Genomic DNA, 57104 nt, shown 5'->3' on the forward strand with positions numbered 1-57104 from the left:
GCGTGGTGGCGGGGAGTGGGCGGCGGGGCGGCGGCGGGGCGGCTGGGGGCCACCGGGAGCCGCAGCCCGTCTTCCAGGCTGAGGGCCTCCGCAGCCAGCGCCGCCGCAAGCTCGCCGATGCCCCGTCCCAGCACGGCGCTCGGCCGGATGCCGACGCTCTGCCACAGGGCCGTCATCGCCGCCTGCACGGCGTACGCGGCGGCCCGCTCCAACGCCGGGTCGCCCGCCAGCGCGGCTTCATTCCCGCCGAGCAGGGTGTCGAGCAGCGACGTACCACGGACATCCTGTAGCGCACGGTCGCAGTGTTCGAGCACCCCTCGCACAACCGGCTCCGTCCGGTACATCTCTCCGGCCGTGCTCAACCACCGGCCCGCTGTGCCCAGGTACACGAAGGCAACCTTGGTCACGGAAGGCAGAAGGTCGTTGTCGGAGGCCCCATCGGAATCCGCCAGCGATTGCAGCCCGGCCCGCAACTCCGACCCATTGCGGAACGCCAGCCCGGCCCGGTAACCAAAGTGGCTGCGTCCCGTGCCCGCCGTCCACGCCATGTCGGCGAGCAGCCCCAACGCCGCACTCGCCGACGGGTCAACGGCATGCTCGTCAAGCCACTCCAGGTACCCCGCTGCCACTGCTCGCAGCGCCTGCGGCGTCTTGCCCGAGAGGGGAAGCACGCGAGCCCCGCGCTCGGAGGTCGGGTCCTCCGGCAGCAGCACGTCGGCGAAGGGCGCCCGCAACCCGACATCCGCCCGCTGCGGCTCCCCTGACGGCGAACCGTCGGCCGAGGGTCCGTAGCCCTCCAGCACCACGTGGGCGTTCGTGCCCGACAGCCCGTAGGAGTTCACCGCCGACAGCGCCCGCTTTCCCGAAAGCGACGGCCACGTCGTCTGCTCTGAGGTGATGCGCAGGAGCATCCGGTCCCACTGGAAGTTGGGGTTTGGCTCCCGAAAATGGAGGTGCGCCGGAATCAGGCCGCTCCGCATGGCCAGCACCGCCTTCATGATGCTGGCCATTCCCGCTGCCCACTCCGCGTGGCCGATGTTCGTCTTCACCGAGCCGACCAGCAGCGGCCGCTCGGCGTCCCGGCCCCGTCCGTACACGGACGACAGGGCGTTCAGCTCGATTGAGTCGCCAAGATCGGTGCCGGTGCCGTGGGCCTCAAGGTAGTCAACGTCGGCGGGCTCGACCCTGGCGCGCGCGAGGGCATCCTCCATGACGCGCTCCTGCGCCGGGCCGTTCGGCACCGGCAGGCCCGCGCTGGCGCCATTCTGGTTCACCGCCGAGCCCAGGACCAGCCCCCAGATGCGGTCGCCGTCCGCCTCCGCCTGGCCGAGCCGCTTAAGGACGAGCACGGCGCAGCCCTCGCTGCGCACGAAGCCGTCGGCGTTGGCGTCGAAGGAGCTGCACTGCCCGCTCGCTGAAAGCATGCCGAGGTCTCGGTGGAACCGGACGATGGGCAGCGAAAAGGTCGAGTTGGTGCCGCCCGCGAGGGCCATGTCGACCTCGCCGCGCTGCAACGCCGCCGCGGCCTGGTGCACGGCCACGAGCGATGAAGCGCAGGCCGTGTCCACCGGCATCGCCGGGCCCTCCAGCCCCAGGACGAAGGAGACCCGCCCCGCCGTCACGCTCCCGGTCGTCCCGAAGTACTGCTGGTCCTGCCCGGTGGCGCTGATCACGTCGCGGTACTCACTGCCGCCGACGCCCACGTAGACGCCCGTGCGGCTGCCCCTGAGACCCTCGGGGTCGATTCCCGCGTCCTCCAGCGCCTGCCATGTCGTCTCCAGCAGCATGCGCTGCTGCGGGTCCATCATCCGCGCCTCAATGGGCGAGATGCGGAAGAAGGAGTTGTCGAACTTGTCTATGCCCTCGACGAAGCCGCCCCTGCGATAAAGCGGGTCCTCAGCGTCGGGGTCGCCCGTCAGTCCCTTCCACGGCCCGGAGTCCGTCCGCCCGTCGGTCACGGCGTCGGTCCCCGACTCCAGGAGCGTCCAGAATGAGGCCAGGTCGGGCGCGCCGGGGAAGCGGCAGGCCATGCCGACGATGGCGATGGCGCCCTCTCCCGTCTTGACTTCCCTGACGCGCCGAGGCGCCGGGGCCGCCTGGCCCGTGCTCTCAAGCGCCTGTCCCAGCTCCCGGGCGAGGAAGGCGGCTAGCGCGGCCACGTTGGGGTAGTCGAACACCGCCGTGTTGGAGACCACGTATTGCCCGGTAAGCGCTCGGTTCATGCGGTTCCGCAGCTCCACCGACATCAGCGAGTCCATGCCAAGGTCGAAGAACCCGACGTTGGGCGCGGGGGGCGAGGGTGTGCGAAGCACCGCCTGCAGCTCCCGTTGGAGGAAGGCGACCAGCGTCTCCTCCCACTCGCCCGGTGAGCGCTCCCGCAGCTGCGAGAGCAGGTCGGCCTCGGCGGCCGCGCTCCCGTCGCCGCCCGCCTCGTCGACCAGAAGCTCCTCCAGGAACAGGGGCCGCTCCTCGAAGTTCTCGGCCAGGACCGGCCAGTCGACGGCCGCCATCATGCCGGCGGTCGTGTCCTGCCGCACCAGCTCGTCGAACGCTCTGAGGCCCTGCTGCGGGCTGATCCAGCCGGTCCCGGAGGCTGCAAGCTGCCGCTCGATCCGCTCACGCTGCTCCTCCGCCTCGCCCAGTCCCGCCCACGCGCCCCACGCGATGGACTGGCCAGGCAGGCCCAGCGCCCGGCGGTAGCCCGCAAGCTGGTCGAGGAAGGCGTTGGCCGCCGCGTGGTTGCCCTGCCCCGAGTTGCCCACGACGCCCGTGATGCTGGAGAAGAGCACAAACAGGTCCAGGTCGCGGTCCAGCGTGGCCTCGTGCAGCCGCCATGCCCCCAGCACCTTGGGCCCCAGCACCATCTCGAACCGCTCCCACGTCTGGTTGCCCAGCGACCCGTCCGAGAGCACGCCCACGCTGTGGATGATCCCCGCCAGCGGCGGCATGTCCGCGTCGATGCGCGCCAACATCGCGTCGACGGCCGCGGGGTCGGTCACGTCCGCTAGCTCGACGCGCACGTCGGCGCCCTGCCGCCGCAGCGCCTCGATCGCCTCCTCCGCCTCGGGGTCCGGCGGCCGGCGGCCGTTGAGCACGATGACGCCCGCGCCGCGCTCCGCCAGCCAGCCCGCGACCTCAATGCCGATGCCGCCGAGTCCACCCGTGACCAGGTAGGTGCGGTCGCCTCGCAGCCGCCCGTCTACGAGCGGCGGCATGACGATGACGTTCTTGCCGATGTGCCGGGCGGAGCGCATGAATTCCATTGCGCCGCTGATCTCCGCCATGGGCCAGCGGGTGTACGCCAGCGGCTGCAGATCGCCCGCCGCCACGCGCGCGATGACACGCCGCAGCGATGCCCCCGCTGCGGCCGGGTCCCGGCGCTTGAGCTGGTCTACCTCTAGGACCGAGTAGGAGACGTCGGGGCGGATCTCCGCCATCTGCTCCGCTGTCCAGATGTCACGGCGGCCCATCTCGACGAACCGGCCGTTCTGGGCAAGGCAGGCCACGCTCGCCTCAATGAAGCCCGGCCCCGTCAGGCTGTTCAGCACCACGGTCACGCCTTCACCGCCCGTCGCCGCCAGCGTCTGCTCCGCGAAGTCCGTCGACCTGCTGTCGAAGACGTGCTCGATACCGAGCGCCCGCAGGTACGGCTGCTTGGCCGCGCTGGCCGTTGCGAAGACCTCGGCCCCCGCGGCCTGCACGAGCTGGATGGCCGCCAGCCCGACGCCGCCGGACGCCGTGTGGATGAGCACGCGGTCGCCGGCGTGCAGCCCTGACATCTGGAACCCTAGCTCCGCCGACACGAACGACGTGGGGAAGGTGGCAAGCGCCGCCGCTTGCAGCCCCTCGGGCGCGGGAGCGACCATCTCGGCGCGCGTCACGATCTCCGGCTGGAACATGCCGATGCCGAGTCCCAGGACCCGCTCGCCGACGCTGAACCCGTTGACGCCGGGTCCGATTTCCGTGATGCGGCCGCAGAACTCGTCACCCAGCTGGGGGTCCATCTCCACCGCGCCGACGCTGATGAGGACATCGGAGAAGTCCAGCCCCGCCGCCTCCACCGACACGCGGACCTCGCCGTCCGCCAGCGCGCGCGGCGGGGCCGGTTCCGCGTGCAGCCCCTCCAGGCCCTCGCCGGGCGTGGGCACGATCCGCCAGTTGCGGTCGTCGGGCAGCGCTATGCGCGGCCGCCCGTCACGCCGCCGCACCAGCCTCGCGGCGAAGCGGTCCCCGGAGCGGTAGGCCACGTGCGTCTCGCCGTCCGGGAACATGAGCGCGTCGACCAGCGTGTCAATGGGCATGGGCGTATCGGGGTCAAGGTCAATCATTCGCGGCTGTAGGTGGCCCACCTCCCGCGCCAGCGCCTTGCCGAAGCCCCACAGTGTCGCTCCGGCAAGCTCCCCGGCGCTCTGGCGCATGTAGCCGCGCTCCAGCACCTGCGCGCCCCGCGTCAGAAGCGAGACGCCGAGCGCCGGTGTGACGTCGGCGTCTTGCATCGCCTGCACCAGCGCGAGGGCGCTCGCCCCAGCGCGCCTTGCGTCCTCCGCCACCTCGGCCGTCGTCGCGTTGCGGCCGTGCCCGGCGAGGGCGTAGCCGTGCACGACGCCCCGCAGCGGCACAGCCGACGCCAGCGCATCCCGCCACGCCGCCCTGTCCCCGGCGTCCGCCGTGATGACTGTCTGGTTCAACGCCGCCAGCCCCTCGGCCAGTTCGCCGGTCGCGGCGTCGCCGGCGATGAGCCATGCACCCGCAGGCCACGTAACCTCTGACGGTCCCTGCGCCATGATTACCCCGGACCCTATGGGACCCTCCTCGCCCCAGTGCTCGCCGCCGAGGACGGCCGAGTCGACGTAGCCGGTGTCGGCCAGCGCCCGCCGCCATACCTCCGGCGTCGCCAGCGCGTGGTCGGGCCGGTAGTCGTCGTAGAACCGCCACCAGCCGTCGAGCTGCCCAAACGTCATGTCCTGCCAGCCGCGCCCCTTCAGGTTCTCCAGGGCGATGAGCTGCCCCGACGGCGACAGCAGGTCCATGCAGTGCCCCAGCGTCTCGGTCAGGCTACGGGTGGCGTGCAGGACGTTGACGGCGATGACCATGTCGTAGGAGTGCGGGCGGAAGCCCTGCACCGCCGGGTCCCGTTCGATGTCGAGCGGCCGGTATTCGATGGCGTGGCCCGAGTCCATGAAGCGGCCCTCGGCCTCGGCGAAGAAGCCGGCGGAGATGTCCGTGAACATGTAGTCGAAGTTGCCCGCCGGGAGCTCCGGCAGCACCGACGACGTCCCGGAGCCCGTGCCCGCGCCCACCTCCAGGATGCGCATCCGCCGGCCCTCGGGCCAGTTGGCTACGGCCGCGGCAACGGCATCGCCCAGGAGCCGGTTGGAGGCGCGCGAAGCCGGCGCGGTGAAGTAGAACTCCGTCGCCCCCGGGCCCTCGCTGGCGAAGAGGATGGACAGCGGGTCTGCCTCGCCGCGCAGCACCTCGGCCAGCGCGCTGCCGCTCCGCCGGAGCAGCCCCAGCTCGCTGACGCCGTGGGGGTGCAGCTCGGCCAGCCTGTCGGCGAATGCCTCCGGGTCGGCGAGGGCGTCGTCTGGCAGCGCGCCGCCGTCCTGCACGACGACGGTGTAACGCCCGCCGTCCGGCTTCGCCAGCACTCCGGCGTCCGACAGGAGCCGGAGCATGCGCTCGAGAAGCCGGGAATGCGCGGGGATGACCTGCAGCTCTTCGCGAAGGGCATCCGGGACGACGGCCGCGCCCGCCTCACGGTTCCACCCCAGCCGGTGCAGCGCCGCCAGCGCGTACGAGCGCGACAGGCGCTCAAGGTCGGTCAGCAGCGCGAGACGCTCGTCGACCTCCACGCCCTCTCGGGAGAGGTACTCGGCAAACGTTGCGGTGGTGGCGGCGATGGCCGCGGGACTTGTCAGCCCGTCGGCCGCGATACGGCGTCCCTCCAGCGGCCGCTCCCGCCACACCACCTCGTAGAGAAGATCCTGCAGCCCCTCGGACGCCGATAGCAGCGCCGTCCGGGTCGCGCGCTTCAGCGTGAAGCCCGTCAGCCCGCCCAGCACGAGCCCCTCGGTCGAGTACAGCCAAAGGTCGCCTGTCAGCGTTTCCGGTACGTGAGTGCCGTCCTCTCCCTGTGCGCTCTCGCGTAGCTGCGCATGGCAGACCAGCCGTTCCGGCAGCGGCCCGTTGAGCCACAGCCGCTCCCACGCGAAGGGCAAGTACGTTGCGTCGCCTCCGATGCCGGACAGCGTCCGTGTTGCCGAGAGCACCTGGAAGCAGCCGTCAAGCAGCAGCGGATGGATGCCGCCAGCCAAACCCTCTGCCGAGCCCTGCAGCGCGATCTCGCCGACCGCTTCTCTTCCCTCGCAAAACAGGCTCTCCACGGTGCGGAACGCTGGCCCGAAGTCGATGCCCGTGCCCGCCTTGGCGCGGTAGTAGGCGGCCACGTCCTGCGGTTCCAGATCCGACGTCAGCGCCTCGAGCTGCACCCGTTCGTTGGGCCTCGACTGACCCCCGGCCGGCGAGATCTGTCCCTCGGCGTGCAGCGTCCACTCCTCGTCCGGCTTGCCCTTGCTGTAGACCTCGAAGCGCCGCGGCTGCGACCCCTTGCCGCCGTCGATGACCATCTGCACCCGGCGGCCCGGCTCCGGGTCGTCGCCGTTGGAGTCGTACTCCGGGTAGACCAGCGGGTTGTGGAGCTGCAGTTCCTCGACCGTCGACGCGCCGCCCCCCGCAGCCAGCGGGACGCTCGCGGCCATTGCGCCGTACACCGCGCCCGGCATGACCACGCGTCCGTAGACGCGGTGGTCCTGCAGCCACTGCGGGTCCGAGGGGAACATCTCCGTCTCGTACATCACCTCGCCGCGCGGCGATTCGTGCTTCACGCCGAGCAGCGGGTGCGCGTCCCCCTGCCTCCGCCGCTGCGTGGCCGTGACCCAGTACCGGCGTCGCTGGAACGGGTACCCCGGCACCGAGATCTTCCGCCGCTCCTCCCCCGCGAACAGCCCCGCGAGGTCGACCGGCAGCCCCGCCTCGTACGCCCCCGCGACGGCCCGGACGTAGGCGTCGGCCCGCTCCGGCTCCGAGCCGTCGAACGACGGCCGCAGCACGCTATGCAGCACGGTCGGAGCCGCCACGACCCCCGGCCGCTGCGGCCAGTTCAGCGAGACCAGCGGCCCCAGCACCGAGTGCGGCCCCAACTCGATGACCGCGTCCACGCCCAACTCCCCCAGCGTCTCGACGCTGCTCCGAAACGCCACCGGCGACCGGGCGTGCCGCCGCCAGTACGCGCCGTCCAGCCGTTCGTCGTCGCCCACCGGCGCGCCCGTCAGGTTGCTGAGCAGCGTGACGGCGGCCGGCGAGACCACGATGTCTGCAAAGACCGCCTCCAGGTCGTCGAGGGCGGGCTCCACCAGCGGGCTGTGGTACGCCGGGCTCGACCGCAGCCGCCGGACGTTCACATTCTCCGCTTCCAGCTTGTCGACGAAGGCGTTGATCTCCTCCGCCGGGCCGCTCACCACCTGGTGCGTGCCGTTGTCGACGCCGATGCACACGTCCGCGCCGGGGCGGGCCGCGTTCCAGTCGGCGACCGCCGTCTCCACCTGCCCTGCCGCCGCGAACACCGCCGCCATCGCCCCCGCTCGGGGCAGTGCGCCCAGCAGCCGCCCGCGCGCCGAGGCGAAGCGTAGCCCGTCCTCCAGCGAGAACACGCCCGCCGCCTGCGCCGCCGCGATCTCCCCCAGGCTGTGCCCAACGACCACGCTCGGCTCGATGCCGGCGCCCTTCCACAGCGCCGTCAGCCCGCACTCCAGCGCGTAGATGGCCGGCTGCGTCCACCGAGGCTCGTCGAGGTCATTCCCACCGGCGCTCTCGCGGCCGAACATCACGTCCAGCAGCGACCCCCCCCGCTCCGCCCGGATGAGATCGTCGCACCGGTCAAGCACAGCCCGGAACACGGGCTCGCTCTCGTACAGCCCCTCGCCCATGCCGGGCCATTGATTCCCCTGCCCCGTATACGCGAAGGCCACCTTCGACGCCTGCTGCGCCGCCGCATCGTCCTCGGCGTCCGCGACACCCCGCAGCCCCTCGCGCAGCGCCTGCGCATCCCGGAAAACGATTCCCTTCCGCACATCGAAGTGGCTGCGCGCGACGCCCGCCGTCCACGCCATGTCGGACAGCTCGGCGTCCCCGGCGGCGCCGTTCGCGAAAGCCTCGCCGCTCTGCCTGTCCAGCCACGCCAAGTACGACCGCGCGAGGTCGCGCAGCGCCCCGTCGTTCTTCCCGGCCAGCGGCAGCAGCCGCGCCGGGCGATTCGCGCCCGCGTCGCCCGCGACGGACAGTGCCGGCCCCGCCGGCTGCGGCATGCCGCCGGTGTCGACCGGCCCGGGAACCGCGTTCGGCGAGGACTCCACCACCACGTGCACGTTGGTGCCCGACCAGCCGTAGGAGCTGATGCCCGCCCGGTGCGGCCTGTGGCCCACCTCCGGCCACGCCGTCACCTCCGAGGTGATCCGCACCGGCAGGTTGGCCCAGTCCACGCGCGGGTTCGGGTTGTTGAAGTGCAGGTGCTTGGGGATCATGCCCCGGTGCATCGATAGCAGCACCTTCATCAGCCCCGCCACGCCCGCCGCCGGCTCCAGGTGCCCCACGTTCGTCTTGACCGATCCGACGAGCAGCGGGTGCTCGGCGTCCCGGCCCTGCCCGTAGATCTCCGCCGCCGCGTTCAGCTCGATGGGGTCGCCCACCTCCGTGCCCGTGCCGTGCGCCTCCAGGTAGTCGACCTCGTGCGGCTCGATGCCCGCCTGCAGCAGCGCGTCCACGATGACATTCGACTGCGCTGTCGCGTTGGGCACCGTGAGCCCCGCGCTCGCCCCGTCCTGGTTCACCGCCGAGCCCCGGACGACGCCCCAGATCCGGTCCCCGTCCGCGATGGCGTCGCTCAGCCGCTTCAGCACCACCATGCCGCAGCCCTCGCCGCGCACGAAGCCGTTGGCTGACGCGTCGAACGCCTTGCACTGCCCGTCAGGCGACAGCATCCGCGCGTTTGCCCGGAGCTGCGTCAGCCGCCCGAGGAAGATCGCCTGCACCCCGCCGACCACCATGAGGTCCGCCTCATTCCGCTGCAGCGAGGAGATCGCCTGGTGCAGCGCAAACAGCGACGACGAGCACGCGGTGTCCACCGCCATCGCCGGCCCCTCGAGCCCGAGCGCGTACGCTACGCGGCCCGCAGCTGTGTTGAACGACGTCCCGGCGACGGTGTACAGGCTCGCGGCCGGCTCGGTCGGCTGGTTCGCCTCCAGGCTGATGGTGCGGTAGTCGTTGTTGCTGATGCCCACGTACACGCCAGTGCGGCTGCCCTTCAGCCGGTCCGGGTCCACCAGCGCGTCCTCCAGCGCCTGCCAGCACGTCTCAAGCACCATGCGCTGCTGCGGGTCCAGCAGTTGCGCTTCCACGGGGGGAATACGGAAGAACTCGGCGTCGAACAGGTCGATGTCATCGACCAGCGCCGCAAACCTGCACGCGGGGTTGTCCCTCGCCGACTCCGGGTAGAACTCGCCGATGCGCCCGACGCCCGAGCCCGGCACGCCCTCCGTGATCGCGTTGCCGCCCGTCTCCAGCAGCCGCCAGAACGACGCCAGGTCCGGCGCCCCCGGAAACTTGCACGCCATGCCGACGACGGCGATCGGATCGTTCGCCTTGAACTTCGGCGTCTTGCCTGTTCCCAAAGAAGAAGCTCGATGCTCGTTCGCCAAATCCACACCCCACCCAGGACGCCTTTAAATGCCAGTATACCAACGTAAGACACACAAATAGCATGTCTCTGGTGTCAGTTGCGGGACAAAGAGGTGAGGTGGTCTAAGGCTTTGGCGGCGCCACCCTCAGTGAGATGATCTCCGTTTCGAAGTACTGCCGGTGGCTCACCGACGCCGCGTAGTGCCGCATGAGCCTCAGCGAGGCGTCGCGCTCAAAGGCAGTCTCAATATCGAGCGACCCCAGCTCCGTCTCCCCCGGTAGCGGCTGGGAGAGCAGCGAGACCCGGTCCTCGATGTTCTCCGCGCCGCCGGACACGCAGATGAACTCCAGTTCCGCCACGGGACCCACGCTGCCGATGTCCACCACCAGCCGCCGCGGCCTCCCTCCGTCGTCGCCCTCGTGCCCCTCCTGCAGGACGAGCATCGTCTCCTCCGTGACCGCCTGCAGCCGCGCCGCCATCTCCGGGCTCCAGCCGTGGCGAGAAGCGAATGCCTGCAGGAAGTCGTTGACCCTGGGGAGCTCGTCCATGCGCATGTCAACCTGGAGTCGGCTCCGGCGCTGCCGCCTGAACTCGGCGAAGATCGTCAGCAGGACCAGCACGAGCCCGCCGCCGGTCAGCGCCTTCTGCAGTACCGCCTCCCATAGGTCATCAATCGGCAGCGGCAACAGCCCCGTCTGCAGCCCCATTCCCACCACCAGCGCCGTCCCGATCACCAGGCTCGTCCGGTAGTCGGGCGCGTCTTGGATGACCAGCCTCATCCCCTCGACCATGAGCGGCCCCATCAGCAGGATCATGTACACGGCAATCACAGTGTCGGGGATCCCCAGCAGCAGGCTCCACAGCTTCGGGAAGAACGCTGCGGCCACAATGAGCGCGCCCGTCGCGACGGCCACCTGCCGGGAGGCGCACCCCGTCTGCTGTACGAATGTGACGCCCCGCGGGCTTGTGGTGATGGGCATGATCCCGGCTATTCCCGACGCGACGTTCGCCACCCCCGTCATCCCCGCCGCGCCCTGCACCCGCCGGAAGTCCATCGCCCGCGGCGTCCGCCATGAGACCCGCTGCGTGGACAGAGCGATGGAGTTGCCCTGCAGCACGATGACTGTCGAGAGGAACAGGAACACCGGGAGCAGCGCCCAGAATGTCGCGTCAAAGCGCAGTCCCAGGCCCGGCCAGCCCCCCAGCGGGAACCCGGCGATGGCCGCTTCCCTGGCGGGCTCGAAGTCGTAGATGCCGAAGAAAACGGCCGTGATTGAGCCCGCAACGATGCCGATGATCGAGGCCCACACCCGCCACCCTGCCGATCCACGAACAAGCAGCCCAAGAATGACCGCGAAGGTCACCAGGATGCACACCGGCCCCGCCGCCTCATGCGCCCCCTCCGGCACGCTGTTCAGGTTGCGGAACAGCACCGGCACCAACGTGATCAAGAGCAGGATCAGGATGGCCCCGCTGACCGCCGGCGTGATGACGCGCCGCAGCAGCGACATCCGCAGCGACACTGCGATCTGGAACACCCCTGACACCAGCAGCAGCGCCGCAAGCGTCCCCGTCCCGCCCTCCTGCAACGCAAGGATGCAGAAAGGAATGGTCGTGGGCGAGGGGTACGGCACGACGAACAGCCCCGCGCCCATCGGCCCCACCCGGAACGCCTGCACGATGGTCGCCGCTCCGTTGACGACGAGCATGGCGAACACCGCCCACGCGGAGAACTCGTCGGAACTGTCGGCCGCCTGCGCCAGCAGGATCGGGATCAGCGCTATCGGGGCCGTCGCCAGCAGCGCCGACTGCACGCCCAGCCCCAGCGCCACCAGGGACGGCGGCTGTTCGTCGACCTCGTATCTCGGGAAGGAGGAGGTTGCTTCGGTGGTCATGCACGGACGGCGGCTGGATGCTCAATGGAAACCGGCCGCCTACTCCCTTTGCGCAGAGTTCGCCCCGACGCCGCATGCCTGGGGTACGACTTGGACATATACGTGGGCAGCGGCACGAGACACCGTGCGATTATAATGCACTCCTTTCCCTCCAACCAAACCGCCGGCTGCACGAGACGCAGTTCGTTCGAGGCGCGCTCGAGGCGTTGCACGGGGCATCCAACTGAAGCCGCACACCTGTCAGCGCCCCTTCCTCGCTGCCCTCATCCTGTCCTTGGAACAATGCCGGTTGGTGGGCGGGAGAAGTGGAGCAATGATAAGATTGGGCCAAACAGGCCGCTCCTCCAGCTGTAAAGGCGGGTTGAATGACGCTTGTTGGAGCTGTCCAGCGCTGCGATCGAAGTGCCAGAGCGGGGAACTCTAAGGAGGCGCCAGGTGGAGACGAAAGACTTGATCATTGATGATGCCGACAGGGGCATATTTCGCTACCATCGCTCTTCCTTGACCTCGCCTGGCGTCCTTGAGTTGGAGAAGGAGCGCATATTCGATCGGTGCTGGCTGTACTTGGGACACGAGTCGGAGGTGGAAAAGCCGGGTGACTACCGCCGGCGGAACGTGGCGGGGCGTCCGCTGTTTTTTGTCAGGGGTGAAGACGGCCGGGTAAGGGTGTTCCTGAACAGCTGCCCGCACCGCGGCGCCGTGCTATGCCGCCGGGATGAGGGCAACGCCAAAGTATTTCAGTGCTTCTACCATGCCTGGACCTTTGGCATCAATGGAGAATTGGCCGGTTTTCCTGACAGGGAGGGCTATAGCGATCAGTTCGACTGGACCACGATGGGGTTGGTTTCTCCACCCCGTGTCGACAGCTACCGTGGCTTCTACTTTGTCAGCTTCAACCGACACGTTGAAGACCTTGAGACCTTCCTCGCCGGCGCCAAGGAATACATTGATATCATAGCCGATCAGTCAGAAGACGGCATGAGAGTAAGTAGTGGTTCTCACCAGTACTCCGTACAGTCAAATTGGAAACTGATGACTGAGAACGGCATCGACGGCTATCACCTTCTGCCGTTGCACAGATCCTACTTTGAGTACGTTTTCAATCTGGCCAGAGAGGTGCCGGGAGCAAGTTTGCTGGAAGATTGGGAGCCCGGAGGGGTCTTGTCTTTGGGGAACGGCCATGCAGTCGCGATTAGTGGTGGCTCGGCTGGCCGAACCGTTGCCCACTGGCACCCCCTCTTGGGTGAAGACACAAAGGAAGAGGTCACACGCATCCGGGAGCGGCTGGTTGAGCGGTTCGGAGAGGAGCGGGCCTATCGAATAGCCGACTATAACCGGTTCATTTTGATCTACCCAAACTTGTTCATCTATGACTTTATATATACCACCATCAAAGTCCACTGGCCTACTGCGCCAGACAGGTCGGAAGTAACTGGCTGGAGCCTCGTCCCCAGTGAGCATAGTTCGAACTTGCTGGCTCGCCGGCTGGACAACTTCCTCACTCTCGCGGGTCCAGGAGGTTTCGCCATTCCAGATGACATAGAAGCGGCTGAATCGTGCCAGGCCGGCATTCAGGCCGGTGGACCGGAATGGTCGGATGTCTCTCGGGGCATGCACCGCCAGGACTCGACTTCCGATGAGTTGCAAATGCGGACTTTCTGGCGGCAATGGCACGGTCATCTGACGGGACGGGATAAGGTCGAGACGGCAGACCGGGTCCCGCAAAAGGCGGGTGATTGAGACATGCAGATAAGCCAACCCCGCTCTCTTAGAGAAGAGGTTGAGGATTTCCTCTACGAGGAAGCGGCGCTGTTGGACGAATGGCGCCTTGATGAGTGGGCCGCCCTCTTTACTGAGGATGCCAGATACGTGGTCCCTACCACTGACCTGCCCGAAGGAGACCCCTATCGGAACGTGGCCTTCATCAACGACGACATTGTGCGCCTCCGGGCCAGGGTCAGGCGCTTGAAGAGTCGCCACGCCCACCGGGAGAGTCCCTCGTCGCGCACCCGTCGCTTCATCAGCAATGTCCGGGTCAAAGAGACCGAAGACAACGATCTGGCGGTGACTGCCAACGCCCTCGTGTACCGGTTCCGCGACGGTGAGGACGCCCCCTTCGTGGGCCACTTCGAGTACAGGCTGAAGCGCGTCGACGGCGGGTTCAAGATCAGCTACCGGCGTGCGGTGCTGGACCATGAGTCGCTAACGCACCACGGGGCGGTAAGCATCATCTTCTAGGGAAACACAAGGCCCGCATTATGGGGCCGGTCGCCATGGTCCTTTTGGGCGCCGTCCACGTTTAGAAGAGACGGGTCGCAGCCATGTACTGGCTGGACAGTGGAAGGGTGAACTCCATTCTCGGCTGTTGTGGGAATGAGCGTGGGAAATTCAACCATTTGCTGCTATAATCGTATTTGCTTCTGACTCCCCCTATCTCCACCAGGCCCCTGTAGCTCAGAGGATAGAGCGCCTCCGTCCTAAGGAGGGCGTCGGGGGTTCGAGTCCCTCCAGGGGCGCCATTGCCATCGCAGGAGCGTAGCTCAGCCTGGTAGAGCAGCGGTCTCCAAAACCGCCGGTCCGGGGTTCGAATCCTCGCGCTCCTGCCAACGACACTCGTTAAGAGGGCCGGCATCGCTGGCCCTCTTGCTTTGCCCGTCCGTCGGGCCGCCGTGTCCGCAAGCTTGAGATTCAGGCGCAACGGTTGCCATGCGTGCCCGAATATACATAAGCGGCAATGTGGCGTATGATGAGCGCGCGCCGGCGAGCGCGGAAAGGGGGCCCATATGTGGCCTTTTGACGGAGGGTCCAGCGGGAAAGCAGTGAGTCGGGAGATGCGAATCGAGTTGGCAACGCAGTGTGGTATTCCATACCCGGACTCGGAACACCTGCTGTCGGTTTCCCAGGGCGGCAAGCTGGCGGGCAGGAAGATAAGGAACTTCCGCGTATTTGCCCCCACCGGTGTCTCGGCCGATGACGGCCGCGGCTACGCAGACGTGACGGGTGACACCATTCTCTATGACGGCATCATAGAAAAGGACGGCGTCATCACCCTCAACAAGGGCCGCAAGATGCGGTAGGCTCGGCTCTGCCGTGTTTTGCATAGGCGCTCTCTCCGCCGCCTCGCGCGGCGCTGGGCGTAGGTCGCTCTCCCGAACGCCCGGCGATGGTTCAGCCAGGCCCAATCGATGCCGTCTGTCGTTTGCCGTCCTGATCGCCTTCCTGGCGGTTGCCCTGCTGACCGTGTGCGGTGACTCGACCTCCGATGTCGCAGCGGTCCCCACGCCAACCCCTCAACCGGCTGTCGACCTCATCGCCTACGTCGGCGAAGACGGCAACGTCTACACGGTGAAGGGTGACGGCACGCTTCGCGAACAGGTCACGCGCCTCGGCTCCGGCCCCGTCGCGAGTCTTGCGGTTGCTGGCCTCGCCCAAGCCCGTCCCTCCTCCTACTACGCATGGCCCGCGTGGTCGCCCGACGGCGCGCGGCTGGCCGTTTCCCGCGTCATAGTCGAAGGCTCGACGCTGGACGGCGTCGACCTCCGAGTGATTGATTTGGCGTCTGGCCAGGACACCGTCGTGTTTGCCAACAACCCCCTTAACGTCGGCTACGTCGCGCAGCGTGCCCCGCACTACCCCTACTGGAGCCCCGGCGGCGAGCGCATCGGCTTCCTCGCGTCCGGGGCGTCCGGGCTGACGCTGTACACGGCCAGCGCGGACGGCGAAGGCGGTGCGGAGGAGGTCGTCTCCGGCGCGCCGCTCTACTTCATCTGGTCCCCCTCCGGCGACGGCGCCCTCCTGCATGTGCGGGACCGACTGCTCACTGCCGAGGGATCGGATGCGTTGGACACTTCCGTGTTGTCGGTCGGCGGCCTCGCTTTTCGCGCTCCCGGCCTCTCCCACGACGGCGAGCGCATGGCCTACGTCGGCGCCACCTCCTCCGGCGGCCTCGCGTTGCACACGGCGACGTCCGACGGCGTCGGTGCGAGCGCCCTGACCGAGGCAGAGGGACTGCGGGCATTCCTCTGGTCGCCTACCGAACGCCACATCGCCGTCTCGAACGACCTGCTGCCGGGACTCGCCCTGTATGACGGGTTCAGCGTTCTGGACACAGGGTCCGGCGATGAGCTCCTCGCGGTGACCGACCGGACCTTGTCCTTTGTGTGGTCGCCGGACGGCTCTCGTCTGGCCTACGCCGCGCTCGACCCGAGCGAGGAGTGGCTGGCATGGAAAGTTGTCAGTCTTGACGGGTCGGAGCCCCGGGAGCTGGTGCGTTTCCTGCCCACCCAGGAGATGTTCATCTGGCTCAGCTACTTCGACCAGTATTCCCACTCCCACGGCGTCTGGTCCCCGGATGGCTCACATCTCGTCTTCGCCGGGCGAATACCGGAGCCCGACGGCGCCGTCCGTCCCCGGGACCAGGTCATCGTGCTGGACGCCGACGGCTTTGCGGAGCCAAGAGCCATCGCGGAAGGGACCGTCGCCTTCTGGTCCTGGCGCTAGGGAAACCTCTCCTCACTCCGCTACCTTCCGTGCTGAGACCACGTAGAGCGGGTCGGAGGCGCCTTTCGGCTGCGGGCTGATGTCCAGAACGCGAGGCTGCTCCCAACCCCCAGCCACCGCGAAGTACGCGGTGATGAGCTGTGCGTGCTCGTAGTCGTCCAGCGAGCGCCAGATTGCCGTTGCCTTGGTCGGGAACATGCGGTTGGAATAGATGATGTGGAAGCTTCCCCGGTCCTCCAGCACGCGGTGCACCTCCCGAAAGATCTCCACCGGGTGCGTGATGTACTGAATCGAGACGGTGATGACCGCCGCGTGCAGCGAGTTGTCCCGGAACGGCAGCCCTCGCACCGTGTTGATGTCGGCGAGCACCCGGTCGTCGAGCTGCGGGTTCTCGGCCAGCTCCACGCCGTTCAGGCCCAGGCCGATGAGCCGCTCCCGCGCGAAGTCCGCCGGCAGGTGCGACCGCCAGCTGCTCATCAGGTCGAGGATGATGCCTTCCGACGGCAGGCTCGTGCCGAAATACTCCCCCACCGCCTCGATGGCCCGGTCGTCGATGTGCACGACGAGCCTCGGATCCCGGTAGAAGAGGACGTCCGGCGACTCGTCCTCGCGTCGGAAGTACTCTGGGCGAAACGGGCTGTCCGGTCCGGTGCTCATGGCGGGGCCTATGCTACCGTACACGGGCTGGTGCGCCAAGCCGTCGCACGTTGACAGAAATGGCCCGGGAGTGGGAAGATTGCATAGCTGACACCCTCATGGTTTGGCCTGTTTGTCGTTTGGCCCAGGTGGTGGAACTGGTAGACACGCGGTCTTGAGGGGGCCGTGGGGCAACCCGTGTGGGTTCGAGTCCCGCCCTGGGCACCACCATCACGAGGCGACGTAGCCAAGTGGTTAAGGCGAGGGTCTGCAAAACCCTTATTCGGCGGTTCGATTCCGCCCGTCGCCTCCACATCTCCTCTCCGCACTGCTGCTCCCGATTGCGCCGACGCTGCAATGGCTGCAAACTGTATCCATAGCGCCGAGGTGGCGGAACGGTAGACGCGGCGGACTTAAAATCCGCTGCCCGAAAGGGCGTGTGGGTTCGACACCCTCCCTCGGCACCACCGACGCTCTCGCACGGGGTTTCGCTCCAACACCCTGCACCCCACACACAGCAACAGCCCCACCCTTGTGACCCTGTGTTTCCTTCAGGGCAAATGGATGGGGCCGTCAACACGCCTTTGACTGGCGCTTCCGCCGCCTAGATCGCCGTAAGCCAGCCTTCTGGCGCAGACTTCGGCTGAGAGTCTCCGTCGAGCCAGACCATGTACTCCATTGGGTCCCCCGGCTTCTTGACGCCCTCGAAGAAGTCGATCACCTTGAAGACATAGCCCGTCCGGTCGTAGAGCACACCGGGGGCCGGCGGGTCCTTGGCCTCCCGGTTGATCTTTATGCGTTGTCCTTCCGCAAACAGGGCCATGACAACCTCCTGAATCGCATGAATGCGCGTCCGCCGCCGATGATGCCGGACGCGGTATTGGCTCCGTAAGCTATGCCGCCTCCAGGCAGTCCTCCGCGACGGCGTATGTACGGTTGGGCTCGTCGTCGAAGCGCACCAGCAGGCCCAGGTCCCGCGGCGCCGGCTCCACCACGACGGCCTCTCGGCCCGTCCAACTGTCCGGCAACTCACCAATGGCTTCTTTGACGCGCACGCGCTGACCTGGTTCAAACGCAGGCATGAAGTCCCTCCAAGTTGGACGTGATGGCAAAAATGTACACAACGCCACCATCGACGGCAAGGGCTGCCCGTAATGCTAGCCCTCTGCCGCTGCCCTCGCCCTGTCGCCCGGTCCCTCATACGTGCCCGGGTAGCGCTCCCGCAGCCGCAGCAGGAAGTAAAGGGCAGGCACCATCAGCGCCATCCCGAAGAACCCCAGGAAGTGCAACCCCATCGTCTCGATTACAACGCCGCCCACCAGCGGCATGCCGATGGCCGCCGTCGCCGTGAACGTGTCGTTCGCGCCGATGACGCGGCCGCGGGCTGCCGGCGCAGTCGTGTCCGCGTACAGCGCCGTCGCCGAGATGTTCACGCCCGACCAGCCCAGCCCCACCAGGAACGTGCCCATCGTGATGATCCAGTAGTAGGGTGTCGCCACGATGAACCATGTCCCGGCTGCCGCCACAAAGACCCCTATCAGCATCATGTTGCGGCGGCCAATGCGGTCTGCAAGCCGCCCGATGGGAATGGAGAACCCGAACATGCCGATGACGTGAATGGCCACCGAGAGCGAGATGCTTGACAGCGGAAACCCATGCTCGTTGAGGGCGAGGGAGGTCATCGCCATCATCATATTCATGTTGCCCTGTACGCTGAACATGGACACGAATGCCGTGAGCTTGGGGTACTCCTTCATGAACGTGACGATGCTCACCTTGGGCGGAGTTCCCTGAATCGCGGGCGGCGGGACATAGTCCGGGTAGTAGTCCGAGAGGTTGCTGGCGATCTCCTTGGGGTCCGGCCGCACCTGCAGGATGAGCGTCAAGCTGCCGATGACCGCCACGGGCACGAAGAACCAGGCAAGCGCGATCGGTTCCAGGTCGAACCCCGGCGCAGCCCATTCCGCAGTGCGAATGAGGATGGGCCCAAACACGGCCCCCACCAGCGAGCCCGTGAGCACGAGCCCCAGCCCCTCTGCGCGGCGGCTTGGCGGGTACATGTCCGCAGCCGCCACCCGAAGCTGCTGTACGGCCCCCGTTCCGAGCCCCATCACCAGCAGCCCGAAGAGCAGGATTGGGAAATTCGACAGAATTGCCGAGGTGCCTGTGATGCCCGCCCCTATTCCCGTCAGCAGCAGCCCCAGCACCACGCCCGCTCGCCGTCCGAACGCATCCGTCAGTCGCCCGATGGGATAGGCGATGATGAGCCGGCTCAGTCCCGTGATGCTCGTGCCGATACCCGCCAGCGACGCGTTGTTGATCATCTGCACCACGAGCACGGGCGCCAGCGTCGGCACCATCTGCCCGCCGGCTCCGCTGAACGCCTGCGATGAGGCAAGCAGAGCCGTATTCTTCTTGACGATGTAGGGTGTGCGCGTCCTGCCCTTGGTCTGCGCCATCCCGCCTCCTGCTAACCTATTCCCGAATGTAAGGTTGTCGCTCCCGCTGAAGCGGGAACTTCTTTCGCTGAGAAACCAGGCCTTGCCCTGAAGCAGGGAACCTGCCTACCCGCCCGCCTCCGGCGTCAGGTCCCTTCCTGCCAGCGCCGGGTGGTCCGCAGTGTACCTGTGCGCCCGGAACACGGAGTTCATCGCGCCCGAACCGAACTGCGCCCCCTCCGGGATCTCGTGAGGGTTCACAAACTCCCACACGATCTCCTTGTCGCTTGTAACCTCGAAGATGCGTCCCGGCGCCCCCTCCGTAATCAGCGTGTTGCCGTTGGGCTGCCGCTCGCACCCGCTGATGTGGAAGCTGTAGAACGAGATCGGGGGATCGCCGACATAATCCCACGCAATTGCGTCCGTCTTCGGGTCAATCTCGATTACGCGCGAGAAGCTGGGGCCGCCACGGTGCGGCCCGTTGTCGAATAGCAGGACGTTGCCGTTGTCCAAGAACGTCGGGTGGTGTTGGTGCGAGATCTGCCCCGGCCCCCACTTCCACGTGAATTGCCCCGTGTCCTTGTCCACGATGCCCACCGTGTCAATCTGTCGGAAACTGACGAGGAGGTCGCCGTCAGGCGTCATGGTCAGCGCGTTCTGGTGCAGCCAGTTGGCCCGGGACTCGAATGGGCACATGACGTCCGTTTCGGGGTCGAGGGCCTGCCACATGCTGTAGTCGCGTACCGTCGAGCCCTCCACATCAACCTCGCGCACCATCTCGCCCGCCATTGGCGCGTCGATGTCGCCCCGCCCGCCGCGCACGCGCCGCGACACTTCCTCCGGCATCGGGTCCGACCGCACCACGAGGGTGTGGCCGTTCGGCAGCCGCTCGAAGTCGTGGTGCGCTCGCGCGTCCCAGTACTCCCACACGACGTTGCTGTCCCAGTCCAGCTCCATGATGCCCGACACCGGCTCGCCCGCCACCCCGGTGCCGCCGGCCCCGCGGCTGCGGCACAGCATATTCCCGTTCGGCAGCAGAAAGCCGTACGCCAGCCCCTGTTCCCTGAACCAGCGATGGCACACCCGCCCTTCCATGTCCAATAGGTACGCCGTGTGCCCCCCGGACATGGCAATGAGCGTATACCCCTGGAACGCCTGGGAGGCGTCATGGTATAGGAGTCCCCTAGGGTGATGTTCGGACCAACCCATGTCTTCCCCCTTCGGATCCCGCCCGGGTGCTTGCAGCGTGCCCAGTCTCAGCAAGCGTCGGAATGTGCCGCTATAATAGTCCCGTCCATCCAACCCCTCAAGTGCGCCGAGTGAGGGGAAAAGTAGCAAAAGTCTTTGGCGTAGGAACTACCATGCTGGGCGCCCTGTTTGCCGTGCTCTCGGCCCTCTCCTTCGCCTTCAGCACCATCACCGCGCGGCGAGGGGTGATTGGCAGTTCCGCATCGTTTGGACTCTACATAACTGTAATTCTCGGCGTCCCTCTCTTCGCCATCGCTGCCCTTGCCACTGGCCAGATCTTCGACACCTTCGACCTCTCGCCGGAGGCCATGTTGCTGCTGGCCGGCGCCGGCGTTCTGCACTTCCTCATCGGCCGGTACTGCAACTACCGCTGCATCGACGCCATCGGCTCGAACCGCTCCCAGCCTCTGCAGGCCACGAATACCATCTACTCCGTCGTCGTCGCAGTGATCGTGCTGAGCGAGGAGGTCACCCCCTTGATGGGTGTTGGCATCGTCCTCCTCGTGGTCGGCCCCATGATCATGGTCGAGCGCCGACGCCAGCGGCAGCCGGAGCCGGTCGCCGCCCAGACCGCCGAACAGCCCGCCGCGGCGGCAACGCCAACCGCCGGCACGCCCAGGCCCAACGCCGCCACCAATCCCCGCTACGTCGAGGGGTACACTTTTGGGCTCCTCTCCGCCGCCGCCTACGGCACCAGCCCCATCATGATTCGCTACGCGCTTGAGGACACGGGGCTGGGCATCGCCGGCGGCTTGATTGCCTACATCGCCGCGGCGGGCCTCCTCATCGCGACGCTGGCCATTCCCGGCCAGCTGAAGAACATGCGCGGCTTCGACCTGAAGGTAGTGCCGATGTTCTCCGCCAGCGCCGTTGCCGTCTTCCTGGCGCAGCTCTTCCGGTTTGCAGCGCTGGCCATCGCCCCCGTGTCGCTGGTGACCCCTCTGACGCGCCTCGGCGTCGTCTTCGTCCCCACTCTCAGCTTCGTCTTCAACCGGAACCTGGAGAGCTTCAGCCTCCGTGTCCTCATCGGCATCGCGCTGTCAGGCCTGGGCGCCGTGCTCCTGGCCATCGGCGTCACCTAACCCTTCGGTAACCGGTGCCCATCGGCAATATCTTCTTCGTGGAGTTACATGAGCAAACAGCAGCAAGAGCCCGCCCGTCCGTCAGGCATCTTCTACGGCTGGTGGATCGTTCTGGCGTCGATGAGCGTGCTGGTCATCGGCAGCGGCTTCTACTGGCAGGGGTTCGGTGTCTTCTTCCTCTCCCTGCAGGAGGAGTTCGCCACCAACCGGGCAGCCCTCAGCGGCGCCATCGCCCTCTCGCAGCTCGAGGGCGGCATGCTTGGGCCTCTCGGCGGCTACCTGGTCGACCGCTACGGCCCGAGGCGCATGATCACCATTGGGGCCATTACCATGGGCGTGGGATTCCTGCTCATGAGCCAGGTGACCTCCCTCCTCATGTTCTACATCGTCTTTCTGGGCGTCATCTCCGTGGGCATGTCCGTCGGCATTCGAGTGCCGGCGCTGGTGGCTCCGGCCAACTGGTTCGTCAAGAAGCGCGGCCTCGCGATTGGCATCTCCCTGACGGGCAGCGGCCTGGGAGGGCTTTTCATCCCAATCTTGGGGTTGCTCATAGTCAACTACGGTTGGCGCACAACCGCCGTGGCGGCCGGCATCGCCATCTGGGTGCTGGCGATCCCCCTCGCGCTGATCATGCGCACCCGCCCCGAGGACCACGGCCTCCTCCCCGACGGCGAGCGCCCCAGCGAGCGGCAGCCGGCTCCCGCCGCGTCGGGCTCGACCGATGCGTCCAGCGCCGTCCGGGCCCCGGTGGACCACATGGAGGGCGACTACACCCTGCGGAGCGCGCTGCGGCTGCCGGTGTTTTGGTTTCTGGCGGTTGCGTTCGGTCTGCGCCAGTTCGCCGTTGGGGCCATCTCCCTGCACGTCGTGCCCTTCATGGTCGACACCGGCCGCAGCCTCGAGGTCGCCTCGACCATCCTCGCCGCGACCACCTTGACCAGCGTTGTGGGACGCCTGGGCTTCGGGTGGCTGGCCGACCGCTTCCCGCCTCGCTACATCATGGCCGTCAGCATGGTGATGGTGGGCATTGGCGCCCTCATCCTGAGCAACGTCACGGACGGCTGGACGCTCCTGGTGCTGTACATCGTCGTCTACGCCATCGGCTGGGGCGGCGGCGCCGTCACCATGAACGCCACCCGCGGCGCCTACTTCGGCCGGCGGGCCTTCGGCACCATCTCCGGCACCATGGATTTCTTCCAGATGTTCGGGCTGGTGCTGGGGCCAATCTTTGCGGGCTTCGTCTTCGACATTACGGGGAACTACACAATCGCCTTCACAAGCTTCGCGGTGTCCGCCGCGGCTTCGGGCGTGCTGATGGTGTTCTTGCGCCCGCCGAGACGCGCCCCGTCGACACGGCAGGACGCGACTGACACCGCGCTCCACGAGGGGTAGGGAGCTCCGGGGGAGTCCTATAAAAGGCAAGGCGCCCGCACGTCAGTGCGAGCGCCCCTGCTCTCGTGTTGACACCGCTGGCGCGGCGCGCCTAGGCGTACTTGCGCCCCTGCCCCTGTACTTCCAGTCCCGCCTGCTCGCCGGCCTCGATGTACGCCTCACCGATGTTGGAGCACTTCACAGCCTTGTCCCCAGAGCGGACCTCAAATCCTACGAGACGGCCGCCGTCCCAGATCTCAATGATCTCTGCCTTGCCGTGTGGCCCTTCGAGTACTGCAATCTGTTCTTCTTCTGCCATAGTCCCTTCTCCCGTTAAGACGCCCAGCCCATGCGGGCTGGGCGTCGAAATCGCTGTTTCGCCCTGGCTGGTTGCCTTGGCCTATACCGCCGCGACTATACGGTTACCTTGTCGGTAATGTACTGCGACGTGCATTCAGCCTTGACCTGCTCCACCAGTTCCTCGACCGTTCCCTCCGTCGACATTGCCGCCGCGCGGTGGTAGGAGTAGGCCGCAGGCCGCCATGGCTCTTGGGGCTCTTCCCCTTCCATCATGTTCCGCGCCATCTTCAGCAAGCGCCTCCGGACCGCGATGATCATGAAGTCAGAGCTCGTCAGGTGCTCCTGCGTGCGGTCGGCGACGGCCCCCCACTGGTCCTCCATCATGGAGATGTCCTGGAGCGGGAAGCAGCTCAGGCCGGAGTAGTTGAAGTACCGCTGCATGTTGCGGTCGATCTGGTAGTGGTTGCCCATGTTCTTCACCGGCTTGAACGTGCCGGGAATGAGCTCCGGGAAGTACCAGCCGTCGTTCTTGTAGTGCTCAAGCTCGGCGTTGGGGATGGGCTCGTATGCCCACCGGACCCGGTAGAACATGAGGCTCTTGTTGTCGATGGGAATCCGGATGTTGCTCGAGTAGGTGTTCGGGCCCGCTGTCGTGCCGGCCGTCGGGAAGATGGGCGCCATCCAGGGGGACACACTGGCGAACTTGGTGCCGTCTGGCCGCTCGCCGGACCGGACGAAGAGGAGGCCGGAGTCGGAGTTTTCGACGTGGCCCCAGTTGTCCTTGTCATTCTCGGTCTGGCGCCGGGGCCCCACAGCGTTGGGGAACGGCTCGTTCTCAGGGGTCGGCCGCATCCGGTTCTGGTTGGGGATCACGTTGTATTGCGGCACCTGCGGCCCGCCGTCCAGCACCGTGTGCAGGAAGGGCCCGTGGCCGGGGTCGTAGTCGCCTTCCATCGCCTGCAGGTAGTTGCACTCCATGATGAACTTCCGCACGTAGACGTGGTCCAGCGGCATCTTCGTCCACTCGAATTCCGGGAAGGGCGGCTGGCTCTCTGCCGGGCCCATGTAGGTCCAGATCAGGCGGCCGGCCTCCACGCACGGGTATGCGCGAATCTTGATCTTGTCCTTGAACGTGTCTCCCTCCGGCGCGTTCGGCATGTCGACGCAGTTCCCGTCGACGTCGAACTTCCATCCGTGGTACACGCAGCGGATGCCGCACTCTTCGTTCCGGCCGAAGAACAGCGATGCGCCGCGGTGCGGACAGTACTTGTCCATCAGGCCGGGCCGGCCGTCCGTGTCGCGGAATGCCACCAAGCTCTCGCCCAGGAGCGTCATCTCTACGGGGTCGCAGTCCGGTCCCGCAAGCTCCTCGGCCAACAGGGCGGGAATCCAGAAGCGGCGGAACACCTCGCCCATAGGCGTGCCGCGGTCGATATTGGTAAGCAGCTCGTTGTCTTCCCTCGTCAGCATGGCCTACATCCTCCTATATTTGTGCTCAACACACACTGCGGGCAGTCTTACGGATACTAATCACATAACGGAAGTATGTCAAGACAGTTCGCAGCCTTCTTGCGCCTATACCTGAAATGTCGAATCTTACGACGTTGGTTCCCAGAGCTCGATCGCGTTTCCTTCGGGGTCGTGAATGCGGGCGAAGCGGCCTATCCCCTCCATCTCGCTCTCGTGACTGACCTCGATATCCGCAGCCTTCAGTTGTGCGACCATCCCGTCCAGGTCAGCTACTCGGAAGTTCAGCATGAAACTCTTGTCGGCTGCGAAATAGTCCGTGCCGGCATCGAAGGGCGAGAAGACCGTGACCCCGGACTCGGTCACCCAGGGCTCCATCTCCATGTTCATCGGAGCAGGATTGATGCCAAGGTGGTCCTGATACCATTTCGCGAGCCCTTCCGGGTCCTTTGCCCGAAAGAAGAACCCGCCGAATCCCTGAACACTTTCCATGCTGCACCTTTCCCTGCGAAGGAGTTGTTGGCGGCCGTTTTGCCCTCGACCGGAGGGAGTCCACGAACAGGCCCTGCGCGCCCGCAATCCACAAGAGGCTGTCCGACACCCTGGCGGGCGAGAATTGCGTTAAGGGATCCTGCTATGTCCACGAGCACGGCGGCTTGGCCGGAGCAACATTCGCTGTAATTCCCGGAAACGAGGCTCCGTTACTTCAAACTGAAACACTACCCGCAAACCCGCGGGGCGAATCTTCGCAAGAGGGCTGTTTGAGAATGGACCTCAGTAGCCGTAGGCCTTTTCGAGATGTGCCGAGCTAGTTGGGTACAGTCAGAATCTCCCAGCTGTGGCCGTTGGCGTCCTTCCAGTAGAGCCCTCGGCCGCCGCGGCGGTGGTTGATCTGCATGTCGCCCTGCGACCCCGGCAGGCTGCCGTACACGACGCCCTCCGCCTGGATGCGCCCGAAGATGTCGTCAAACTCCTCCTCGGTCACCTGGAACGCGTAATGGTGCGACTCGAAGTTCTCCCGGTTGTCGAAGTCCAGCGTGAATCGCTCGTCCACGCGCACCGGAGCGAAGTGCCCCATGGCGCCCTCATACTTCAGGCCGAGGATGTGCGCGATGTGCTTTGCCGACGCCTCCTTGTCGTGCGCCGGGACGATGGTGTGGTTGAGAGAAATGGCCATTGCTTCCCTCCTGCCTGTGCTGTTGCCGTTTCGAGTAAAGGTATGCCTGCAGATTTGGGGTGTCAAGCGCGCGCGAGGGCGTGACGCGCGGCTGTTCAGCAGGCTACCATTGCCGGGTAGACCGGCAATCCTCCAACAGAGGCCAGCATGAGCGGACTCGACTACTTCTCGACCGTGGGCGGAACGCCCCTGGTGGAGCTGGCACACTCCAGCCCCAGGCCCGGCGTGCGCCTCTTCGCCAAGCTGGAGGGCAACAACCCCAGCGGCAGCGTCAAGGATCGCGTGGCCCTGCGCATCATCCAGGCCGCCGAGGAGAGCGGCGCCCTCTCGCCGGGACAGACCATCGTTGAGGCCAGCACCGGCAACATGGCCCTCGCCCTCGCCGCCTGCGCCAAGCACCGCGGCTACACAATGTGCGCCATCGTCCCGCCCCAGGTCGCCCCCGGCATCCCGGAGCTGCTGGAGCTGTTCGGCGTCGAGATCCTCTGGGTCGAGCCCCGCTCCGGCATGCTCGGCCCCATCGAGGAGGCGCAGCGTTTGGCGCAGGAGAACGGCTGGTGGTTCGCGCAGCAGTTCGCCAGCCCAACGAACCTCCAGGCCCACTATGAGGGCACGGGTCCGGAGATCCTCTCCGCGCTGCCGCAGGTCGACGCCTTCGTGGCCGGCATCGGCACCGGCGGCACGGTCACCGGCGCGGGCCGCCGCCTGAAGGAGCGCAACCCCGCGACCGTCGTAGTCGGCGTCGAGCCCCACTTCGGCGAGCGGCTGCAGGGCCTCCGCAGTCTGGAGGAGGGCTACATTCCGCCCCTGCTCGACATGTCCCTCCTCGACCGCCGCTTCATGGTCGACAGCGCCTCCGCCTTCGAGGCCGTCCGCCGCTTGGTGGAGGTTGAGGGCATCTTCGCGGGCATCTCCTCCGGCGCGGTCTTCCATGCGGCTCGCCGCGTCGCAGCCGACGTGGAGTCCGGCAACGTCGTCATGGTCTTCGCCGACCATGGCTGGAAGTACCTCAACGCCTTCCCGTGGATGCCCGCGCCCGAGCGCCCCCAGGGTGCCCCCGACGACGTTGCGTGGTGGTAGCCGCGCCATACCGTTCGCCCTGTGGGAAATCGAAAGGGGAACGGTATGGTCTAAAGCACAAAAGTGAGAACGGAGCACCCGGTGGCAATCAGCATGAGCTTGGCCGAGCTTGTTGACCTCATCAACGTGCTCGCGGAGCGCGCCCCGCTGACCATGGTCGCCTTCGACGGCCCAAGCGGCTCCGGCAAGTCCACCCTCACCCTGAATCTGCAGAAGTTGCTGCCTGGCAGCCAGGTCGTTGACATCGAGTTCTTCTACAGCGACGTTGGCGTAGACCCGCCCGACGGCCTCTCGCCGGAGGAGTGCTACGAGCAGCACGTAGACTGGCGAGCGCTCGACGAGCAAGTCCTCCGCCCCCTCCGCCGGGGCGAGACGGGCAGCTACCAGCTCTACGATTGGATAGCGGAGCAGAAGGGCGACTGGGTAAGCGTCACGCCTGAGGGGATCGTGCTGATAAACGGCCTCTACGCCATGCGCCCTGAGCTCATGGACGTCTACGACCTCACCGTCTACGTGGACACGCCCCCCACTGAGCGCACAGCCCGGCTCGCCACGCGTCCCGACAATCCCGTCTGGGTCGAGCGCTGGGCCATCGGCTTCGACTGGTACATCGACCACATGCGCGTCGAGGAGCGCGCGGACATCGTCATCTCCGGCGTTCTGTGATCCTTAGCCTCTTCCCCTGCGAGCGGAGGAAGAGCCTGCCCCGTACTCGATACGGGGTTGGGATGGGGGAGCCTGCGTATGCTATCCTTTTCCCGCGCAAGCCCGGAAATCCTGCCCCTTGGAGGCTGCATGTACACCGTCGACCTCAGCGGGAAGAACGCCCTCGTATTCGGCGTCGCCAACCAGCGGAGCATCGCATGGGCGATTGCCCAGGCGCTCCACGGCGCCGGCGCCACCGTCGCCCTTGCCTACCAGAACGAGCGCCTCCGCGAGCCCGTCCAGGCCCTCGCCGCCGAGATCGGCGACGCCCCGCTCTTCCAGTGCGACATGTCGGTCGACGAGGACGTCGTCAACCTCTACAAGCAGGTCGGCGAGTCGATGGGTTCGCTGTCCATCCTCGTCCACAGCATCGCCTTCGCCAACCGCGACGACCTTGGCGGAGACTTCTCCAAGACTGACCGCGAGGGCTTTCGTCTGGCGCTGGACGTCAGCGCCTACTCCATCATCCCCATGGTCCGCCACGCGGCCCCGCTGATGACGGAAGGCGCCACGGTGGTCGCGATGACGTTCCTGGCAGCCGAGAAGGTCTTTCCGGGCTACAACGTGATGGGCGTCGCCAAGGCGGCATTGGAGAATTCAGTGAGGCAGCTCGCAGCCGAGTACGGCCCCGCGGGAATCCGCGTGAACGCCATCTCAGCGGGGCCGCTGGACACACTCTCGTCGAGGGTCATCTCCGGCTACCGCGACATGAAGCGCATCCACGCCGAGCGCGCTTCCATGGGGCGCAACATAACGCACGAAGACGTCGGCGGCACGGCCCTCTACCTGTGCAGCAACCTCTCCTCCGGCGTCACCGGCGAGGTTATTCACGTAGATGCTGGCTACAGCATCATGGGCATCTAGCCGAGTCCGTTCGCCCTGAGGGAAGTCGAAGGGCGTACCGAGTATGCCAACGCCCCCGCTACCGGAACCCCGCGAAGTCGTTCGGCATCGACACCTCGATCAGGTGGAAGCCCCGCGACTTGATCGCTCCGTCCAGCGTCGTCTCCAGCTCGGCCAGCGTGTCCACCCGCGTCGCCGCAAGCCCGTAGGACTCGGCCAGCCGCACGAAGTCGGGGTTCACCAGGTCGGACGCCATGTAACGCTCGCTGAAGAGCGTTCGCTGCTGACCCCTGAGCACGCCCCACGAGTTGTTGTTCCACACGATGGCCGTCAGAGGGATGTCGTACTGCGCCGCCGTGCCAAGCTCCTGCAGGTTGAGCTGGAACCCGCCGTCGCCGCTGAACAGCACCACCGGCACGTCCGGCCGCCCGACGGCCGCGCCCAGCGACGCCGGGAACCCGAAGCCGATGTCCGCCCACCCGTGCGGCCCCATGTACGTGCGCGGCTCGTACACCGGGAACGCCTGCACCGCCGAGTATGCCGGCAGCGTCGCGTCTGCCACGACGATGGCGTCGCGCGGTATGACCCGCCGCACGGCGTCGAGCGTCCGCTGCTGGTTCGGCTCGCTTGCCCCGAACGCCTCGCGCACCTGCCGCCGCAGCTCGGCGGCCTCCTCGCTGCTGTCGCCGCCCGCCGAGTCTGGCAGCGCCGCCGTGAACTGCTGCAGCACGAGCGCCGCATCGCCCTGCACGCCCGCCGTCACCGGGTAGTTCTTCCCCAGCTCGGTCGCGTCAATGTCGATCTGCACGATGGTCTCCGGCAGCTTTATGCCCACCATCTTCGTCATGTGGTACGGCATCCGGCTGCCCACGATGACCACGGCGTCGGCTTCCGGCAGCGCCTTCTGGATCGGGTTGGGTCCGTACGGTCCGCGCCCTCCCCACGTCACGCCCGCGTACAGCGGGTGGTCCGCCGGAAACGCGCCCTTGCCGCCGTACGTCGTCACCACCACCGCCCCCAGCCGCTCGGCGAGCGCCCTGAGCTGCGCCGTCGCCTCCGCCGAGATGACGCCGCCGCCCGCCCAGATGACGATGCGCTTGCACCCTGCCAGCGTCTGCGCGGCCTTCTCGACCGCCGCCGGGTCGCCCGCGCTCTTGGCCTGCTCCTGCCGCCCCAGCACCTCCACGTCCGCATCGGAGTGGAGGATGTCCGTGGGCACCTCGATCTCGATGGGCCCCGGCCGCTCCGTTTGGAAGCGGTTGAACGCGTCCAGCATCGTCTGCGAGATCTCCTGGTGCGTCCGCGGCATCGCCTGCCACCGCGTCACCGACTCGAACATCTGCTGCTGCTTGAACGGCTCGTGCAGGAAGCCGAGCCCCTTGTCCACCAGCGCCAGATCGACGTTGCTCGTGACCTGCAGCACCGGCGACGACGCCGACCACGCCTCGCCCAGCGCACCCAGCGTGTTCGCCGCGCCGGGGCCCGTGCTCGTGAAGCATACCCCCGGCTTCCCCGTAGCCCGCGCATAGCCGTCCGCCTCGTACGCCGCAGCCTGCTCGTGCCGGGCGCTGATGAAGCGGAACTTGTCCTGAAGGTCGTACAGCGCGTCATACACGGACATCATGTGCACGGAAATGATGCCGAAGGCCGTGTCCACGCCCTGCGCCATCAGGGAATCGATGACTGCTTTGCCTCCGCTCATGCGGGCCACAGATCACCTCCAGTGGTTCGAAATGGTGCTTGTTCCAATTACCGCAGCTCCTCGGGCAGCAGTTCCGACGGCCGCTCCAGCAGCCGCTTCAGCTCACCGAGGAACCGGGCCGCGGTGACGCCGTCCTCCACCCGGTGGTCGACTGAGATGGTGAGGTTCATCATCTGCCCCACGACAATCTCGTCGCCCCGCACGACGGGCTCCTTACGGATGGCCCCCACCGCGAGGATCGCAGCGTTGGGTGGGTGCACCACCGCTTGGAAGGTGTGCACGCCCAGGCTGCCGAGGTTGCTGATGGCGAACGTCGCGCTCGTCAGCTCCTCCGGCCGCAGCGCGTTCTCTTTTGCGCGCCGCACCAGATCGCGGCCCGCCGTTGACAGCTCGATGATGCTCTTGTCCTGGCACTCCAGCAGCGCCGGGACCATGATCCCCTCTTGGTCCATGTCCACCACAACGCCGATGTTGATTGAGGGGTGGAACAGCAGCGAGTCGCCCGCAAAGCTCGCGTTCAGCGTGGGGTACTTCTGCAGCGCCAACGCGCACGCTTTGACCACCATGTCGTTGACGCTGAGGCGCACGTTCTGCGATTGCAGCTTGGGGTTGACCTCGCTTCGCAGGGCCAGCGCCGGGTCAGCCGACACCTCGATGGCCATGTAGAAGTGCGGGATCTCGCTCTTGCTGTGCGACGTTAGCCGCGCAATCGCCAACCGCATCCGGCTCAGGGGCACTGTCTCGGCGGCCGTCGTTGGCTCCGTCGCCTCCGACAGCAGTTGCTCGGCATACGCTGCGACATCGGCCTCCGTGATCCGCCCGCCCGGCCCCGAGCCCGTCACGTGCGCCAGGTCGATGCCGCGCTCCGCCGCCAGCTTCCGCGCAATCGGCGAGGCCCGCACGCCGGCCGGCGCCGCCGAGGGAGCGGTGGGTGTGGAAGGCGCAGGCGCCGTTGCCCGTTCCGGTTGCGCCGGTGCCGCCTGCGCTGTTGCCGCCGCACTTGCCAGCGCCTCCGAGACGTCCTCGCCCGGCTGTCCGATGATTGCGAGCAGTTGCCCGACTGGAACGGTGTCGCCCTCCGCGGCAACCTGCTTGAGGAGCGTGCCGGTCGCCCCGGACGGCATCGGCACAATCGCCTTGTCCGTCTCGATCTCGGCAATGTCATCGCCGAGGTTCACGTGTTCGCCCTCGGCCTTCAGCCACTTGACGACAATGGCCTCTTGCGTGTCATAGCCCATGCGGGGCATGAGGACGGTGATGGCCACTTCGCGCTCCTTGTGGGGAAGTCAACTTGCTTATGGGCGCCACGATTCTACCACAGCGTTGCCGCCCGAACCCTGGAGGCGACAATGTTCCCTCCCCCTCGGGGGAGGGTTAGGGTGGGGGAGCCCCCTACCCGTGCAGCGCCTCGCCGACCGCCGCCAGCGCCGCCTCCTTGACCACCTCCGAGAGACTCGGGTGTGCGTGCACCATCTCCCCGAGCTCCCGCGCCGTCCCTTCCAGCAGTCGAGTCATCGAGAGCTCGCCCAGCAGCTCCGTTACTTCCGGCCCGACAAGGTGCGCGCCCAAGATGCGCTCCGAGCCCTCTTCCACGACCACCTTTGCAAAACCCTCGTAGTCTGCTGCCCCCAGCGCCTTGCCGTTGGGCCGGAACGGGAATTTCCCCACGCGTACAGCCAGCCCCGCGTCCCGCGCCGCCTCCTCCGTCATCCCGAAGCTCGCCACCTGCGGCTGGCAGTACACGGCCCGCGGCATCAAGCCATGGTCCAGCGGTGTCGGGTTCAGCCCCGCCAGCCGCTCCACGACGTACACGCCCTGCGCCGACGCCACGTGTGCCAGCGCCAGCTTCCCGTTGACGTCCCCCACGGCGTAGACGCCCTCGGCCGTCGTCTGCAGGTGCTCGTCGACGGTAATGAGCCCCCGCTCCGTCGAGATGCCCGCTTCCTCCAGCCCCAGCCCCTCAACGTTGCCCTGAATGCCCACCGCCACCACAACGCGGTCCGTGAGCACCTCTTCCTCGCCCTCGTCGTCGACTGTGAACACCGTCAGGACGGCCTTGTCGCTCTCGCGACGGTGGCTCACCAGGTGCGTGCCGGGCCTGCAATTGATGCCCTGCCTCTTGAAGACCCGCTCCACCTCCGCGCTCACCTCCGCGTCCTCCAGCGGCAGCAGCCGCGGCAGCGCCTCGATGATGGTGGTGTCGACGCCATAGGCGTTGTACACGAATGCCAGCTCGCACCCGATCGCCCCGCCGCCGACGAAGACCGCCGAAGCGGGCATGGCCCTCGCCTCCAGCGCCTCACGGCTCGTCATCACCAGTTCGCCGTCGACGTCCAGCCCCGGCAGCGACCGTGGCCGCGCCCCAGTCGCGATGATGATGGTCGATGCCTCCAGCAGCTCCTCCGAGCCCTCGACTGCCACCGTGTGCGCGTCCCGCAGGCGCGCATGCCCGTTGACCACGTCAACCCCGTTCTTGCGGAAGAGGTAGTTGACGCCCCTTGTCATCCGGTCCACCACCCCGCGGCTCCGGTCGACGGCCGCGCCGAAGTCCACCTGCATCCCCTCGATGTTGACCCCCCAGAAGTTCGCATTCTTGAAGAGGCTGACCACCTCGGCGTTGCGGATGAGCGCCTTGCTCGGAATGCACCCCCAGTTGAGGCACGTCCCGCCGACGCTGTCGCGCTCCACCACGGCAACCTTCATGCCCAGCTGTGCCGCACGCAGCGCCGCCACGTAGCCGCCGGGCCCCGCGCCGATGATGACAACGTCGTATGTGGCCATCCCGTCCTCCATGTCTGCCAAAGCTCCTTCTCCCTCTGGGGGAAGGTTGGGATGGGGGGCGCTACGCCGAGCCCTCCGCCGCTTCCTCGCGCCGCGCCTTTGGCCGCGCGAACCGCGCCAGCCGCAGGCCGACCTCGTAGAGCACGAGGAAAGGCAGCGCGACCAGCGTCTGGTTCAGCGGGTCGAACGTGGGCGTGATCATCGCGCCCAGCAGGAACGCCACCACGATGATGAGCCGCCGGGCCCGCGCCATTGCGTCCGGACTGACGATGCCCGCCTTTGCCGCGGTGAACATGATGAGCGGCGTCTCAAAGACCACCCCCATCCAGAATACCAGTGTGATGAGCAGGTTGACGTAGTTGCTGATGCGGATCATCGGCACTGCAACGTCCGCGCCGTAGGTCAGCAGGAACTTCAGCATCGGCGGGATGAGCACGAAGTACGCGAACGCCGCCCCCGCCGCGAAGCACAGCAGCGCCGCCGGCGTCATCGAAATCAGGTACGTCTTCTCCCGCCTCGTAAGCCCCGGCGACACGAATGCCACGACTTGGTACGTGAGCACCGGCAGCGCGATGACCAGCCCGCCCAGCAGCGCCACCTTCACGGTCACGCCCAGCAGCTCCGTGACCTCCGTGTAGATCGGCCCGCCCGTGTCCGAGAGATACCCCTCGCCCGGGCGCAGCAGTGCCTGCACAAGCGGCTCGAAGAACACGACGCTGACCACCGCGCCGACGATGACCGCCATCACCACCACAAACAGCCGCCAGCGCAGCTCCTCCAGGTGTTTCCGCAGCGGTCGGGGTTCGGCGGCCACGGCTACGCCCCGTCACCGGCGTCGGTTGAGCGCCGTCGTCGCGGCCGCGCGACGCCCGGACTCTCGTCGCCCTCGTCCTTGCCGCCCGCCTCCGGCTCCTCGAGCAGGTCGTCCAGCGTCCGAGGGATGCTCGCGAACGTCTGCCGCAGGTCGGCCACCACCTTCGCCACGTCCCGCGCCGAGGTCATCATGCGCTCAGGCCCCAGCACCAGAAACGCGACCAGCAGCACCACGAACAGCTCCATCGGCCCGACGCCCATCACGTTCATGGCCCCGGCTCCTTGTCGCCGCCCGAATTTCCCCGAGTCTGTTGAAGGGAGCCGGGCAGCGGCCACCCCCGCTCCGGAATGGACGCGCACCCCGAGCATGCGCCGGGCGCACCCCATTCCCCGCCCTGCGCCGTCTCGACGCCGCAATCCAGCAGTATCGAGCGCACCCGGCACAGCGGCAGCCCGATGACGTTCGTCCAACACCCATCGATGGCTGCAGCAGGGTGGAAAGCCGCGTCCTGCGCCGCGTACGCCCCCGCCTTGTCCATCGGGTTGCCGGAGGCGATGTACGCTGCCATCTCCTCGTCCGAGTACTCCCGCATCGTGACCCGAGTCGCATCGAACGCCGTCGTGCTCTCGCCCGTCGCCGCGTCCACGATGGCCACGCCCGTGATGACGGTGTGCGTCCTCCCCCGCAGCGCCCGCAGCGTCGCCGCCGCCTGGGCCGCGTCCGCCGGCTTGCCGTACACGACGCCGTCCAGCGCCACGACCGTGTCCGCACCCAGTGCCAGCCCTGACGTTCGCTCCGCCGCGACGGCCTGCGCCTTCCGCAGCGCCAGCGATTCCGCAATCCGCTCCGGCGTGTCCTCACCCTCCCCCGGCGTTTCGTCCACCCCGGACACCGCCACGTCGTAGTCCAGTCCCAGCAGTTGCAGCAGCTCCCGCCGCCGCGGTGACGCCGATGCCAGCGTCAGCGATGTGGCCTCACCGCTCCCACGTAGGCCAATCCGTTCACCCTGAGGTTCTCGAAGGGTCTCTCGAACGGATTGGCCGGTGCCCGCCGACCTATCGCCCTCCCGTGAAAGCACTGCAATCGCCTCGATGTGGTGCGTGTGCGGGAACAGGTCCACCGGCTGCACCATCTCGACGCGATACCCGCCCTCCACCAGCACGGCCAGGTCCCGCGCCAGCGCGTCCGGCTCGCACGAGACATACGCACCCCGGCGCGGCCCCAGCCGCACGACAGCGTCCAGCGCCCGCCGGTCGCACCCGGCCCGCGGCGGGTCGAGGATGAGCGCGTCCGGCGCCTCCGCCAGCGTCCCCAGCACGTCCTCCGTCTTCCCCAGCCGGAACTCCACGGTCGGCGAGTCCTCCGCGTTCACCCGCGCGTCCTTCACCGCGGCGGACGACTCCTCGATGGCGATGACCCGCCGGCATCGGTCAGCCAGCAGCCGCGCAAACACCCCTACGCCCGCGTACGCGTCGATGAGCATGTCCGTTGGCCGCAGCCGGAGCTGCTCTCCGACGAACTCCACCATCGCCTCCGCCGTCGGCGTGTTCACTTGGAAGAACGACGGCGACGCCACGCGGAACCGCTGCCCGTGCATCGCCTCCGTGTAGTGCTTCTGTCCGCTCTCCAGTTCGATGCCCTGACCCACCAGTCGCGGCTGCACCAGGTACTCACCCGTGTTCACGCCGTAGCGCACCGAGAGCTGCGTCGTCTCCGCGCACCGTTCCTGCAGCTTGCCCAGCGCCTCGTTGATCCACGGGTGCATCAGGTCGCACCGGTCGACGCGCAGGAACCGCCGCGTGGTGTGGTTGACGTAACCCAGCGTCCCGCCCGGCCCGATGGTGAACCGGGCATGGTTCCGGTACCCGGACGTCGACCGGCTCGGCATCGTCGGCAGCACGTCGATGTCCGCGAGCCCCGGCGCCCCACGCAGTGTCGCCTCCACACGCTCGCGCTTGATCTCAAGCTGCTGCTCGTACGAGATATGCCGCCATTGGCACCCCGTGCACGGCCAGAAGTACGCGCAGTCCGACTCGACTCGGTGCGGCGATGCCTCCAGCACCTCCACCACCCGCGCCGCGACGTGGTCGCGACGTATTCGCACCGCCTCGGCCACGACGCGCTCGGCCGGAATGCCGCCGAACACCGTCGCTGGCTCGCCGTCCCACACGGCCGTGCATTCGCCGGTGGGAGTCAGCTCGCCGAGGGTGATCTCGATGCGGTCACCGGGCGCGGGGCCCGCGTGCGCGGCGCGTGGCGTTGCTTCAGTCATGGTAATTTCTACTATAGGTGCTGCCCCTACCCCTGCCAAGGCGCACAGCTTGACACCCCCTACGAAATCCGCCTACAATGCGGTGTTCAAGCAAACGAAGTGAGGCAACCATTGTCTGAAGTCCACCAGATGGAAGGCGAGACCTTCGAGAGCATGCTCCGCCGCTTCAACAAGCGCGTTCAGCAGGACGGCGTCCTGTCCGAGGCGCGCCGGCGGGCCCACTTTGAGCCCCCCAGTGTGACGCGGAAGAAGAAGGAAGCCGCCAAGCGCCGCAAGAGCCGCAAGAACTCGTAGCCCCGCCATGACGCTCCAGGACCGACTGTCTGAGGACCTGCGGGAGGCCATGCGCTCCGGCGATACTCTGCGCCGCGACGTCGTTCGCATGGCGCGCAACGCCATCGCTTACGCCGAGAAGGCCAAGGGCGCCCCGCTCGACGACGCCGAAGCCCTCACCGCCCTCCAGCAGCAGGCACGCCAGCGCCGCGACTCCATCGAGGCCTACCGCGCCGCCGGCCGCGAGGACCGCATGGCGCAGGAGTCGTCGGAGTTGGCCGTGCTGGAGCACTATCTCCCCCAGATGATGGAGCGTGAAGAGGTCGAGGCGGTCGCCCGCGCAGTCATCGAGCAGCTCGGAGCGTCCGGCCCCGGCGACAAGGGCAAGGTGATGGGCCGCCTCATGTCGGAGCTCAAGGGCAAGGCCGACGGCGGCCTCGTAAACGCAACAGTCACGGAGTTGCTCCAAGCCTAGCAGTGGAGGCGAGCAATCTGAGGGAACCGGCCCCAACCACATGAACGGTTGGGGTCTTTTGTACTCCGCCCCCATCCCCTCATACCGGCGAATACCGGTATCCAGAAGGGCGGTGGCGGCGGGTCCCTCTTCCCTCATGATGGTGGAAGGTTGGGATGGAGGTGAACCCCCGCCCCCATCCCCTCATACCGGCGAATGCCGGTATCCAGAAGGGCGGTGGCGGCGGGTCCCTCTTCCCTCATGATGGTGGAAGGTTGGGATGGAGGTGAACCCCCGCCCCCATCCCTCATACCGGCGAATGCCGGTATCCAGAGGCCTGTGGTACCGTAGTGGCGACCCTCGTGGTCGCCCGCTCGCCCCCTCCCGTCATTCCTGCGAAGGCAGGAATCCAGAGGGGCTGGGTGGGGCCGAGGCCCAAACACCCATGGTTATTTCAAGGAAACAACCGCCCGGCTAATCTCGGCAAAGGAACGGAGGATGCATGCGGTTCGGCGTGGTGGTCTTCCCCGGCACATGGAGCGACCGTGACTTCGGTGTCGCCCTGAAGGAGTCGCTGGAGCAGGACGTCCGCTTCGTCTGGCACCGGGAGCGCGACCTCACCGGCTACGACTGCGTCGTCCTCCCCGGCGGCTTCGCGTATGGCGACTACCTCCGAACCGGCGCCATCGCCAGCCTCTCGCCCGTCATGGAGTCCGTCGTCACCTACGCCGAGCGCGGCGGTCTCGTCCTTGGAAGCTGCAATGGTTTCCAGATCCTCTGCGAGGCCGGCATGCTCCCCGGCGCCCTTCTCCGCAACGACCACCTCGAGTTTCGGAACGAGTGGACACACCTGCGCGTCGAGAACGCCGACACGCCCTTCACCCGCGCCTGCGCCGTCGGCGACGCCCTCTGCATGCCCGTCTCCCACGGCGAGGGCCGCTACTTCGCCGACCCCAAGGACCTCGTCGACCTCGAGCTCAACGGCCAGGTCGTCTTCCGCTACGCCGACGCCAACGGCGTGCCCACCGCCGAGTCCAACCCCAACGGCTCCTTCAACAACATCGCCGGCATCATCAACAAGCGCGGCAACGTCCTCGGCATGATGCCGCACCCGGAGCGCGCCTCCTCCGCGCTCCTCGGCGGCGCCGACGGCCTCCGCATCTTCCACTCCATCCTCGGCGAGCGTACCTTCGCATGACGGGCATCCTCTTTGCCCTGGGAGCCTCTACGGTCTGGGGCATGGCGAATGTGTGGATCCGCCTGGCGTTGCGGGACATGCGGCCGACCACCAGCGCCGTCTTTTCGCTCTTTGCGGGACTCCTGCTGCTCATACCGCTGTCACTTGTGCTGCACTGGAGCGACCTGACCGCGATGACCGTTGGCGCCATCGTCGCCGTCTTCTTCTACGGCATGTCGAATTTCCTGTTGGGCAGGTTCCTCAACTACTCCAGCATCAGCCGCATCGGCCTCAGCCGCTCAGTCCCCATCGTATCGGCGTCGCCGGTCCCCGCATTGCTGCTGGCCATCCTCCTTCTTGGTGAAGAGGTCAACCTGCTGCTCATCGTCGGGGCGATGGTCGTCTTGTCCGGCGTGCTGCTGATTGTGACGGAACGGCGATGAGGCCGCCCCAACAGACCCCCGAAGCACGCCCGTCTGGGCTCACCAGATCGCACGTCATCGGGTACGCGCTGGCCGGAGCGGCGTGCCTCGCCTATGGCGCCAGCCTCATCCTGGCGAAGCAGGTGGTGGAGGACACGCCGCCCCTCTTGGGTGCCACGTTGGGGATGAGCTTCGGCCTCGTGGTGTTGGCGGTCATCTCCGCGCCCGACGTCCGCCGCGACAAGGGGACGCGGCAACGAGCATGGGTGTGGGCCGCATTGGGCGGCTTGGCCGCGGGCGGTGGCATCACCCTCATGTTCCTCGCCGTTTCAAACGCTCCCGTTGTCGTGGTCGCGCCCATCCTCGCAATGAACCCCCTGACCGCCATCCTCTTCTCCCAGATCTTCATCCGGGGCATGGAGCGCCTCACCCCGCGAGTGCTCATCGGCGCCGTGCTGGTGGTTACCGGCGTCATCATCATCAGCCTTGGCCAGAACATCTAGGCCCACCGCTCGCCCCGAGCCTGCCGAGGGGCGGAATCGGGCCATTCCTGAAGCAGCTACCCCGCCCCGGCCCATCCCGTTACGCTATAATGGACCTGTCACAACGGCGCGCTTTGGACGCAACGGGCATGCCGCGCCGCAGGGGGGAAGAATGTCCATGAACCCGCGCTGGACCTACAGAAGGGACGGCGGCCTGCAGGTCCGCATGTACTTCACCATGTTCATGCTGGCCGCCCTCTACCTCTTCTTCGTCACCGTCATGTTCGGCCTCGGCATGCCCATCGAGTTTGTCATAATCATCGCGGCCGTCATGCTCGGCATCCAGTATTTCGCCTCGGACAAGCTTGTCCTGCGCGCCATGAACGCCAAAGTCGTCACGCCAGAGGAGGAACCCCAGCTCCACGCCATGATCGACCGCCTCGTCGAGCGCGCCGGCATGCAGAAGCCCAAGGTCGCCGTCGCCATGACGAACATCCCCAACGCCTTCGCGACGGGCCGCAACCAGGCCAACGCCCTCGTCTGCGTCACCCAGGGCATCAGGGATAGGCTCGACGACGACGAGCTCGAGGGCGTGCTGGGCCACGAGCTCATGCACATCAAGAACAACGACGTCCGCGTCATGACCATGGCGAGCTTCTTTGCGACGGTCGCCGCCATGCTGATGAACATGCTCATGTGGATGAGCCTCTTCGGCGGCATGGGCCGCCATCGCGCGGGCGGAGGCAACTTTGCCGCTGCCCTCATGATCGCCTACCTCGTCTCCATCCTCGTCTACTTCATTGCGACCCTGCTCATCCTTGCCCTCTCCCGCTACCGCGAGTACGCCGCCGACCATGGTGGGGCGCATCTCACCGGCGCGCCCTCCAAGCTCGCCTCCGCGCTGCAGAAGATTTCCGGCGTCATCTCGCGCATCCCCACTGATGACCTCCGCAAGGTGGAGACCGCCAACGCCTTCTTTATCGTGTCCGCCCTCAAGGGCGAGTCCCTCGCCGGCCTCTTTGCCTCCCACCCGCCAATGGACAAGCGCGTCGCCCGCCTCCATCAGCTCGCTGAAGACTTGGAGGGCCGGCGCTGATGCCCCTCTTCGGCAAGGGTAAGGGCAACTCCGGCCAGCCGTCCGGCGGCGACGCCATCCTCGCCATCGCCGTCTCCGAGCCGACGCTCTCGACGTTGCAGATGTACAGCGCCGGCCGCGCGGGTCTCACCTACAAGCCCGCCGGCGGCGAGGCGTTCGAGGAGCTCGAGCAGGAGGTGCGCGGCCTGTTGCACTCCGGGCAGCAGACGACCGGCACGCGCTACGCAGTCGAGACGGACGAGTACGGCTACCGATGGGTCCTGGTCGCTGATGAGCAGTTCGAGAACATGGCGATGGGCCTCTACGTCATCGGCCAGAGCTTCATCGAGCGTGGGGGCAGCGATATGCTGCTGGCGGCCGTCTTCCCCTTTACCTATCAGGGGCAGGAGGTCCACTGGATCTTCACGTTCAAGCGCGGGACCTTCTACCCCTTCGCCCCCATCCCGGAGACCCAGCGCCGCAACAATGAGCTCGAAATGGAACTGGCCGCCAAAGTCGCAGAGCACCTCCCCGTGGAGAAGCGGCTGGAGCAGTGGTTTGCCCTGTGGGGAGCGCCCTTTGACGCAATCTAGGACATCGCCCGTCCGTTGCGCCGCCAGCTACGGCCCGATATACTTGATGTGAGCCTATGGATAACGCATTGCAGCCCGCATACCCGGTGGAACAACCCCAGGAGGAGCGCCGCTCCGTGCTGCGCCGCCATGGCCGTCTCATCATCGGCGGCACGCTGTTCCTTGGGGCGCTCGTCTACTTCGCCTGGCTCGCCTTCCAGGGCTCCACGGTCTACTACCTCACCGTAGACGAGATCCGCACGCAGGGCGCAGCCGCCTACGGTGTCCAGAACCGCGTCTCCGGCAAGCTCGTGCCCGAAAGCTTCGAGCGCGAGCCCCAGGGCACCCTCGCCAGCTTCGCCCTCGCCGACGAGGGCGGCAGCCACACCCTGCCTACCCAGTACAACGGCGTCGTGCCCGACCTCTTCTTTAACGAGCACTCGGAGATCATCGCGGAGGGCAGCTACGGCCCCGACGGCGTCTTCCATGCCGACCAGGTCATCGTGAAGTGCCCCTCCAAGTACGCATCCCAGGCCGAGGCGGAGACCCAGCCTGACTACTCCCGGTTGGAGATCGAGTCCAGCTAGCGGCCGTGACCGCCTCGCCGCTGTCGCCGGCCGGGCTGCCGGCAACAATCCTGAACATTCGCGCCTGTTTTTCGTGAGCCGTGAATTGTAACATCACTGTAACATCCAGTATTTGACAGATTTCGTCGCGACTTCGTACGATGGTTGTACTACTTTGCAATAGAGGTAATGTCGCATGGATGAACTGGACCGCAAGATCATCCAGATCCTTCAGGAGAACGGCCGGGCCAGCAACGCCCGCATCGCCCGTGATGTCGGCGTGAGTGAGGGCACCGTCCGCAGGCGCCTCCAGTCGCTGCTCCAGGAGGGCATCATCAAGGTCGTCGCTCTGCCCGACCCCGAGGTCCTCGGGTACAACACTGAGGCGCTGGTTGGCATCCAGGTTGACCCGGACAAGATCGACGAGGTCGCCCGCCAGCTTGCGGCGCTGCGGGAGAGCTCCTGGGTCTCCGTCACCACCGGCTCATTCGACATCTTCTGCTGGGTGACCCTCCCCTCTTCCGAGGATCTCGGCAACTTCCTCAAGTCGGAGGTCGGCACCATCTCAGGCGTGCGGCGCACAGAGACCTTCGTCAACTTGACGGTCCTCAAGCGCAACTACGGAATCAGTCTCTAGTCGCCCTACTCCCGTTTACGAAATGCGTGTGGTACAATCGCCGATGTTTCGGCGCATGAGTGCGTCTTCAATACATTCCCAAATAGAGGAGGCTCGCCCGCGATGACTCACGTTATTGTCACTCCGTGCATCGGGTTGAAGGAAGGCAGTTGCATCGACGTCTGCCCCGTGGACTGCATTTACACCACGGACGATGACGACCAGATGTTCATCGCCCCGGACGAGTGCATAGACTGCGGCGCCTGTGTCCCCGCCTGCCCGGTCAACGCCATCTTCCTCGAGGACCGCATTCCCGCCGACCAGAAGGAGTTCCTCGAGCTCAACGCCGCCTACTTTGAGGGCAAGGACATGGCCTTCCTCAAGCAGGCCACCAAGACGGCGAAGAGGAACATCGGAGGGTAGGCGAGGCGCATTCGCGCTGTGCTATACTCGATATGCGCATTGGCGGCTGAGGCGTAGCCGCTCGGCGCCCAATTGACAGAGAGCCGAAAGGGGGATTCCCAACTCATGACCTACATCATCGTTTCACCGTGTGTCGGCGTGAAGGACGGCGCCTGCATTGATGTCTGCCCGGTCGACTGCATCTACACCACCGCAGACGACAATCAGATGTACATCGCCCCCGACGAGTGCATCGACTGCGCGGCCTGCGAGCCCGTCTGCCCCGTCACCGCCATCTTCGCCGAGGACCAGGTCCCCGCGGAAGAGGAGTCCTTCATCCAGATCAACTATGACTACTTTGAGGGCAAGGACATGGACGCCCTCAGGGTCGCCACCCAGGAAGCCCCACGCAACATCGGCGAGGGTTAGACCCCCGGCGCATCCCTCCGAACATGAGAAGCCCCGCCTGATTAAGGGCGGGGCTTCTGTCGTGCTTGGTCTTTGAGTCGGCTACCCCTCGCGCAGCAGCCGCCGCAGCACGGTGTGCAGCACCCCGCCTTGCTTGTAGTAGTCAATCTCGACCTGGTTGTCGATGCGCAGCGTCGAGTCGAACGCGAGCAGGGTGCCGTCGTCGCGGACGGCCTGCACCTGCACCGTCTGCCCCGGCGTCAGCCCCTCCGAGATGCCGATGACCTCGAAGGTCTCCCGCCCCGTCAGCCCGAGGCTCTCCGCGCTCTCGCCCGGCTTGAACTGTAGCGGCATGACGCCCATGCCCACGAGGTTGTTCCGGTGGATGCGCTCGTAGCTCTCCGCCACCACCGCGTACACGCCCAGCAGGTTCGGTCCCTTCGCCGCCCAGTCGCGAGAGCTGCCCGAGCCATACTCCTTGCCCGCGATGATCATCGTCGGCGTCCCACTCTCGATGTACTTTTGGGAAGCCTCAAAGATGCTCGTCTCCTCGTCGTTCGGCAGGAAAACCGACCAATCGCCCTCCTTCTCGGGCGTCAGCCGGTTGCGAAGCCGGATGTTGCCGAAGGTGCCCCGCACCATCCCCTCGTGGTTGCCGCGTCGTGAGCCGTAGATGTTGAAGTCAACTGGCTCCACGCCCTTCTCCAGCAGGTACCGCCCCGCCGGCCGGTCGACGGGGATCGCCCCCGCCGGCGAGATGTGGTCCGTCGTGATGGAATCGCCCAGCATCGCCAGCACCCGCGCTCCGAGGATGTCCGTCGGCTCGTCCACGTCCATCTTGAGGTCCAGGAAGTACGGAGCCTCCCGGATGTAGGTCGAGTTCAGGTCCCAGTCGAACAGGTCACCCGTCGGCGCCGGGACCGCCTTCCACGCGTCCGAGCCCTCGGTGACCGTGCTGTACCGCGACCGGAACATCTCCGGGTTCAGCGACTGTGCGATGGTGTCCTGGATCTCGCTCTGCGACGGCCAGATGTCGCGAAGGAACACTGGCTGCCCACCCTCATCCTCACCGAGTGGCTCTGTCGACAGGTCGAGGTCCACCGTCCCCGCGATGGCGTAGGCCACCACCAGCATCGGCGAGGCGAGGTAGTTTGCCTTCACCAGCGGGTGAATGCGCCCCTCGAAGTTGCGGTTGCCGCTGAGCACGGACACGGCCACAAGGTCGTTGTCCTCCGTCGCGGTCGCCACCGGCATCGGCATCGGCCCGCTGTTGCCGATGCACGTCGTGCACCCGTACCCGACGGTGTGGAACCCCAGCGCCTCCAGCGACGGCGTCAGCCCTGCGGTTGCCAGGTAGTCGGTCACCACCTGCGACCCGGGCGCCAGGCTCGTCTTGACCCACGGCTTCGACGACAGCCCCTTCTCGACGGCTTTCTTGGCCAGCAGTCCCGCGCCGATGATCACCGACGGGTTGGAAGTGTTTGTGCAGCTGGTAATCGCCGCGATGACCACCGCCCCGTGCCCAATCTTGTGAGTCTCGCCCTCGATCTCCGCGTCCGCCGTGAGCGGGATGTTGCCGTTCGCCCCCGCCGTCTGGTCCGGGAAGGTGCTGCGGAAGCTCCGCTTCATCTCGCCGAGCGCCACCCGGTCGTGCGGCCTCCGCGGCCCGGACAGGCTTGACTCCACGTCGCCAAGGTCCAGTTGCAGCACGTCCGTGTACTCCGGGTCCGGCGAATCGTCCGTGCGAAAGAGCCCCTGCGCCTTCGCGTACGCCTCGACCAGCGCCACCTGTGCCTCTTCCCTGCCCGTGCCCCGCAGGTAGTCGAGCGTGACGGAGTCGATGGGGAAGTACCCGCACGTCGCCCCGTATTCCGGCGACATGTTCGCTACCGTAGCCCTGTCGGCCAGCGGGATGTTCGACAGTCCGGGTCCGAAGAACTCCACAAACTTCTCCACAACGCCCCGCGCCCGCAGCATCTGCGTCAGCGTCAGCACCATGTCTGTGGTCGTCACGCCCTCGCGCAGCGTGCCGTTCAGCTTGACCCCGATGACCTCCGGCACCTGCATGTAGTAAGGCTGCCCCAGCAGCACGGCCTCCGCCTCGATGCCCCCGACGCCCCAGCCCAGCACGCCCAGCCCGTTGACCATCGTCGTGTGCGAGTCCGTGCCGATGACCGTGTCCGGGAAGATGGTCAGTCCGTCGGACGTCTCTCGTGCCGTTACAACGTCCGCCAGGTACTCCAGGTTCACCTGGTGCACGATGCCCGCGCCCGGCGGCACCAGCCGGAAGTTCTTGAATGCGTTCTGCGCCCACCGAAGGAAGCTGTACCGCTCCATATTGCGCTCGTACTCGCGCTCCACGTTCCGCTGCAGCGCCACCTGCGACCCGAAGAAGTCGATCTGCACCGAGTGGTCGATGACCAGGTCGCATGGGATGAGCGGGTTGATCTTCTGCGGGTCGCCGCCCAGCCGCGCCATCGCGTTCCGCATCGCCGCCAGGTCGACGAGCGCCGGGATGCCGGTCAGGTCCTGCATCAGCACCCGCGCCAACATGAAGGGGAAGGTGCGGTCCGGCTGCTGGCTTGGTTTCCAGCTCGCCACCGCCGCGATGTCCTCTTCCTCCACCAGGTACCCGTCCACGCTCCGAAGCGCGTTCTCCAGCAGGATGCGAATGGTGTAGGGCAGCCGGTCAAGGTTGGTCAGGCCCTCCTTCTCCAGGTGCGGCAGGCTGTAGTAGACCCGGTCGCCCTGCGGCGTGCTCAACGTCGATCGGGCGCCAACGTGATAGCTCTGGCTGGTCATGGGGACATTCTCCTCTTGCGGGGTAATTTGGACACCTGCACTATACCACACGCAGAAGCCGCCCCGGTGCCCTCCCAACCCGCTGTGCTACCATGCCCGTACCTGCTCCGAGGAAGCGAATCGTGCGGCGGCGACAGTTCGTGCCCCATATCCTCCTCGCCATCGCGATGGCCCTCGCCGTCGCGGCGACGGCATGCGCCGACGAGGAGCGCCCCCCGATAACCGTCTTCGCTGCCGCCAGCCTCGCCGATGCCCTCCAGCCCCTCGGCGACACGTTTGCCGCCGAGCACGGAGTCGAGGTCCGCTTCAGCTTCGGCGGCTCCACCACGCTGGCCCAACAGCTCGTCCGCGGCGCGCCCGCCGACCTCTTCATCTCCGCCGGCGAGCTCCCCATGGACCACGTCGAGTCCGCCCGCCTCCTGGCGTCCGGCAGCCGCGTCGACCTGCTCGGCAACGCCCTCGCGCTCGTCGGCCCGGTCGATGGCGCCGCAACCATCGTCACCCCCGAGGACCTCCTCGGCGACGACGTGCGCCGCATCGCGATGGCCGACCCTGCGCTGGCCCCCGCCGGTGTCTACACCCAGGAGGCGCTCGAGACCCTGGGGCTGTGGGACTCGATTCAGCCGAAGCTTATCTATGGCCCGGACGTCCGCACCGCCCTGCAGTACGCCGCCACCGCCGCCGTCGACGCAGCCATCGTCTACGCATCCGACGCCTCCAACGCCGAGGGCGTCCGCGATCTGTGGCGCTTCCCTGCCGGGAGCCACGTCCCGGTGACCTACCCCGCGGCAGTCCTCGCCGAGAGTGGCAACCGCGACGGTGCCGCCACCTTCCTGGCCTTCCTGGGCATTGAGGAGTCGCTGGCCGTCTTCCGCGCCCACGGCTTCACCACGCCCCGGTCTCCCGCCCCGTAAACACCCGCTGCGCCTTGGCACGCTCGCCCGCACCCGCTACCATTTGTGCATCCCATTGCGAAAGGGTATCCCGTATTGCCAACGCCTGAAGAGTATTCCGTCCTCTTCCTCTCGCTCCGCGTTGCGCTCGTCGGCACGCTCCTCGGGCTGCCCATCGGCCTCGCGGTGGCATGGGCCCTCGCGAAGACCTCCATGCGCGGCAAGGTGCTCCTGGACACCCTCGTCTCCTTCCCGCTGGTGCTGCCCCCCGTCGTCACCGGCTACGCGCTCCTTCTCCTTCTCGGCCGCAGCGGCCCCCTCGCCGGGCTGCAGCAGAGCCTCGACGTCGAGCTCCTCTTCACCTGGTTCGCCGCCGCGATGGCCGCCGGCCTCGTCGCCCTGCCCCTCATGGTGCGCTCGATGGAGGTCGCCATGGCCGGCGTCGACACCCGCATCGAGATGGCCGCCCGCCCCCTCGGCGCGAGCCGCTGGAAGGTCTTCACCGGCGTCACCGTCCCCCTCGCCTTCCGTGGCATCGCCGCCGGCACGCTCCTCGCCTTCGCCCGCGGCCTCGGCGAGTTCGGCGCGACGATCATCGTCGCGGGCAACATCCCCGGTTCCACCCAGACCCTCCCCCTCGCCATCTACACCAACCTGCAGACCGGCAACGATGACGCGGCCGTGCGCTTCATCGTCTTCTCCCTCGTGCTGGCGCTGGCCGCATTGCTCGTGCACCGGTGGCTGATCAAGAAGGCGGTGGCGTAGTCATGGGCGAGCCATACCTTGAGCTGCACTTTCGCAAGAGCTATCCGGGCTTCAATTTGGAGCTCGACGCCTCGTTCACCGCGGGCATCACCGCCGTATTCGGCCCCTCCGGCAGCGGCAAGAGCACGACGCTCAACTGCATCGCGGGCACGGCCCGCCCCGACTCCGGCGTGCTGCAACTCTGGGACCGCACCCTCTTCTCCAACGAGAACCGTTTCCTGTCCGTCAACCGCCCGCCGGAGAAGCGCCGAGTGGGCTACGTGCACCAGGACGGCCTCCTCTTCCCCCACCTGCGAGTGCGGGAGAACATCCTATTCGGCTACAACCACACGCCCAAGCAGCGCCGCTACTTGCAGCCCAACGACCTCGTGCGGATCCTCGAGGTCGAGCCCCTCCTGCACCGCATGCCCGCCACCCTCTCAGGCGGCGAGCGCCAGCGCGTCGCCCTCGCCCGCGCCCTCGCCGCCTCCCCCGAGGTGCTTCTGCTCGACGAGCCCCTCGCCTCCCTCGACCTGCCGTCGCGAGGCCGCATCCTCCGCCGCCTGCGTGCCGTCCACAAGGAGACGGGCATCCCGATGGTCTACGTCTCCCACGCCCTCTCGGAGGTTACTGCAATCGCAGAGCAAGCCCTCGTGCTCGACAAGGGCCGGCAAGTCGCGCTGGATTCGCCACGGAAAGTGTTGCATGAGACGCCGGTGTTGCCCCTGCTGGAGCCCGCGCACATGGAGACGCTGCTGGAGGGGCGTGTGGTTGGCCATCACCCGGACAGCGGCCTGACGGAGGCGGCCTTCGCCGGCTTCACCCTCTGGCTGCCCGCCGTCGACCGCCAGGAGGGCGAGGAGATCGCCGTGTCCGTGCCCGCTTCCGACGTCCTCGTCGCCGCCGAGCCGCCCCACGGCCTCAGTGCCCGCAACGTCCTCCGCGCGACGGTCTCCGCGATCGATAGGGTGGGTGACAGCGTCCTCGTCTCGGCGGACGCGGGCGCGACGGTCCTCGCGGCCCTCTCGCCGGAAGCGGCATCGTCCCTGGAGCTGCGACCGGGCGCGGAGGTGATCCTCGTCCTCAAGTCCACCAGCATCATCGTGCTGGGTTAAAGGCCCCCTTGACACCCAACCCCTCATACCGGCGAATGCCGGTATCCAGAGGGGGGCGGGGCGGGAGTCCGTAGGGGCGATTCGTGAATTGCCCGCCTACGTGTGAATAGCTTGAGTCCCTCGCTGACACTTCTAATACCCCGGTGCGCCTCCCGGCGACGCCCTCCATCGCTACCGTCATTCCCGCGACTGCTACCGTCATCCCGCGAAGGCGGGAATCCAGAAAGCTCGCCGCAAGTCACGCTCGCGATTGAAATAGCCTGATAGCCAGAAGGCTGCTGCTGGCGTGAACGCTCTCCCGCAGCAGCTAACCCCTACCCCCCGGTGCGCCTCCCTGCGACGCCCTCGATGAAGAAGTACACCGTCAACCCGAAGCCCAACATCAACAGCCCAAGACCGCCCATGATGTAGATGATCCCTGGACGCCCTTCGGCAATGAGCGCGATCAGCACACCCAGCCCAAACAGCGTCGCCCCAACTGACATAAGGGCCCGCGGAGCGTGCTTCAGCATGTCCGGCTGCATTACCCGATTCCTCTCAGGATGTCGTCCAGCCCCCGCGCGATGCAGGTGAAGATCGGCGTGTCGCGCTCCGTGTACGGCCGAGCCTCCGCCTCCCGCAGCTCCATCAGCAGGTCCAGAAACTCGTCGATGTTGGACACGTCGAACGCCACAATATGCTCCTGGTCGTCGATGCCGAAGGAGTAGGTGGTGTTGTTGCGCACCCCCGGGTACTTGTGCCCGATGGTGAAGTGCTGGTTCATCATCTCCTGCCGCCGCTCCAGCGGAAGCTGGTACCAGTCCGCAATCTTCACGAAGGGATAGACGACCAGGTACGGGTGGTCGGCGCTCTGCGGCCGCACCACCTTGGACCGCCCCTCCTGCCCCGCGTGCACGTGGTCGTCCACATACGGCGACGGCCGCGTCAGCGAGAGGTACGAGTACGCCGTCCGCAGGTACTTGCCGAGCCCCGTGCCGTTCACCGCCGCCGCGAATTCCTGCATCCCGTCCAGCGTCCATCCCAGCAGCCACAGCAGGAAGTCGGTGTCCCCGCGCAGCCCGACCAGCGAGTACGTCCGCACCTCGATGCGGTCGGAGAACTCGCCCACCATGGCGGCAAACTCCCGCCGGTGGTCATCCCGCTCGGTCTCGGGCAGGCGGCGCCACGCCGGGTCCACCTGGTAGAAGTTGTACTTCACCACCTGCCGCCGCATCACGGGCTGTGCCTCGGTCATGCCGTCCTCCGGGCAGAATTCAGCCACCATTATAGTCGTACGCGGCAACCAAGCGGCATCTTCCGCTTCGATTGGCCGCGCGATGCTCGAACATTACATAATTTCTGCACATACAACCCCAAACCGCGCCCAGATAGCCCGTCGCTTGACACGTTAGCTACGGAACCCTAGACTAACGGCACTATGGTGACCGTATTAGTCAACAACTGTTGCTGTCGACTGCACACGGGGTAAGCCGAAACACAATTCCGGTGCAGCCCCGCTCGCCGATGAACTGAGCGGGGTTTTGTTTTGGAAGTCAAAAGGAGGGCCCATGACCACGTCTTCTGACAACCGATTTCAACCCAACGTCATCATCCCGGTTCTTCCGGAAGAGATAGACCACTTTGACAACGAGGCCAAGCGGTTCCGCTCCGGCGACCTCGACGCCGCCGAATTCCGCGCCTTCCGCCTCCGCCAGGGCGTCTACGGCCAGCGCCAGCCCGACAACCAGATGATGCGCGTCAAGGTGCCCCTCGGCCGCATGACCCCCGACCAGCTCGAGTCCCTCGGCCGCATCGCCCGCGACTACACGCCGCTCAAGCGCGGCCACATCACCACGCGAGAGAACGTGCAGTACCACTTCCTCAACCTGGACGACGCCGCGGAGGTCATGCGCACCCTCGGCTCGACCGGCCTCGGCAGCCGAGAGGCCTGCGGCAACACCGTCCGCAACGTCACCAGCTGCCCGCTGACCGGCGTCTGCCCGGAGGAGGTCTTTGACCCCAGCCCATACGCCGTCGCATACGTGCGCAACTTCGTGCGCCGCGACTTCACCAACAACATGCCCCGCAAGTGGAAGACTGCCTTCAGCGGCTGCACCCACGACTGGGTCATGACCGCCATCCACGACATCGGCTTCCACGCCGTCATCCGCGAGATCGACGGTGTCGAGCGCAAGGGCTTCCGCATCGTCGTTGGCGGCGGCACCAGCATCCAGCCGCTCATCGCCCAGGAGCTCTACGAGTTCGTGCCTGTCGAGGACTTCCTCAAGGTCTCCGAGGCATGCCTGCGGGTCTTCAACGCCGCGGACGAGCTCCGCAAGAACAAGATGAAGGCCCGCGTGAAGGTGCTCATCAACCGCATCGGCATCGACGCCTTCCGCGAGATGGTCGAGAAGGTCATGGAAGAGGAGCTCGCGGACGTCACCTATGACCTCGACGAGCTCTCCGCCGGTGAGTACGAGGACCCCACGCCGCCGCCTCCCGCCGACTACCCGCCCTTCCCGAATGATGACCCCGCTTTTGAGCGTTGGCTCGGCAGCAACGTCATCGGGCAGAAGCAGGACGGCTATAGCGCGGTCTTCATCAAGCTCCGCCTCGGCAACGTCACTGATGAGCAGTTCTTCCAGCTTGCCGACATCTCCCGCGACTTGGCGGGCAGCATCCGCATGACGCTGCGCCAGGACATGACGCTCCAGTGGGTCCCCAACAACGCCCTGCACGTCCTGTACGAGAAGCTCGTCGCCGTCGGCATGGCCGAGCCCGGCGCCAACGAGTTGAGCGACATCGTCTCCTGCCCCGGCACCGAGAGCTGTGCCCTCGGCATCACCTCCTCACAGGGCCTAGCCGGCAACCTGTGGGACGCCCTCAGCGACTACAAGTCCCACGACGAGCTTGCCCGCAACATCCGCATCAACATCTCCGGTTGCCCGGACGGCTGCGGCCAGCACCACCTCGGCAACATCGGCTTCCACGGCGCCGCCATCAGGGTCGGCAGCGCCCAGGTGCCCGCCTACGAGGTCTACATCGGCGGCAGCCAGATCAAGCCCGTCCGCATCGGCCAGCACCTGCGCGTCAAGGTCCCGTCCAAGCGCATCGAGGAAGCAATCAAGCTCATCGTCGACGACTACGTGGAGCACCGGAACAGCGGTGAAGTCTTCAACGACTACGTCGACCGCATCGGCGCGGCGACCTACGAGGATCTGCTGAAACCCGTCTCCACTGTGCCGGAGCTCGGTCGCGAGACCATCCACTACTACATCGACTGGAACCGCGACGTCCTCTACAAGGTCGAGCGCGGCGAGGGTGAGTGCGCAGCCTAGTCAACCATCCCGCTGAAACACGAAGAGGCCCCGGCGCATAGCCGAGGCCTCTTGCTCTAGACTAAGGGTCTCCGGCGGCCGCGTCCCGGGTGCATTGAGTGCGCCGAGTTGCCTCGAGACGCACAACTCGGTAAGCTAGCCGCAGGCACTACACCGAAGCTGGAACAGATGGGAGCGCGAGATGCAGGACGCCATGCTGCTCCAACGGATCACGGTTCGCCCGGAGGTTTTCGGCGGCAAGCCGATCATCCGGGACATGCGCATCGCTGTTGAACATGTGCTGGGCATGCTCGCCGCCGGGGAGAGCGCGGACACAATCTTGAGTGAGTATCCGGCCTTGGAGGGCGAGGACATCCAGGCGTGCCTGCTGTTCGCGCACCGTTCCATGTCCGGAGAGCAGGTGCATGACCGGATGTCGATCCGGTAGTGCAATGAAGTTCCTGCTGGACGTATGCGCAGCTTCACATGCAATGCATGCCGCGCTGGTGCGTTGGGGCCATGACGTGGCCTCTGCGCTGGAGACCGCCCCACAAGCCGACGATGAGGCGATTCTGGATTGGGCAAGGGCGGAGCAGCGGATTCTTGTTACTGAGGACAAGGATTTTGGGGAACTGGTCTTTGTCCGGCGCTTGCCTCATTCCTGCATCATTCGCATTGTGGACATGCGGGTCCAGGACAAGGTTGCGGCAATGCAGGATTTGATTGAAGGTTACTCGGACTCGCTGCGTGACGGCATGCTGATAGTGGTCACGGAGAACAGGGTTCGCATTCGGTCCTCTGAAGCCGCTGAAACAGGCGGCACGTAGCACACACCCAGCGCCACCCCTACTTCCGAAACCGCCGCGTCAGCTTGTCCCAGAACGACGGCCCGCTCGGCGGCGCATCGTACTCCACCGGCTGGCCTCGCCAGTGCAGCTTGTTCTCCGCCCTGTCCGCCCGCACGAAGAAGAAGGCGTACCCCAGGACCCCGACGACCAGCCCAGCCCACAGGAAGACCGTCGCCAGCGTGCCGTCGAAGATGAGGGCAAACGTCAGGAGGAGAAGCACCGCGGCGATGATGAGGCGTCCCGGCGTAATGACGCCGCCGGCGCCGGAGGGCCCGTCGCCCTTGGCCCGCTGCGCCCGCTTGGGTCGAGACAGTGGAGCTTGCGCCTCGGACTGCTCCAGGATCTCTTCGATCTCTTGCTGGAATCGCTCAGGCATCGCCCACCCCCGGGCTCCGCGTCTTGTGCCCTTGTCCCCGGAGCCCTGCAAATGCGAAGACGCCGGTACGGAAGATAGTAGAAGTGGCTGCTTCCGGGATGTACGCCGTTGCCCGCCACGAGCAACGGTCTCTATACGCGAATCGTAGTCACAATCAAGGGTAAATGTCAAGATTTGGAATAACGCCATATGCGCCAAGCGAAAGGCGTCGGACGCGCCGGAATTCCTGTAACCCCGCCCATCCTGCCCAACGCAACCGGTCTGTTTGTCGGGTACACTGGACGAATTCACAGGCAGCAGCATCAGGACGAAATCATGGCCACCCATCAAGCCTCGTTCACCCGGCGCGTCTATCCGCTGGACCCAAAGGAGGTCTCGGAGGAGGAGCTGGCCGTCGTCTTTGCCATGACCTCGCGTCGGCCGGAGCCCTTTGACGAGATCAAGGACATGGTAACGGCTGAGAAGGCGTCCGACTTCCATGAGCGCTGGGTCCTCGGCTACGGCCACGCCTCCGTCGCCGAGCACGCAATCGTCCACCTCGCCGTGGAGAACGTCTCCCGCCTCGCCTGCGACACCCTGGAGGACAACCGCCTCGCCTCGTACACGGAAAAGTCCTCCCGCTACCAGGTCCTTGAACGCAACGCTTTCTACACGCCGCCCGAGCTCGACGCCGCCCCGGACCTCCGCGCCGCCTACGCCACCGCCTGTGAGCGTCTCTTCGACCTCTACCACGACCTCGTCGAGCGTACGCAGGCCTACCTCGCTGCCGTCCACCCGCAGCGCGATGGCGAGCGCGATGGCGCCTACCGCCTCCGCCTCCGCCGCATCGCGACCGACGTCTGCCGTTTCGTCCTCCCCGCGTCGACCCTGACCAACGTCGGCGTCACCATGAACACCCGCTCCCTTGAGCACGCCGTCCGCAAGCTCCTCTCCTCCGACCTCCAGGAGGAGCGAGAGGTCGGCGAGGAGATGAAGGAGCAGGCCAGGACCATCACCCCCACCCTCGTCCGCTACGCAGACCGCAACGAGTACATCGTGCGCAGCCGCGAGGCTCTGCAGGCGCAGTCGGCCGCGCTCCAGCCGCCGCCGCCCGCACTGCCCGGCCCGCGCTCCGTCGAGGCCCGCCTCGTCGACTACCCCGCGGACGCCGAGACCCGTCTCGTCGCCGCCCTCCTCTACCGCAACGCGCACGAGCCCTACGAAGCCGTCCGCACCCGCGCCGGGAATCTGTCCGTCGAGGACCGCGCCGCGGTGCTCGCCGCCGCCCTCGACAGCCTCGGCCCCCACGACCCCACCGTCCGCGAGCTCGAGCAGATTGAGTACACCTTCGAGTACCTCATGGACTACGGCGCCTACCGCGAGTTCAAGCGCCACCGTATGCAGTCGTACCTCCCCCAGCCGCTCACCGTCGCCGAGGGCTACGTGGAGCCGGATCTCATCCGGCAGAGCGGCCTCTCTGCGTCCTACCGCGAGGCCATGGACGTCTCCGCCAACGCCTACGCCTGCGTCGCCGCCCTGTCGCCCAGGCTCGCCGAGTACGCCGTGACCCACGCCCACCTGCGCCGGTTGTTCACCCGCATGAACCTCCGGGAGTGCTATCACTACTTCAAGCTGCGCACGCAGCCCCAGGCACACTTCACCATCCGCGACGCCGCACAGCAGGCAATGGACGCCGTGGCGCAAGTCCACCCGACACTCCTCCAGTTCATCAACTTGCGGGAGTAGCGTCCCATGCGCCTCCCCCCGCTCCTCGCGGCCCGCTTCGTCTGCCGCCTCAACCGCTTCGCCGCGATGGTCTCCCTCGACGGCCGCGAAGTCACCGTCCACGTCGCCAACTCCGGCCGAATGCGTGAGCTCTTCCAGCCCGGCAACCTCTGCTACCTCACGGAAATGCCCGGCGCCCATCGCAAGACCCGCTACGACCTCTCGCTAGTCGCCATCGACCGCCCCGCCAACACCGCTATCCGCGAGCGCCCGGCGTCCTATGCTGCGAGCAGCGAGCCTCCCCCCAACCGCACCCTCGTCTCCGCCGACGCCCGCCTCCCGAACGCCCTCGTGTGGGAGGCTTGGCGCGACGGCACTCTCCCCCACCTCGACGGCTACCCCAACGCCCGCCGTGAGGTCCGCTACCACGACAGCCGCCTTGACCTCCTCCTCGAATCGCCGGACGGGCTGTGCTACGTCGAGATCAAGTCCGTGACGCTCGTCCAGGACGGCCTCGCCCGCTTCCCGGACGCGCCCACCGACCGCGGCCGTCGCCACGTCACAACCCTCGTCCGCGCCGTCGAGGAGGGCCACCGCGCCGCCGCCGTCTTCGTCGTCCAGCGCGATGATGCCCGCGCCCTCTCGCCCTACGACGCCAACGACCCGCTCTTCGGCGAAGCCCTGCGCGAGGCCGTCGCTGCCGGCGTCGAGGCCTACGCCTTCACCTGCGCCGTCACCCGCGAGTCCATCGCAATCGCCGGTGAAGTGCCCGTGTTGCTGTAACATGGAAGCCATGCTGGAGAACGCAAACACCCACCCGCACGACGCGCCGCACCTCGCGCGGCTGCGAGAGATCGCCCACACCCACCGCATGCTTTTCATCGCCGGTCTCCCCGGCGTGGGCAAGAGCCTGCTGCTCAGAGAGCTCGCCGAATCCGCCCACGCCGATGGCCGCGCCGTCTACCTGCTGCAGTGGGACGTCGCCCGCTGCCCAATTTGTTCGCCCACCCTGCTGGCTCGCTATCCCGAGACCAACGGCATCACCCACGCCGTCCTCCGCAAGGCCGCCGGCCTCTGGGCGCGCGACGCCGTCGCTGCATGGGCAGCCGAGCACGCGGACGACGGCGCCCTCCTCGCCGGCGAGACCCCCCTCGTCGGCCACCGCTTTGTCGAGCTCGCCAGGCCCGCCGCCGACGCCGCCGAGCCCGCGCTCAGCTCCGGCTCGACCCGCTTCCTCGTCCCCGTCCCCACCGTCGAGGTGCGCCGCGCCATCGAGGCCGCCCGCGCCGCCACAACCGAGCGCCCCCGCCACGAGCGTGAACAAAACGACGCCATCCCCGGCGTCCTCCGCATCCTCTGGGCCGAGCTCTTCGTCGCGGCCGCCCAGGTCGCCGCCGAGCGCGGCGACCCGCCGCCCGTCGACATCGGCTACGACCCCGAGACCTACAAAGCCGTGTACAGCCGCGCGTTGAGGGTTCGCCATTGGGAGCCGCTGCGGGTGGAGACTGCCCTGCCGCCACAGGATCGCTCCGTCTACGACGTCCAGGCGCCCGCTCAGGACCTCGCGCCGTCCGAAGCCGAAGCCGAGGCCTACGTCGCCCGCGTCGAGCGCGAGTACCCTGACCTCGCCGTCCTCCAGCGCGAGACCGAGACGTGGTGGCGCGCATGACTCCGCCAACTGGCGAGTTCCTCATGGACGTCTACCAGCGCCTCTTCGACGCCTACGGCCCGCAACACTGGTGGCCCGGCGCCGAAACCCCAATCGAGGTCTGCATCGGCGCCATCCTCACCCAGTCCGCCGCGTGGACCAACGTCGAGTTGGCCCTCGCCCGCCTCCGGGAGGCCGGCGTCCTCTCGCTGCAGGGCATTCACGAAACGCCGCAGGAGCAGCTCGCCCAGCTCGTGCACTCATCCGGCTACTTCAACGTCAAGGCCCGCAAGCTCAAGGCCTTCGCACAGCACGTCTACGACCACCACAACGGCGAACTTGACGTAATGCTTGCTCAGCCGTGGGAGGAGCTCCGGGCAGAGCTCCTCGGCATCTACGGCATCGGCGAGGAGACCGCCGACGACATCGTCCTCTACGCCGCCAACGCCCCCAGCTTTGTCGTCGACGCCTACACCTTCCGCATCTTCACACGCCTCGGCGCGCCCGCCCCGGAACAGCGCTACGAGAGCTACCGCCGCCTCTTCATGGACGCCCTCCTGCCCGACGCCCATCTCTACAACGAGTACCACGCGCTGCTCGACAACCTCGGCAAGGAAGTCTGCCGCAAGCGGGCCCCCCGCTGCGCCGAGTGCCCCCTGCTTGACCTCTGCCCGACGGGCATTGGAGATGTGGGATGATTTGCACTTGCACGCTCGACCAGATCCTTTGAGATTAGGGTGTGCTCAATCGTCCCTCAGTCAGTTTTTGGAAGGCCTGTCGGTCAATTTCATAGACCCATTTCGCGCCTGAACGGGGCATTGTTAACTTGGCAAGCACTGCAACGTCGTTGAACTCACGCATTGCCTGCTCCAATTCACTACGAGGAAGTGCAGGCTTCATCCACCGTGTAGAGTAGCGGATCAACTTGGTTGACTTGTCGGCGTCTAAGACCAAGCCCACTGCGGGGGCGCAGCTAGCATATTCTTTGTAGTTTTCGAAACAGTACAGGAGGAGGTAGTCTCCTTGGGCTATCCCATCTGGCCACACGTTGTGGACAGGATATCTACCGGACCCTACCTTAGTTCTATTGTCTCCCCTTGGATTCCCATGGAACGCAATGAAGCAGAGCAAGCCATCCTCCGTCCCTTGAGTTTGCTATTACTCACTCTCGAATTACTCAACGCATG

General features: G+C 66.7%; 51 protein-coding genes and 5 tRNA genes. 35 read left to right on the forward strand and 21 right to left on the reverse strand.

Annotated features, from left to right (window positions below; translation table 11 throughout):
- Both OXC99_05545 and OXC99_05550 read right to left on the reverse strand, forming a co-directional pair.
- On the reverse strand, positions 1–9725 hold a 9725-nt coding region (locus OXC99_05545; protein ID MCY4624448.1), incomplete at its 3' end, for an SDR family NAD(P)-dependent oxidoreductase.
- 130 nt (positions 9726–9855) lie between these two features.
- A complete protein-coding gene (locus tag OXC99_05550) occupies positions 9856–11628 on the reverse strand; it encodes a hypothetical protein (protein MCY4624449.1) in 1773 nt (590 codons plus the stop codon).
- A gap of 435 nt (positions 11629–12063) precedes the next feature.
- On the opposite strand from OXC99_05550, the gene OXC99_05555 reads away from it, so the two are divergent.
- The 6 genes from OXC99_05555 (at position 12064) to OXC99_05580 (ending at position 16128) form a co-directional block, all read left to right on the forward strand.
- Positions 12064–13368, forward strand: coding sequence for an aromatic ring-hydroxylating dioxygenase subunit alpha (locus OXC99_05555; protein ID MCY4624450.1), 1305 nt, complete (start codon positions 12064–12066; stop codon positions 13366–13368).
- Positions 13369–13371: 3 nt separating this feature from the next.
- The gene (locus tag OXC99_05560; GenBank protein ID MCY4624451.1) at positions 13372–13866 is read left to right on the forward strand and encodes an aromatic-ring-hydroxylating dioxygenase subunit beta; all 495 of its coding nucleotides are present in this window, start codon (positions 13372–13374) and stop codon (positions 13864–13866) included.
- A 205-nt stretch (positions 13867–14071) separates the two neighbouring features.
- A tRNA-Arg gene (locus tag OXC99_05565) sits at positions 14072–14147 on the forward strand.
- 10 nt (positions 14148–14157) lie between these two features.
- Positions 14158–14234 (forward strand) — tRNA-Trp (locus OXC99_05570).
- Between the two features lie 237 nt (positions 14235–14471).
- The gene (locus tag OXC99_05575) at positions 14472–14705 is read left to right on the forward strand and encodes a hypothetical protein (GenBank protein ID MCY4624452.1); all 234 of its coding nucleotides are present in this window, start codon (positions 14472–14474) and stop codon (positions 14703–14705) included.
- A gap of 13 nt (positions 14706–14718) precedes the next feature.
- Positions 14719–16128, forward strand: coding sequence for a hypothetical protein (locus OXC99_05580; GenBank protein ID MCY4624453.1), 1410 nt, complete (start codon positions 14719–14721; stop codon positions 16126–16128).
- 12 nt (positions 16129–16140) lie between these two features.
- Here the strand turns inward: OXC99_05580 and OXC99_05585 are convergent, their stop codons facing one another.
- Positions 16141–16785: a methyltransferase domain-containing protein gene (locus tag OXC99_05585; protein MCY4624454.1), complete on the reverse strand. Its 645-nt coding sequence runs from the start codon at positions 16783–16785 to the stop codon at positions 16141–16143.
- Positions 16786–16907: 122 nt separating this feature from the next.
- Here OXC99_05585 and OXC99_05590 point away from each other — a divergent pair.
- The 3 genes from OXC99_05590 to OXC99_05600 all read left to right on the forward strand — a co-directional run bounded on the left by OXC99_05590 (position 16908) and on the right by OXC99_05600 (position 17231).
- A tRNA-Leu gene (locus tag OXC99_05590) sits at positions 16908–16992 on the forward strand.
- 9 nt (positions 16993–17001) lie between these two features.
- Positions 17002–17077: transfer RNA gene (locus tag OXC99_05595), tRNA-Cys, on the forward strand.
- Between the two features lie 68 nt (positions 17078–17145).
- Positions 17146–17231: transfer RNA gene (locus OXC99_05600), tRNA-Leu, on the forward strand.
- A 137-nt stretch (positions 17232–17368) separates the two neighbouring features.
- On the opposite strand, the gene OXC99_05605 is transcribed toward OXC99_05600, so the two are convergent.
- The 4 genes from OXC99_05605 to OXC99_05620 form a co-directional block, all read right to left on the reverse strand.
- Entirely contained in the window at positions 17369–17587 is a 219-nt protein-coding gene (locus OXC99_05605) for a hypothetical protein (protein ID MCY4624455.1), read from the reverse strand.
- 70 nt (positions 17588–17657) lie between these two features.
- The gene (locus OXC99_05610; protein ID MCY4624456.1) at positions 17658–17846 is read right to left on the reverse strand and encodes a hypothetical protein; all 189 of its coding nucleotides are present in this window, start codon (positions 17844–17846) and stop codon (positions 17658–17660) included.
- Between the two features lie 75 nt (positions 17847–17921).
- Complete coding sequence (locus OXC99_05615; GenBank protein MCY4624457.1) at positions 17922–19223, reverse strand: MFS transporter; 1302 nt, start codon at positions 19221–19223, stop codon at positions 17922–17924.
- A gap of 105 nt (positions 19224–19328) precedes the next feature.
- Entirely contained in the window at positions 19329–20330 is a 1002-nt protein-coding gene (locus OXC99_05620; protein MCY4624458.1) for an aryl-sulfate sulfotransferase, read from the reverse strand.
- A 233-nt stretch (positions 20331–20563) separates the two neighbouring features.
- Between OXC99_05620 and OXC99_05625 the strand changes: the two genes are divergently transcribed.
- Together OXC99_05625 and OXC99_05630 are read left to right on the forward strand one after the other, a co-directional pair.
- The gene (locus tag OXC99_05625; protein MCY4624459.1) at positions 20564–21532 is read left to right on the forward strand and encodes an EamA family transporter; all 969 of its coding nucleotides are present in this window, start codon (positions 20564–20566) and stop codon (positions 21530–21532) included.
- A 48-nt stretch (positions 21533–21580) separates the two neighbouring features.
- Complete coding sequence (locus tag OXC99_05630) at positions 21581–22924, forward strand: MFS transporter (GenBank protein MCY4624460.1); 1344 nt, start codon at positions 21581–21583, stop codon at positions 22922–22924.
- 91 nt (positions 22925–23015) lie between these two features.
- Here the strand turns inward: OXC99_05630 and OXC99_05635 are convergent, their stop codons facing one another.
- The 4 genes from OXC99_05635 to OXC99_05650 form a co-directional block, all read right to left on the reverse strand.
- The gene (locus OXC99_05635; protein ID MCY4624461.1) at positions 23016–23222 is read right to left on the reverse strand and encodes a hypothetical protein; all 207 of its coding nucleotides are present in this window, start codon (positions 23220–23222) and stop codon (positions 23016–23018) included.
- Between the two features lie 95 nt (positions 23223–23317).
- Positions 23318–24673 (reverse strand): Rieske 2Fe-2S domain-containing protein, encoded by a 1356-nt coding sequence (locus OXC99_05640; protein ID MCY4624462.1) that lies wholly within the window; start codon positions 24671–24673, stop codon positions 23318–23320.
- Positions 24674–24799: 126 nt separating this feature from the next.
- Complete coding sequence (locus tag OXC99_05645) at positions 24800–25162, reverse strand: VOC family protein (GenBank protein MCY4624463.1); 363 nt, start codon at positions 25160–25162, stop codon at positions 24800–24802.
- 316 nt (positions 25163–25478) lie between these two features.
- A complete protein-coding gene (locus tag OXC99_05650) occupies positions 25479–25847 on the reverse strand; it encodes a VOC family protein (GenBank protein ID MCY4624464.1) in 369 nt (122 codons plus the stop codon).
- Between the two features lie 147 nt (positions 25848–25994).
- On the opposite strand from OXC99_05650, the gene OXC99_05655 reads away from it, so the two are divergent.
- From OXC99_05655 to OXC99_05665, 3 genes are all read left to right on the forward strand, one after another.
- Positions 25995–26927: a cysteine synthase family protein gene (locus OXC99_05655; GenBank protein ID MCY4624465.1), complete on the forward strand. Its 933-nt coding sequence runs from the start codon at positions 25995–25997 to the stop codon at positions 26925–26927.
- An 81-nt stretch (positions 26928–27008) separates the two neighbouring features.
- A complete protein-coding gene (locus OXC99_05660; protein ID MCY4624466.1) occupies positions 27009–27593 on the forward strand; it encodes a hypothetical protein in 585 nt (194 codons plus the stop codon).
- A 129-nt stretch (positions 27594–27722) separates the two neighbouring features.
- The gene (locus tag OXC99_05665; protein MCY4624467.1) at positions 27723–28496 is read left to right on the forward strand and encodes an enoyl-ACP reductase; all 774 of its coding nucleotides are present in this window, start codon (positions 27723–27725) and stop codon (positions 28494–28496) included.
- Between the two features lie 58 nt (positions 28497–28554).
- Here OXC99_05665 and OXC99_05670 read toward each other — a convergent pair whose 3' ends face one another.
- From OXC99_05670 to OXC99_05695, 6 genes are all read right to left on the reverse strand, one after another.
- Positions 28555–30177, reverse strand: a complete 1623-nt coding sequence (locus tag OXC99_05670; GenBank protein ID MCY4624468.1) for a thiamine pyrophosphate-binding protein — start codon at positions 30175–30177, stop codon at positions 28555–28557.
- Between the two features lie 47 nt (positions 30178–30224).
- Positions 30225–31442, reverse strand: a complete 1218-nt coding sequence (locus tag OXC99_05675; protein MCY4624469.1) for a dihydrolipoamide acetyltransferase family protein — start codon at positions 31440–31442, stop codon at positions 30225–30227.
- Between the two features lie 127 nt (positions 31443–31569).
- Positions 31570–32958, reverse strand: coding sequence for a dihydrolipoyl dehydrogenase (gene lpdA, locus OXC99_05680; protein ID MCY4624470.1), 1389 nt, complete (start codon positions 32956–32958; stop codon positions 31570–31572).
- A 61-nt stretch (positions 32959–33019) separates the two neighbouring features.
- Positions 33020–33772, reverse strand: a complete 753-nt coding sequence (tatC, locus tag OXC99_05685; GenBank protein ID MCY4624471.1) for a twin-arginine translocase subunit TatC — start codon at positions 33770–33772, stop codon at positions 33020–33022.
- 2 nt (positions 33773–33774) lie between these two features.
- Positions 33775–34041 carry a hypothetical protein gene (locus tag OXC99_05690; protein ID MCY4624472.1) on the reverse strand — a complete coding sequence of 89 codons (267 nt, stop codon included), beginning with the start codon at positions 34039–34041 and terminating at the stop codon, positions 33775–33777.
- Positions 34038–36044 carry a Maf family nucleotide pyrophosphatase gene (locus tag OXC99_05695; GenBank protein ID MCY4624473.1) on the reverse strand — a complete coding sequence of 669 codons (2007 nt, stop codon included), beginning with the start codon at positions 36042–36044 and terminating at the stop codon, positions 34038–34040. The genes OXC99_05690 and OXC99_05695 overlap by 4 nt, the downstream gene beginning before the upstream one ends.
- Positions 36045–36173: 129 nt before the next feature.
- Between OXC99_05695 and rpsU the strand changes: the two genes are divergently transcribed.
- The 11 genes from rpsU (at position 36174) to OXC99_05750 (ending at position 42512) form a co-directional block, all read left to right on the forward strand.
- Positions 36174–36338: a 30S ribosomal protein S21 gene (rpsU, locus tag OXC99_05700; GenBank protein ID MCY4624474.1), complete on the forward strand. Its 165-nt coding sequence runs from the start codon at positions 36174–36176 to the stop codon at positions 36336–36338.
- A 7-nt stretch (positions 36339–36345) separates the two neighbouring features.
- Positions 36346–36792 carry a GatB/YqeY domain-containing protein gene (locus OXC99_05705; GenBank protein ID MCY4624475.1) on the forward strand — a complete coding sequence of 149 codons (447 nt, stop codon included), beginning with the start codon at positions 36346–36348 and terminating at the stop codon, positions 36790–36792.
- 481 nt (positions 36793–37273) lie between these two features.
- Positions 37274–37969, forward strand: coding sequence for a phosphoribosylformylglycinamidine synthase subunit PurQ (gene purQ, locus OXC99_05710; protein MCY4624476.1), 696 nt, complete (start codon positions 37274–37276; stop codon positions 37967–37969).
- The gene (locus OXC99_05715) at positions 37966–38391 is read left to right on the forward strand and encodes a DMT family transporter (protein MCY4624477.1); all 426 of its coding nucleotides are present in this window, start codon (positions 37966–37968) and stop codon (positions 38389–38391) included. The genes purQ and OXC99_05715 overlap by 4 nt, the downstream gene beginning before the upstream one ends.
- A complete protein-coding gene (locus tag OXC99_05720; GenBank protein MCY4624478.1) occupies positions 38388–38873 on the forward strand; it encodes a DMT family transporter in 486 nt (161 codons plus the stop codon). The genes OXC99_05715 and OXC99_05720 overlap by 4 nt, the downstream gene beginning before the upstream one ends.
- A gap of 157 nt (positions 38874–39030) precedes the next feature.
- On the forward strand, positions 39031–39948 hold the full coding sequence (htpX, locus tag OXC99_05725; protein ID MCY4624479.1) for a zinc metalloprotease HtpX: 918 nt from the start codon (positions 39031–39033) through the stop codon (positions 39946–39948).
- Positions 39948–40520 carry a hypothetical protein gene (locus OXC99_05730; protein MCY4624480.1) on the forward strand — a complete coding sequence of 191 codons (573 nt, stop codon included), beginning with the start codon at positions 39948–39950 and terminating at the stop codon, positions 40518–40520. The genes htpX and OXC99_05730 overlap by 1 nt, the downstream gene beginning before the upstream one ends.
- A gap of 56 nt (positions 40521–40576) precedes the next feature.
- Positions 40577–41086, forward strand: coding sequence for a cytochrome c maturation protein CcmE (locus tag OXC99_05735; protein MCY4624481.1), 510 nt, complete (start codon positions 40577–40579; stop codon positions 41084–41086).
- Between the two features lie 175 nt (positions 41087–41261).
- On the forward strand, positions 41262–41702 hold the full coding sequence (locus OXC99_05740; protein ID MCY4624482.1) for an Lrp/AsnC family transcriptional regulator: 441 nt from the start codon (positions 41262–41264) through the stop codon (positions 41700–41702).
- A gap of 102 nt (positions 41703–41804) precedes the next feature.
- Positions 41805–42104 (forward strand): ferredoxin family protein, encoded by a 300-nt coding sequence (locus OXC99_05745; GenBank protein MCY4624483.1) that lies wholly within the window; start codon positions 41805–41807, stop codon positions 42102–42104.
- A 105-nt stretch (positions 42105–42209) separates the two neighbouring features.
- Positions 42210–42512, forward strand: coding sequence for a ferredoxin family protein (locus OXC99_05750; protein ID MCY4624484.1), 303 nt, complete (start codon positions 42210–42212; stop codon positions 42510–42512).
- 81 nt (positions 42513–42593) lie between these two features.
- Here OXC99_05750 and acnA read toward each other — a convergent pair whose 3' ends face one another.
- Positions 42594–45293 carry an aconitate hydratase AcnA gene (acnA, locus tag OXC99_05755; protein MCY4624485.1) on the reverse strand — a complete coding sequence of 900 codons (2700 nt, stop codon included), beginning with the start codon at positions 45291–45293 and terminating at the stop codon, positions 42594–42596.
- A gap of 122 nt (positions 45294–45415) precedes the next feature.
- Between acnA and modA the strand changes: the two genes are divergently transcribed.
- The 3 genes from modA (at position 45416) to modC (ending at position 48045) form a co-directional block, all read left to right on the forward strand.
- Entirely contained in the window at positions 45416–46207 is a 792-nt protein-coding gene (gene modA / locus OXC99_05760) for a molybdate ABC transporter substrate-binding protein (protein ID MCY4624486.1), read from the forward strand.
- A 75-nt stretch (positions 46208–46282) separates the two neighbouring features.
- Positions 46283–46951, forward strand: a complete 669-nt coding sequence (modB, locus tag OXC99_05765; protein MCY4624487.1) for a molybdate ABC transporter permease subunit — start codon at positions 46283–46285, stop codon at positions 46949–46951.
- A gap of 2 nt (positions 46952–46953) precedes the next feature.
- Entirely contained in the window at positions 46954–48045 is a 1092-nt protein-coding gene (modC, locus tag OXC99_05770; protein MCY4624488.1) for a molybdenum ABC transporter ATP-binding protein, read from the forward strand.
- Positions 48046–48359: 314 nt separating this feature from the next.
- Here modC and OXC99_05775 read toward each other — a convergent pair whose 3' ends face one another.
- Positions 48360–48557 (reverse strand): hypothetical protein, encoded by a 198-nt coding sequence (locus OXC99_05775; GenBank protein MCY4624489.1) that lies wholly within the window; start codon positions 48555–48557, stop codon positions 48360–48362.
- A gap of 11 nt (positions 48558–48568) precedes the next feature.
- On the reverse strand, positions 48569–49279 hold the full coding sequence (locus tag OXC99_05780; protein MCY4624490.1) for a chlorite dismutase family protein: 711 nt from the start codon (positions 49277–49279) through the stop codon (positions 48569–48571).
- Between the two features lie 313 nt (positions 49280–49592).
- Between OXC99_05780 and OXC99_05785 the strand changes: the two genes are divergently transcribed.
- From OXC99_05785 to OXC99_05795, 3 genes are all read left to right on the forward strand, one after another.
- The gene (locus OXC99_05785) at positions 49593–51362 is read left to right on the forward strand and encodes a nitrite/sulfite reductase (protein MCY4624491.1); all 1770 of its coding nucleotides are present in this window, start codon (positions 49593–49595) and stop codon (positions 51360–51362) included.
- A 181-nt stretch (positions 51363–51543) separates the two neighbouring features.
- On the forward strand, positions 51544–51789 hold the full coding sequence (locus tag OXC99_05790; GenBank protein MCY4624492.1) for a DUF433 domain-containing protein: 246 nt from the start codon (positions 51544–51546) through the stop codon (positions 51787–51789).
- A 4-nt stretch (positions 51790–51793) separates the two neighbouring features.
- Entirely contained in the window at positions 51794–52168 is a 375-nt protein-coding gene (locus tag OXC99_05795; GenBank protein ID MCY4624493.1) for a DUF5615 family PIN-like protein, read from the forward strand.
- Between the two features lie 19 nt (positions 52169–52187).
- On the opposite strand, the gene OXC99_05800 is transcribed toward OXC99_05795, so the two are convergent.
- Positions 52188–52565, reverse strand: coding sequence for a hypothetical protein (locus OXC99_05800; GenBank protein MCY4624494.1), 378 nt, complete (start codon positions 52563–52565; stop codon positions 52188–52190).
- A 315-nt stretch (positions 52566–52880) separates the two neighbouring features.
- On the opposite strand from OXC99_05800, the gene OXC99_05805 reads away from it, so the two are divergent.
- The 4 genes from OXC99_05805 to OXC99_05820 are packed head-to-tail and all read left to right on the forward strand — an operon-like array spanning position 52881 to position 56615.
- Positions 52881–54290: an FAD-dependent thymidylate synthase gene (locus tag OXC99_05805; protein ID MCY4624495.1), complete on the forward strand. Its 1410-nt coding sequence runs from the start codon at positions 52881–52883 to the stop codon at positions 54288–54290.
- Between the two features lie 6 nt (positions 54291–54296).
- On the forward strand, positions 54297–55052 hold the full coding sequence (sfsA, locus tag OXC99_05810; GenBank protein ID MCY4624496.1) for a DNA/RNA nuclease SfsA: 756 nt from the start codon (positions 54297–54299) through the stop codon (positions 55050–55052).
- Positions 55053–55062: 10 nt separating this feature from the next.
- Complete coding sequence (locus tag OXC99_05815) at positions 55063–55938, forward strand: hypothetical protein (GenBank protein ID MCY4624497.1); 876 nt, start codon at positions 55063–55065, stop codon at positions 55936–55938.
- A complete protein-coding gene (locus OXC99_05820; GenBank protein ID MCY4624498.1) occupies positions 55935–56615 on the forward strand; it encodes a hypothetical protein in 681 nt (226 codons plus the stop codon). Before OXC99_05815 ends, OXC99_05820 begins: the two co-directional genes overlap by 4 nt.
- The last annotated feature ends 489 nt before the right edge of the window (positions 56616–57104 follow it).

This window comes from Chloroflexota bacterium (genome assembly GCA_026713825.1).
Taxonomy (GTDB): Bacteria; Chloroflexota; Dehalococcoidia; order Lucifugimonadales; family UBA1127; genus UBA1127.

Coding starts and splice junctions, on each gene's coding strand:
- OXC99_05815 (MCY4624497.1), top strand. CDS start 55,063: ATGCTGGAGAACGCAAACACCCACCCGCACGACGCGCCGCACCTCGCG.
- sfsA (MCY4624496.1), top strand. CDS start 54,297: ATGCGCCTCCCCCCGCTCCTCGCGGCCCGCTTCGTCTGCCGCCTCAAC.
- OXC99_05705 (MCY4624475.1), top strand. CDS start 36,346: ATGACGCTCCAGGACCGACTGTCTGAGGACCTGCGGGAGGCCATGCGC.
- OXC99_05745 (MCY4624483.1), top strand. CDS start 41,805: ATGACTCACGTTATTGTCACTCCGTGCATCGGGTTGAAGGAAGGCAGT.
- OXC99_05630 (MCY4624460.1), top strand. CDS start 21,581: ATGAGCAAACAGCAGCAAGAGCCCGCCCGTCCGTCAGGCATCTTCTAC.
- OXC99_05655 (MCY4624465.1), top strand. CDS start 25,995: ATGAGCGGACTCGACTACTTCTCGACCGTGGGCGGAACGCCCCTGGTG.
- OXC99_05615 (MCY4624457.1), bottom strand. CDS start 19,223: ATGGCGCAGACCAAGGGCAGGACGCGCACACCCTACATCGTCAAGAAG.
- OXC99_05560 (MCY4624451.1), top strand. CDS start 13,372: ATGCAGATAAGCCAACCCCGCTCTCTTAGAGAAGAGGTTGAGGATTTC.
- OXC99_05790 (MCY4624492.1), top strand. CDS start 51,544: ATGCAGGACGCCATGCTGCTCCAACGGATCACGGTTCGCCCGGAGGTT.
- OXC99_05585 (MCY4624454.1), bottom strand. CDS start 16,785: ATGAGCACCGGACCGGACAGCCCGTTTCGCCCAGAGTACTTCCGACGC.
- OXC99_05665 (MCY4624467.1), top strand. CDS start 27,723: ATGTACACCGTCGACCTCAGCGGGAAGAACGCCCTCGTATTCGGCGTC.
- rpsU (MCY4624474.1), top strand. CDS start 36,174: ATGGAAGGCGAGACCTTCGAGAGCATGCTCCGCCGCTTCAACAAGCGC.
- OXC99_05645 (MCY4624463.1), bottom strand. CDS start 25,162: ATGGAAAGTGTTCAGGGATTCGGCGGGTTCTTCTTTCGGGCAAAGGAC.
- OXC99_05610 (MCY4624456.1), bottom strand. CDS start 17,846: ATGCCTGCGTTTGAACCAGGTCAGCGCGTGCGCGTCAAAGAAGCCATT.
- OXC99_05605 (MCY4624455.1), bottom strand. CDS start 17,587: ATGGCCCTGTTTGCGGAAGGACAACGCATAAAGATCAACCGGGAGGCC.
- acnA (MCY4624485.1), bottom strand. CDS start 45,293: ATGACCAGCCAGAGCTATCACGTTGGCGCCCGATCGACGTTGAGCACG.
- OXC99_05695 (MCY4624473.1), bottom strand. CDS start 36,044: ATGACTGAAGCAACGCCACGCGCCGCGCACGCGGGCCCCGCGCCCGGT.
- OXC99_05640 (MCY4624462.1), bottom strand. CDS start 24,673: ATGCTGACGAGGGAAGACAACGAGCTGCTTACCAATATCGACCGCGGC.
- OXC99_05775 (MCY4624489.1), bottom strand. CDS start 48,557: ATGCTGAAGCACGCTCCGCGGGCCCTTATGTCAGTTGGGGCGACGCTG.
- lpdA (MCY4624470.1), bottom strand. CDS start 32,958: ATGGCCACATACGACGTTGTCATCATCGGCGCGGGGCCCGGCGGCTAC.
- purQ (MCY4624476.1), top strand. CDS start 37,274: ATGCGGTTCGGCGTGGTGGTCTTCCCCGGCACATGGAGCGACCGTGAC.
- OXC99_05620 (MCY4624458.1), bottom strand. CDS start 20,330: ATGTCCGGGGGGCACACGGCGTACCTATTGGACATGGAAGGGCGGGTG.
- OXC99_05750 (MCY4624484.1), top strand. CDS start 42,210: ATGACCTACATCATCGTTTCACCGTGTGTCGGCGTGAAGGACGGCGCC.
- OXC99_05670 (MCY4624468.1), bottom strand. CDS start 30,177: ATGAGCGGAGGCAAAGCAGTCATCGATTCCCTGATGGCGCAGGGCGTG.
- OXC99_05805 (MCY4624495.1), top strand. CDS start 52,881: ATGGCCACCCATCAAGCCTCGTTCACCCGGCGCGTCTATCCGCTGGAC.
- OXC99_05730 (MCY4624480.1), top strand. CDS start 39,948: ATGCCCCTCTTCGGCAAGGGTAAGGGCAACTCCGGCCAGCCGTCCGGC.
- OXC99_05715 (MCY4624477.1), top strand. CDS start 37,966: ATGACGGGCATCCTCTTTGCCCTGGGAGCCTCTACGGTCTGGGGCATG.
- OXC99_05800 (MCY4624494.1), bottom strand. CDS start 52,565: ATGCCTGAGCGATTCCAGCAAGAGATCGAAGAGATCCTGGAGCAGTCC.
- OXC99_05785 (MCY4624491.1), top strand. CDS start 49,593: ATGACCACGTCTTCTGACAACCGATTTCAACCCAACGTCATCATCCCG.
- OXC99_05550 (MCY4624449.1), bottom strand. CDS start 11,628: ATGACCACCGAAGCAACCTCCTCCTTCCCGAGATACGAGGTCGACGAA.
- OXC99_05720 (MCY4624478.1), top strand. CDS start 38,388: ATGAGGCCGCCCCAACAGACCCCCGAAGCACGCCCGTCTGGGCTCACC.
- OXC99_05650 (MCY4624464.1), bottom strand. CDS start 25,847: ATGGCCATTTCTCTCAACCACACCATCGTCCCGGCGCACGACAAGGAG.
- modC (MCY4624488.1), top strand. CDS start 46,954: ATGGGCGAGCCATACCTTGAGCTGCACTTTCGCAAGAGCTATCCGGGC.
- OXC99_05740 (MCY4624482.1), top strand. CDS start 41,262: ATGGATGAACTGGACCGCAAGATCATCCAGATCCTTCAGGAGAACGGC.
- OXC99_05820 (MCY4624498.1), top strand. CDS start 55,935: ATGACTCCGCCAACTGGCGAGTTCCTCATGGACGTCTACCAGCGCCTC.
- OXC99_05795 (MCY4624493.1), top strand. CDS start 51,794: ATGAAGTTCCTGCTGGACGTATGCGCAGCTTCACATGCAATGCATGCC.
- OXC99_05780 (MCY4624490.1), bottom strand. CDS start 49,279: ATGACCGAGGCACAGCCCGTGATGCGGCGGCAGGTGGTGAAGTACAAC.
- OXC99_05735 (MCY4624481.1), top strand. CDS start 40,577: ATGGATAACGCATTGCAGCCCGCATACCCGGTGGAACAACCCCAGGAG.
- OXC99_05625 (MCY4624459.1), top strand. CDS start 20,564: ATGCTGGGCGCCCTGTTTGCCGTGCTCTCGGCCCTCTCCTTCGCCTTC.
- OXC99_05635 (MCY4624461.1), bottom strand. CDS start 23,222: ATGGCAGAAGAAGAACAGATTGCAGTACTCGAAGGGCCACACGGCAAG.
- htpX (MCY4624479.1), top strand. CDS start 39,031: ATGAACCCGCGCTGGACCTACAGAAGGGACGGCGGCCTGCAGGTCCGC.
- OXC99_05690 (MCY4624472.1), bottom strand. CDS start 34,041: ATGAACGTGATGGGCGTCGGGCCGATGGAGCTGTTCGTGGTGCTGCTG.